This is a genomic window from Arthrobacter sp. P1_B11, assembly GCF_056406715.1.
This window is the reverse complement of record NZ_JBFTZQ010000010.1, coordinates 115,344-171,225: the sequence shown is the minus strand read 5'-3', so window position 1 is coordinate 171,225 and position 55,882 is coordinate 115,344. Positions and strand designations below refer to the sequence as shown.

At 66.6% G+C, this 55,882-nt stretch carries 56 protein-coding genes and 1 riboswitch (2 of these 57 only partly in view); of the genes, 31 read left to right on the top strand and 25 right to left on the bottom strand.

Features of this window, described 5'->3' with window-relative positions:
* Together purF and purM are read left to right on the top strand one after the other, a co-directional pair.
* A protein-coding gene (gene purF, locus AC1D14_RS11055) for an amidophosphoribosyltransferase (protein ID WP_230120265.1) crosses the window boundary here: on the top strand, positions 1-264 show its 3' portion. The gene continues 1,434 nt to the left of window position 1, outside the view; 264 of the gene's 1,698 nt are visible here — the last part of the coding sequence; the start codon falls outside the window, past its left edge; the stop codon is at positions 262-264.
* Positions 261-1,454: a phosphoribosylformylglycinamidine cyclo-ligase gene (gene purM, locus AC1D14_RS11050; protein WP_230120266.1), complete on the top strand. Its 1,194-nt coding sequence runs from the start codon at positions 261-263 to the stop codon at positions 1,452-1,454. The genes purF and purM overlap by 4 nt, the downstream gene beginning before the upstream one ends.
* Before the next feature lie 73 nt (positions 1,455-1,527).
* On the opposite strand, the gene AC1D14_RS11045 is transcribed toward purM, so the two are convergent.
* Both AC1D14_RS11045 and AC1D14_RS11040 read right to left on the bottom strand, forming a co-directional pair.
* On the bottom strand, positions 1,528-2,352 hold the full coding sequence (locus AC1D14_RS11045; protein ID WP_230120268.1) for a VOC family protein: 825 nt from the start codon (positions 2,350-2,352) through the stop codon (positions 1,528-1,530).
* A 273-nt stretch (positions 2,353-2,625) separates the two neighbouring features.
* Positions 2,626-2,859 (bottom strand): DUF3073 domain-containing protein, encoded by a 234-nt coding sequence (locus AC1D14_RS11040; protein WP_230120272.1) that lies wholly within the window; start codon positions 2,857-2,859, stop codon positions 2,626-2,628.
* A 428-nt stretch (positions 2,860-3,287) separates the two neighbouring features.
* Here AC1D14_RS11040 and AC1D14_RS11035 point away from each other — a divergent pair, with 428 nt between their 5' ends.
* The gene (locus AC1D14_RS11035) at positions 3,288-3,788 is read left to right on the top strand and encodes a septum formation family protein (protein ID WP_476876186.1); all 501 of its coding nucleotides are present in this window, start codon (positions 3,288-3,290) and stop codon (positions 3,786-3,788) included.
* A 38-nt stretch (positions 3,789-3,826) separates the two neighbouring features.
* Here the strand turns inward: AC1D14_RS11035 and clpB are convergent, their stop codons facing one another.
* Positions 3,827-6,484 carry an ATP-dependent chaperone ClpB gene (gene clpB / locus AC1D14_RS11030; protein ID WP_230119783.1) on the bottom strand — a complete coding sequence of 886 codons (2,658 nt, stop codon included), beginning with the start codon at positions 6,482-6,484 and terminating at the stop codon, positions 3,827-3,829.
* A gap of 229 nt (positions 6,485-6,713) precedes the next feature.
* On the opposite strand from clpB, the gene AC1D14_RS11025 reads away from it, so the two are divergent.
* Together AC1D14_RS11025 and AC1D14_RS11020 are read left to right on the top strand one after the other, a co-directional pair.
* Complete coding sequence (locus AC1D14_RS11025) at positions 6,714-7,049, top strand: YciI family protein (RefSeq protein WP_476968477.1); 336 nt, start codon at positions 6,714-6,716, stop codon at positions 7,047-7,049.
* A gap of 416 nt (positions 7,050-7,465) precedes the next feature.
* A complete protein-coding gene (locus tag AC1D14_RS11020; RefSeq protein ID WP_230119785.1) occupies positions 7,466-8,353 on the top strand; it encodes a metallophosphoesterase in 888 nt (295 codons plus the stop codon).
* A 16-nt stretch (positions 8,354-8,369) separates the two neighbouring features.
* On the opposite strand, the gene AC1D14_RS11015 is transcribed toward AC1D14_RS11020, so the two are convergent.
* Positions 8,370-9,278: a glycoside hydrolase family 16 protein gene (locus AC1D14_RS11015; RefSeq protein ID WP_476968476.1), complete on the bottom strand. Its 909-nt coding sequence runs from the start codon at positions 9,276-9,278 to the stop codon at positions 8,370-8,372.
* Between the two features lie 264 nt (positions 9,279-9,542).
* Between AC1D14_RS11015 and AC1D14_RS11010 the strand changes: the two genes are divergently transcribed.
* The 9 genes from AC1D14_RS11010 (at position 9,543) to AC1D14_RS10970 (ending at position 19,058) form a co-directional block, all read left to right on the top strand.
* The gene (locus tag AC1D14_RS11010; protein ID WP_476881995.1) at positions 9,543-10,406 is read left to right on the top strand and encodes a glycosyltransferase family 2 protein; all 864 of its coding nucleotides are present in this window, start codon (positions 9,543-9,545) and stop codon (positions 10,404-10,406) included.
* Between the two features lies 1 nt (position 10,407).
* Positions 10,408-11,406 carry a glycosyltransferase family 2 protein gene (locus AC1D14_RS11005; protein WP_476968475.1) on the top strand — a complete coding sequence of 333 codons (999 nt, stop codon included), beginning with the start codon at positions 10,408-10,410 and terminating at the stop codon, positions 11,404-11,406.
* 60 nt (positions 11,407-11,466) lie between these two features.
* Entirely contained in the window at positions 11,467-12,567 is a 1,101-nt protein-coding gene (locus tag AC1D14_RS11000; RefSeq protein ID WP_230119789.1) for a hypothetical protein, read from the top strand.
* 1 nt (position 12,568) lies between these two features.
* Complete coding sequence (locus tag AC1D14_RS10995) at positions 12,569-14,689, top strand: glycosyltransferase (RefSeq protein WP_230119790.1); 2,121 nt, start codon at positions 12,569-12,571, stop codon at positions 14,687-14,689.
* On the top strand, positions 14,686-16,641 hold the full coding sequence (locus tag AC1D14_RS10990; protein WP_230119791.1) for a hypothetical protein: 1,956 nt from the start codon (positions 14,686-14,688) through the stop codon (positions 16,639-16,641). Before AC1D14_RS10995 ends, AC1D14_RS10990 begins: the two co-directional genes overlap by 4 nt.
* Positions 16,631-17,005 (top strand): hypothetical protein, encoded by a 375-nt coding sequence (locus tag AC1D14_RS10985; RefSeq protein WP_230119792.1) that lies wholly within the window; start codon positions 16,631-16,633, stop codon positions 17,003-17,005. The genes AC1D14_RS10990 and AC1D14_RS10985 overlap by 11 nt, the downstream gene beginning before the upstream one ends.
* On the top strand, positions 17,005-17,175 hold the full coding sequence (locus tag AC1D14_RS10980) for a hypothetical protein (protein WP_230119793.1): 171 nt from the start codon (positions 17,005-17,007) through the stop codon (positions 17,173-17,175). Before AC1D14_RS10985 ends, AC1D14_RS10980 begins: the two co-directional genes overlap by 1 nt.
* Before the next feature lie 98 nt (positions 17,176-17,273).
* Positions 17,274-18,014, top strand: a complete 741-nt coding sequence (locus AC1D14_RS10975; protein WP_230119794.1) for a polysaccharide lyase — start codon at positions 17,274-17,276, stop codon at positions 18,012-18,014.
* A gap of 162 nt (positions 18,015-18,176) precedes the next feature.
* Positions 18,177-19,058, top strand: coding sequence for a DUF4031 domain-containing protein (locus tag AC1D14_RS10970; protein ID WP_230119795.1), 882 nt, complete (start codon positions 18,177-18,179; stop codon positions 19,056-19,058).
* 28 nt (positions 19,059-19,086) lie between these two features.
* Here AC1D14_RS10970 and AC1D14_RS10965 read toward each other — a convergent pair whose 3' ends face one another.
* From AC1D14_RS10965 to AC1D14_RS10950, 4 genes are read right to left on the bottom strand one after another with little or no spacing between them, the layout of a single operon-like run.
* A complete protein-coding gene (locus AC1D14_RS10965; RefSeq protein ID WP_476881993.1) occupies positions 19,087-19,578 on the bottom strand; it encodes an SRPBCC family protein in 492 nt (163 codons plus the stop codon).
* A 47-nt stretch (positions 19,579-19,625) separates the two neighbouring features.
* Positions 19,626-20,027 carry a YccF domain-containing protein gene (locus AC1D14_RS10960; protein WP_230119797.1) on the bottom strand — a complete coding sequence of 134 codons (402 nt, stop codon included), beginning with the start codon at positions 20,025-20,027 and terminating at the stop codon, positions 19,626-19,628.
* Positions 20,027-21,256 carry an MFS transporter gene (locus AC1D14_RS10955; protein ID WP_476968474.1) on the bottom strand — a complete coding sequence of 410 codons (1,230 nt, stop codon included), beginning with the start codon at positions 21,254-21,256 and terminating at the stop codon, positions 20,027-20,029. Before AC1D14_RS10955 ends, AC1D14_RS10960 begins: the two co-directional genes overlap by 1 nt.
* 7 nt (positions 21,257-21,263) lie before the next feature.
* Complete coding sequence (locus tag AC1D14_RS10950) at positions 21,264-21,860, bottom strand: phosphoribosylanthranilate isomerase (RefSeq protein WP_476881991.1); 597 nt, start codon at positions 21,858-21,860, stop codon at positions 21,264-21,266.
* A 149-nt stretch (positions 21,861-22,009) separates the two neighbouring features.
* Between AC1D14_RS10950 and AC1D14_RS10945 the strand changes: the two genes are divergently transcribed.
* The 5 genes from AC1D14_RS10945 (at position 22,010) to AC1D14_RS10925 (ending at position 25,405) form a co-directional block, all read left to right on the top strand.
* Positions 22,010-22,678, top strand: coding sequence for a HutD/Ves family protein (locus tag AC1D14_RS10945; RefSeq protein WP_230119800.1), 669 nt, complete (start codon positions 22,010-22,012; stop codon positions 22,676-22,678).
* Positions 22,679-22,761: 83 nt separating this feature from the next.
* Positions 22,762-22,828, top strand: a riboswitch (guanidine-III (ykkC-III) riboswitch).
* 9 nt (positions 22,829-22,837) lie between these two features.
* On the top strand, positions 22,838-23,161 hold the full coding sequence (locus AC1D14_RS10940) for a DMT family transporter (protein WP_230119801.1): 324 nt from the start codon (positions 22,838-22,840) through the stop codon (positions 23,159-23,161).
* The gene (locus tag AC1D14_RS10935; RefSeq protein WP_230119802.1) at positions 23,161-23,532 is read left to right on the top strand and encodes a DMT family transporter; all 372 of its coding nucleotides are present in this window, start codon (positions 23,161-23,163) and stop codon (positions 23,530-23,532) included. The genes AC1D14_RS10940 and AC1D14_RS10935 overlap by 1 nt, the downstream gene beginning before the upstream one ends.
* A gap of 99 nt (positions 23,533-23,631) precedes the next feature.
* Complete coding sequence (locus AC1D14_RS10930) at positions 23,632-24,636, top strand: aldo/keto reductase (RefSeq protein WP_230119803.1); 1,005 nt, start codon at positions 23,632-23,634, stop codon at positions 24,634-24,636.
* A gap of 118 nt (positions 24,637-24,754) precedes the next feature.
* Positions 24,755-25,405: an MBL fold metallo-hydrolase gene (locus AC1D14_RS10925; RefSeq protein WP_230119804.1), complete on the top strand. Its 651-nt coding sequence runs from the start codon at positions 24,755-24,757 to the stop codon at positions 25,403-25,405.
* Positions 25,406-25,495: 90 nt separating this feature from the next.
* Here the strand turns inward: AC1D14_RS10925 and AC1D14_RS10920 are convergent, their stop codons facing one another.
* Entirely contained in the window at positions 25,496-27,397 is a 1,902-nt protein-coding gene (locus AC1D14_RS10920) for a DEAD/DEAH box helicase (RefSeq protein WP_476968473.1), read from the bottom strand.
* Between the two features lie 427 nt (positions 27,398-27,824).
* Between AC1D14_RS10920 and AC1D14_RS10915 the strand changes: the two genes are divergently transcribed.
* Genes AC1D14_RS10915 through AC1D14_RS10895 form a run of 5 tightly spaced genes read left to right on the top strand, consistent with a single transcriptional unit; the run spans position 27,825 to position 32,213 of the window.
* On the top strand, positions 27,825-28,172 hold the full coding sequence (locus AC1D14_RS10915) for a molybdopterin oxidoreductase (RefSeq protein ID WP_230119806.1): 348 nt from the start codon (positions 27,825-27,827) through the stop codon (positions 28,170-28,172).
* On the top strand, positions 28,172-30,685 hold the full coding sequence (gene nirB, locus AC1D14_RS10910) for a nitrite reductase large subunit NirB (protein ID WP_230119807.1): 2,514 nt from the start codon (positions 28,172-28,174) through the stop codon (positions 30,683-30,685). The genes AC1D14_RS10915 and nirB overlap by 1 nt, the downstream gene beginning before the upstream one ends.
* Complete coding sequence (locus AC1D14_RS10905) at positions 30,682-31,038, top strand: Rieske (2Fe-2S) protein (RefSeq protein WP_230119808.1); 357 nt, start codon at positions 30,682-30,684, stop codon at positions 31,036-31,038. The genes nirB and AC1D14_RS10905 overlap by 4 nt, the downstream gene beginning before the upstream one ends.
* A gap of 40 nt (positions 31,039-31,078) precedes the next feature.
* Positions 31,079-31,474, top strand: a complete 396-nt coding sequence (locus AC1D14_RS10900) for a DUF1801 domain-containing protein (RefSeq protein WP_230119809.1) — start codon at positions 31,079-31,081, stop codon at positions 31,472-31,474.
* Positions 31,475-31,478: 4 nt separating this feature from the next.
* Positions 31,479-32,213, top strand: coding sequence for an SAM-dependent methyltransferase (locus tag AC1D14_RS10895; RefSeq protein ID WP_476968472.1), 735 nt, complete (start codon positions 31,479-31,481; stop codon positions 32,211-32,213).
* A 12-nt stretch (positions 32,214-32,225) separates the two neighbouring features.
* On the opposite strand, the gene AC1D14_RS10890 is transcribed toward AC1D14_RS10895, so the two are convergent.
* On the bottom strand, positions 32,226-33,587 hold the full coding sequence (locus AC1D14_RS10890; RefSeq protein ID WP_230119810.1) for an MFS transporter: 1,362 nt from the start codon (positions 33,585-33,587) through the stop codon (positions 32,226-32,228).
* 69 nt (positions 33,588-33,656) lie between these two features.
* A complete protein-coding gene (locus AC1D14_RS10885) occupies positions 33,657-34,691 on the bottom strand; it encodes an Lrp/AsnC ligand binding domain-containing protein (RefSeq protein ID WP_476968471.1) in 1,035 nt (344 codons plus the stop codon).
* Positions 34,692-34,823: 132 nt separating this feature from the next.
* On the opposite strand from AC1D14_RS10885, the gene AC1D14_RS10880 reads away from it, so the two are divergent.
* Both AC1D14_RS10880 and AC1D14_RS10875 read left to right on the top strand, forming a co-directional pair.
* Positions 34,824-36,101 carry a M20 metallopeptidase family protein gene (locus tag AC1D14_RS10880; protein ID WP_230119812.1) on the top strand — a complete coding sequence of 426 codons (1,278 nt, stop codon included), beginning with the start codon at positions 34,824-34,826 and terminating at the stop codon, positions 36,099-36,101.
* A gap of 25 nt (positions 36,102-36,126) precedes the next feature.
* Positions 36,127-37,416, top strand: a complete 1,290-nt coding sequence (locus AC1D14_RS10875) for an MFS transporter (protein ID WP_230119813.1) — start codon at positions 36,127-36,129, stop codon at positions 37,414-37,416.
* Between the two features lie 52 nt (positions 37,417-37,468).
* On the opposite strand, the gene AC1D14_RS10870 is transcribed toward AC1D14_RS10875, so the two are convergent.
* Positions 37,469-38,725, bottom strand: coding sequence for an MFS transporter (locus AC1D14_RS10870; protein WP_230119826.1), 1,257 nt, complete (start codon positions 38,723-38,725; stop codon positions 37,469-37,471).
* Between the two features lie 238 nt (positions 38,726-38,963).
* On the opposite strand from AC1D14_RS10870, the gene AC1D14_RS10865 reads away from it, so the two are divergent.
* The 3 genes from AC1D14_RS10865 to AC1D14_RS10855 all read left to right on the top strand — a co-directional run bounded on the left by AC1D14_RS10865 (position 38,964) and on the right by AC1D14_RS10855 (position 41,455).
* Positions 38,964-39,359: a hypothetical protein gene (locus tag AC1D14_RS10865; protein ID WP_230119814.1), complete on the top strand. Its 396-nt coding sequence runs from the start codon at positions 38,964-38,966 to the stop codon at positions 39,357-39,359.
* A gap of 170 nt (positions 39,360-39,529) precedes the next feature.
* Positions 39,530-40,477, top strand: a complete 948-nt coding sequence (gene trmB, locus AC1D14_RS10860; protein WP_230119815.1) for a tRNA (guanosine(46)-N7)-methyltransferase TrmB — start codon at positions 39,530-39,532, stop codon at positions 40,475-40,477.
* A 171-nt stretch (positions 40,478-40,648) separates the two neighbouring features.
* The gene (locus AC1D14_RS10855; RefSeq protein ID WP_476882013.1) at positions 40,649-41,455 is read left to right on the top strand and encodes a DUF1206 domain-containing protein; all 807 of its coding nucleotides are present in this window, start codon (positions 40,649-40,651) and stop codon (positions 41,453-41,455) included.
* A gap of 36 nt (positions 41,456-41,491) precedes the next feature.
* Here AC1D14_RS10855 and AC1D14_RS10850 read toward each other — a convergent pair whose 3' ends face one another.
* Positions 41,492-42,523, bottom strand: coding sequence for a hypothetical protein (locus tag AC1D14_RS10850; RefSeq protein ID WP_476968470.1), 1,032 nt, complete (start codon positions 42,521-42,523; stop codon positions 41,492-41,494).
* Between the two features lie 263 nt (positions 42,524-42,786).
* On the opposite strand from AC1D14_RS10850, the gene AC1D14_RS10845 reads away from it, so the two are divergent.
* The gene (locus AC1D14_RS10845) at positions 42,787-43,068 is read left to right on the top strand and encodes a hypothetical protein (RefSeq protein ID WP_476881986.1); all 282 of its coding nucleotides are present in this window, start codon (positions 42,787-42,789) and stop codon (positions 43,066-43,068) included.
* Between the two features lie 28 nt (positions 43,069-43,096).
* On the opposite strand, the gene AC1D14_RS10840 is transcribed toward AC1D14_RS10845, so the two are convergent.
* Positions 43,097-43,771, bottom strand: a complete 675-nt coding sequence (locus tag AC1D14_RS10840) for a zf-HC2 domain-containing protein (RefSeq protein WP_230119818.1) — start codon at positions 43,769-43,771, stop codon at positions 43,097-43,099.
* Complete coding sequence (locus AC1D14_RS10835) at positions 43,768-44,268, bottom strand: sigma-70 family RNA polymerase sigma factor (protein ID WP_230119819.1); 501 nt, start codon at positions 44,266-44,268, stop codon at positions 43,768-43,770. Before AC1D14_RS10835 ends, AC1D14_RS10840 begins: the two co-directional genes overlap by 4 nt.
* 187 nt (positions 44,269-44,455) lie before the next feature.
* Here AC1D14_RS10835 and AC1D14_RS10830 point away from each other — a divergent pair, with 187 nt between their 5' ends.
* On the top strand, positions 44,456-44,971 hold the full coding sequence (locus AC1D14_RS10830) for a COG4315 family predicted lipoprotein (protein WP_230119820.1): 516 nt from the start codon (positions 44,456-44,458) through the stop codon (positions 44,969-44,971).
* Between the two features lie 292 nt (positions 44,972-45,263).
* On the opposite strand, the gene AC1D14_RS10825 is transcribed toward AC1D14_RS10830, so the two are convergent.
* The 10 genes from AC1D14_RS10825 to AC1D14_RS10780 form a co-directional block, all read right to left on the bottom strand.
* Positions 45,264-45,536: a GIY-YIG nuclease family protein gene (locus tag AC1D14_RS10825; protein WP_476968487.1), complete on the bottom strand. Its 273-nt coding sequence runs from the start codon at positions 45,534-45,536 to the stop codon at positions 45,264-45,266.
* A 160-nt stretch (positions 45,537-45,696) separates the two neighbouring features.
* Positions 45,697-47,220: a glycoside hydrolase family 32 protein gene (locus AC1D14_RS10820; protein ID WP_230119822.1), complete on the bottom strand. Its 1,524-nt coding sequence runs from the start codon at positions 47,218-47,220 to the stop codon at positions 45,697-45,699.
* A 37-nt stretch (positions 47,221-47,257) separates the two neighbouring features.
* Positions 47,258-48,136: a carbohydrate ABC transporter permease gene (locus AC1D14_RS10815; protein WP_230119823.1), complete on the bottom strand. Its 879-nt coding sequence runs from the start codon at positions 48,134-48,136 to the stop codon at positions 47,258-47,260.
* Position 48,137: 1 nt separating this feature from the next.
* The gene (locus AC1D14_RS10810; RefSeq protein WP_476881983.1) at positions 48,138-49,103 is read right to left on the bottom strand and encodes a carbohydrate ABC transporter permease; all 966 of its coding nucleotides are present in this window, start codon (positions 49,101-49,103) and stop codon (positions 48,138-48,140) included.
* 83 nt (positions 49,104-49,186) lie between these two features.
* Positions 49,187-50,482 (bottom strand): sugar ABC transporter substrate-binding protein, encoded by a 1,296-nt coding sequence (locus tag AC1D14_RS10805; protein WP_230121398.1) that lies wholly within the window; start codon positions 50,480-50,482, stop codon positions 49,187-49,189.
* A gap of 141 nt (positions 50,483-50,623) precedes the next feature.
* Complete coding sequence (locus AC1D14_RS10800) at positions 50,624-51,646, bottom strand: LacI family DNA-binding transcriptional regulator (protein WP_230121399.1); 1,023 nt, start codon at positions 51,644-51,646, stop codon at positions 50,624-50,626.
* Positions 51,647-51,776: 130 nt separating this feature from the next.
* Positions 51,777-53,042, bottom strand: coding sequence for an MFS transporter (locus AC1D14_RS10795; RefSeq protein ID WP_476968469.1), 1,266 nt, complete (start codon positions 53,040-53,042; stop codon positions 51,777-51,779).
* Complete coding sequence (locus tag AC1D14_RS10790; RefSeq protein ID WP_230121401.1) at positions 53,039-53,617, bottom strand: TetR/AcrR family transcriptional regulator; 579 nt, start codon at positions 53,615-53,617, stop codon at positions 53,039-53,041. Before AC1D14_RS10790 ends, AC1D14_RS10795 begins: the two co-directional genes overlap by 4 nt.
* Entirely contained in the window at positions 53,614-54,195 is a 582-nt protein-coding gene (locus AC1D14_RS10785) for a sugar O-acetyltransferase (protein WP_230121402.1), read from the bottom strand. Before AC1D14_RS10785 ends, AC1D14_RS10790 begins: the two co-directional genes overlap by 4 nt.
* Before the next feature lie 289 nt (positions 54,196-54,484).
* Positions 54,485-55,882, bottom strand: the 3' portion of a protein-coding gene (locus AC1D14_RS10780; RefSeq protein ID WP_230121403.1) for an Ig-like domain-containing protein. Its footprint extends 324 nt past the window's final position; 1,398 of the gene's 1,722 nt are visible here — the last part of the coding sequence; its start codon lies off the right edge, out of view; it ends in the stop codon at positions 54,485-54,487.

Below are 55,882 nucleotides of genomic sequence, written 5' to 3'. Positions count from 1 at the left end.
CTCGGCAAGAACCTGCTGGAGCGCACGGACCTCGGCGGGCTGCCCGCAGCGGGCTCTGCCGCACTCTCCAAGCCCGCGTCCGCAGCCGACGGCAACCCGGACAGCATTCCCGTCACCGAAGACCCTGCGGAGAAGCCCGGCGCAACGGGCTGTGATCCCGGACCGGATTCCGAGTTTGAGAACCTGCTGACCGAGGCCGACCGCGTGCCTGATGTCCACCACGACGCTGCCCCCGTCGGCGCTGACAAGAAAGAGTCCGTATGACTTCCGCCTCTCCCACTGCTGACATGAACGCTGCCCAGAACCGTTTGGCACAGAACAACGCCGGCATCACGTACGCGTCCGCCGGCGTCGACGTCGAAGCGGGCGACCGCGCCGTCGAACTCATGAAGGACGCCGTCAAGGCGACCCACAACGCGTCGGTGATTGGCGGCGTCGGCGGTTTTGCCGGGCTGTACGACGTCTCGAAGCTTCTCACCTACAAGCGCCCGCTATTGGCCACGTCCACGGACGGTGTGGGCACAAAGGTGGCCATCGCCCAGGCCATGGACATCCACGACACCATCGGCTTCGACCTCGTGGGCATGGTGGTTGACGACATCGTGGTGGTGGGCGCCGAACCGCTCTACATGACCGATTACATCGCCTGCGGCAAGGTGGTCCCGGAGCGCATCGCGGACATCGTCCGCGGCATCGCGGCGGCCTGTTCCGTCGCCGGCACCGCCCTCGTGGGCGGCGAAACCGCCGAGCACCCTGGCCTGCTGGGCGAGCACGAATACGACGTTGCGGGCGCTGCCACCGGCGTGGTCGAGGCCGACGCCCTCCTGGGCCCGGATCGGGTCCGCGCCGGCGATGTGGTGATCGGCATGGCCTCCTCCGGCCTGCACTCCAACGGCTACTCCCTGGTCCGCCGCGTCATCAACCACGCCGGCTGGGCCCTGGACCGCCAAGTCTCCGAACTCGGCCGCACGCTGGGTGAGGAACTGCTGGAGCCCACCCGCGTCTACGCCGCTGACTGCCTGGACCTCGCCCGCGCCTTCCCGGTGACCACTGACACTGCCACAGGCCGCGGAGCCGTGCACGGCTTCAGCCACGTCACCGGCGGCGGCCTCGCAGCCAACCTGGCCCGCGTCCTGCCCCTGGGTCTGGTGGCCACGGTGGACCGCGCCACGTGGGAACTGCCGGCCATCTTCAAGCTGGTCTCCGAACTCGGCCGCGTACCCCTCGCAGACCTCGAGCGCACGCTCAACCTCGGCGTGGGCATGGTGGCGATCGTCTCCGCCGACGTCGCCGACGCCGCTGTGGCCCGCCTGAACGAGCGAGGCCTGCCGTCCTGGATCATGGGCACGGTCAGCGCGGACTCCGACTCCATCCTCAAGACCGGTCCGGACTACGTCCAGGGCGCCAAGGGCGTTGACGGCGGCGCCGTCCGCATGGTCAACACCTACGCCTAAAGTCGTCATCGAGTGCTCCATAACTGCCGTTTAGAAGGTTCATAACGGCAGTTACGGAGCACTCGATGCGTTTTTAAACCTCAAGGACGCTGAACACTCCGCCCTGCGGATCCTTCAGCGTGGCGATGGTTCCGGCGTCCTCATCGAACTCCGGCTCCACGAGAACCTCCGCACCGGCAGCCACGGCCGCCAGCACGGCTTCCTTGACGCTGGAGACACCGAAGTAGACCTGCCAGCCCAGGCGCGCCCGGGCTTCGGCCCCGTCTGAGTCGGGCGAATCCCCAGCCTCGGAGTGGGCGCTTTCATCTGCCTCGGGCGCCGGGGCGACGCCGGCCACCTCCGCGCCGTCCACCATCAGCGTGGTGTACGTGCCGCCGTCGTCCTGCGGATATTCCGTCACCTCGTGGCCGAACACCTGCTGGAAAAATCCGACGGCGGCCTGCGGCTCGGGCGTGAGAAGTTCGGCCCAGGCGAACGCGCCGGGCTCGTTGTACCGCCCGCTGCCCGTGTGCGTTCCGGCCTGCCAGACGCCGGTGCTGCCGCCGCCGGGCGGCTCCACGAACACCATGACGCCGGTGTCCCCCACTTCCTCGGGGCCGAAGACCACGGTTCCGCCCGCGTGGGGGGATTCCTCGGCCACGGCCTTGGCGTCATCAGCAGCGAAGTAGACGTTCCACTGCGCCGGCGTGCCTTGCTGCTGCGGAGGCTGCGGCGCGACGACTGCCACCAGATCACCGTCCACGAACGCCTGGCCGTAGCTGCGCCCGTCCGGCGTGGGCAGATCCTCGTAACGCCAGCCGAACACCGCCGCATAGAACGACTTCGCGGCCGCCACATCCGGCGTCTGGACGTCGGCCCAACACAACTCGCCTCGTGTGTATCCGTTGCGCTGAACCATGCCGCTTATCCCTTCGTTGGAGAGAAACCTTCTTCAGCCTAGACGTGAACAGGCCCGCCGGTGAAGGCGGAATCCAGAACAGCAAAAAGCCCGCCGGGCACGCCACTAACTGGCATGCCCGGCGGGCTTTGATGATTGCGACGGCACCTGGTCTTTGGAAAGAAGACTTCCAAACGGGGTGCCGGAATTGAACTACGCACACAAACGACGCACACAAGGTGCACGACGGCAGCATGCAGCTGACTGCCTTACGGCAGGTTCAGGCTGTAACGACTAACCGATCCGACGGGAGTCAACCTCGTCGTCGTCGTCTTCCAAATCGTCCGCGTACTTATCCACGTAGGCTGAATAGTCCGGTTCGACCGGTTCATTCGCGAAATGGCTCGTAGCACGACTTCCCGGGCCCGTGAGCTCACGCTGAAGGGCCGAATAGTCAGTGTTCGGGGAGTAGTACTTAATGTCCCGAGCCTGCTTGGTAGCTTTTGCCTTTTGACGGCCGCGCCCCATGGCGTGACCCCCTTTTGTACTTGGACCGGAGGTGGTCACCTTGGCTATCGGTGAGGCCCCGGAATGTTTGGTCAATTTGTCGTATCCCTAGATTACATGCTTTCGGCGGCAACTGCTCGCCACGGGCGCGTCGGCCGGGCCGGTGGAGGGCAACAACCGCCGTAATCAGGGGGTTGCACGGATTTTTTGTTCGATAGAGTCTCATGAACGACTGAAATATCCGGTCTTGGAAAGGGGTGCCGCCCCAAGTGAATGATGACAATCCAGTCCCCGGCGCCGGGCCGCGGGCCATCCCGCCGCCCCCGGCTGCCCCACCCAGAATTGCGCCGCCGCAAACCGCCCCGGAGGATATCTCGCCATATCCCGGAGCCCGGCCGGCCCCGGAGCCAAGGGCCGAACTGAGGCAGAACCTGTTCAAGGCGGCCTTCGTGGTGGCACTGCTCGGAGTGGCCGGCCTGCTCACCTGGACACTGACTTCGCTGCTGGCCACCGCAACGCTGGAGGCCGCGAAACAGCCGGGTGCCTCCAACGGGCAGGCCTCCGCCGCCGCTCCGTCCGCATCGCCGCGCCCCAAGCTCCCACTCAAGGGCGTGAGCCCGCTGGACTTCAGGGTTGGCGACTGTTTCAAGGATTTTGACCCATCAGCAACCGGCGCCACCGTGGTGGCGTGCACCACCGAGCACTCGGCGCAGCTCGTGGCAGCCCACCGCTACCCTGCCGGGGACTCCTACCCCGGCAGGGTAGCGATGAAAGCCAAGGCGCGGGAGGCTTGCCAAGCTGCGGCCCTGACCAGCAAATCCAACGCTTATGTGCTGAGCTACAGGCTTGCCTACCCCAGCAGCGACAGCTGGGGCCAAGGCGACCGCCGCGTCGACTGCTACGTCATCGCGGACGCGGGCAACATCATCAAGGCCAGCCTGCTCCCTTAGTCGCGGGCGGGCGTCCCCTAGGCGCGGGCGGGCGGCGACTAGCCCTTGCGGCGGACCGAAAGGCCGCTTCCGGCGGGAGCGCCGCCACCGGGTCCTGCCATGGCCTCGAGCCCCTCAATGGTGAGTTCGTCGACGTCGGCGGCCGTGTCCACAAGCACAGTGTCGCCGTCCGCGATTCCGCCGGCGAGGATGGCCTTGGCGAGGCGGTCGCCGATCTCGCGCTGGACCAGCCGTCGCAGCGGGCGGGCGCCGTACGCCGGGTCGAAGCCGGACATCGCCAGCCAGGCGCGGGCACTGTCGGTCACTTCGAGCGAGAGCCGCCGCTCGTAAAGCCGGCCGGACAGCTCTGCCACCTGCAGCTCCACGATCCTGGCGAGTTCGTCCACTGTCAGGGGGTCGAACAGCACCACCTCGTCCAGCCGGTTCAGGAACTCCGGCTTGAAGGACGCGTTCACCGTAGCCATCACGGCATTGCGTTTGGCCTCGGCGTCCAGGATGGGGTCCACCAGGAACTGGCTGCCCAGGTTGGACGTCAGCACCAAAATCGCGTTGCGGAAGTCCACGGTGCGGCCCTGGCCGTCGGTGAGGCGGCCGTCGTCGAGCACCTGCAGAAGGATGTCGAAGACCTCCGGGTGCGCCTTTTCAACCTCGTCGAGCAGCACTACGGAATACGGCCGACGGCGGACGGCCTCGGTCAGCTGACCGCCTTCCTCGTAGCCCACGTAGCCGGGGGGCGCCCCCACGAGCCGCGCCACGGAATGCTTCTCGCTGTACTCGGACATGTCGATCCGCACCATGGCGCGTTCGTCGTCGAACAGGAAGTCCGCGAGCGCCTTGGCCAGTTCGGTCTTGCCCACGCCGGTGGGGCCGAGGAACAGGAAGGAGCCGGTGGGGCGGTTCGGATCGCTGATGCCGGCGCGGGCGCGGCGGACGGCGTCGGACACGGCGGCCACGGCCTTGGACTGGCCGATCAGGCGCCTGCCGAGTTCCTCCTCCATGTGGAGCAGCTTCTGGCTTTCACCCTGCAGCATGCGGCCGGCGGGGATGCCGGTCCAGGCCGAGATGACCTCGGCGATGTCGTCAGCAGTGACCTGCTCCGCCACCATCTGACCGGACTTGTCCGTGACGGCGGCCTCGGCTTCTGCGGCGGCGTTCAGTTCGCGCTCCAGCGCCGGAATCTCGCCGTAGAGTACGCGCGAGGCGGTCTCGAGGTCGCCTTCACGCTGGGCCTTGTCCGCGGCGGACCGAAGCTCGTCCAACTTGGCCTTCAGGTCTCCCACGCGGTTCAGGCCTGCCTTCTCCGCCTCCCAGCGGGAGTTCAGGGCGGCGAGTTCCTCTTTCCTGTCCGCCATGTCCGCGCGCAACGCGGCAAGACGCTCCACCGAGGACGCGTCCTTCTCGTTGGCGAGGGCCAGCTCCTCCATGGTGAGCCTGTCCACCTGTCGGCGCAGCTGGTCAATTTCCTCCGGCGCGGAGTCGATCTCCATCCGCAGCCTGGAGGCGGCCTCGTCCACGAGGTCGATGGCCTTGTCCGGCAATTGGCGCCCGGAAATGTACCGGTTGGAAAGCGACGCCGCCGCCACCAGCGCGGAGTCCGCGATGGCCACCTTGTGGTGGGCCTCGTAGCGCTCCTTCAGGCCGCGGAGGATGCCGATTGTGTCATCCACGCTCGGCTCACCCACGTACACCTGCTGGAAGCGGCGCTCCAGAGCGGGGTCCTTTTCGATGTTCTCGCGGTACTCGTCAAGCGTGGTGGCACCGATCAGGCGCAGCTCGCCGCGGGCCAGCATGGGCTTGAGCATGTTGCCGGCGTCCATGGAGCTCTCGCCCGTGGCGCCGGCGCCCACCACGGTGTGGATCTCGTCGATGAACGTAACGATCTGGCCGTCCGAGTTCTTGATTTCCTCCAATACGGCCTTGAGCCGCTCCTCGAACTCGCCGCGGTACTTTGCACCGGCCACCATGGACGCGAGGTCCAGCGCGATGAGGGTCTTGCCGCGCAGGCTTTCCGGCACGTCGCCGGCCACGATCCGTTGGGCCAGGCCCTCGACGACGGCCGTCTTGCCCACGCCGGGTTCGCCGATGATCACGGGGTTGTTCTTGGTGCGCCGGCTCAGCACCTGGATGATGCGCCGTATTTCCGTATCGCGGCCGATCACCGGGTCCAGCTTCCCGGAGCGGGCCATGGCGGTCAGGTCCGTACCGAATTTTTCCAGGGCTTGGAACGTGTTTTCGGGATCAGGGCTGTTGACGGTGCGGTCCCCGCGCACCCCGGGCACCGCGGCGAGCAGCGCTTCGTGGGAGGCGCCGGCGTCGCGCAAAAGCTTTCCGACGCCGTCGCTCCCGGCCGAAAGGCCCAGCAGCAGGTGCTCGGTGGAGACAAACGAGTCCCCGAGCCTGTCCGCCTCGTTCTGCGCGGTCTGGATGGCCTGCAGGGCCGTGCGGGACAGCTGCGCCTGTTGGACGGAGCTTCCCGACGTTGCGGGCAGTTTCTTGATGGCCGTGCTGGCCTGCACGCTGACGGCATCCGCGTCCGTCCCGGTGGCGCGGAGCAGGGCGACGGCGACGCCGTCCCGCTGGTCCATCAGCGCCTTCAGCAAGTGGGCCGGCTCCACCTGGGGATTTCCGGCCGTTGACGCGTTCATGGCTGCCGCAGAGAGAGCCTCCTGGCTCTTGGTGGTGAATTTGGCGTCCAAAGAGAGCTCCTTCCGGGATGCGATTAAGTAAATTGAGTCTAATACGCTCAACTTTGCCAAAAGACGCTGAGAGGTCCAAGTTTGCCCACAGCGAACGGCCCTTTCGGGGCAGATGAACTTCGGGAAAACCATCGCCCTTGAACTGTATCCCTGCCACCGGAATCCCCCTAGGATCGACCCGTGACCAGCGATGATGGTTTCATCAGCACACTCGAGAAGAGGACCTGACATGACGAAGTTTGTTGTTCTTTACAACGCCCCGCAGTCGGCACAAGCGCAAATGGCTGAGAGCACCCCCGAGGCCGCCCAAGAAGGCATGAAGGCCTGGATGGAGTGGGCCCAGCGGGCGGGTGGCGGCATCGTGGACATGGGTAATCCGCTGGGCGCCGGCAAAGAGGTCAGCGCCACCGGAACCTCCGACACCAGCACGAACGTGGGCGGGTACGGCATCCTTCAGGCAGAGGACATGGACGGCGCCCTGGCCCTGCTCGAGGGCCACCCGCACCTGATGATGCCCGGCGCCAACATCCAGGTCTACGAGGCCCTCGACATCCCGGGCAGGTAACGGAGGGAGGCGACGCGGGATGACGGGCGAAGCCTCTGCTATGGCCTAAGCTGCGCAGCCGGCGTTACTCTGGGGCCAAGCAGTTGTCGCGCTATCGCCTCGGGCTGATCCGCGTCATCAGGTGCCGTTCTGTGATGTGAGGGATCATGACTGGACCGTCCACTCCGCGGAAGCTGGCAGGACGGGTTCCGGCCGCCGTCTTGGCCTTGGCGTTGCTCCTGACCGGGTGCCAGCAAGACCCGCCGCAGCCCCCGCCGTCGAGCCCGCCACCCACAACCGGTTCGCCGGGAACATCGAGCCCGCCAGGGCCTTCCCCGACCGCAACATCGCGGCCGACCGAAACACCAAGCCCCAGCGCAACGCCCACTCAGTCGGAGCCGGCAGAACCCTCTGTCCACTTCACGGCGCAAGGCGACGTGGGCCTCGGCGACGGGGCCCGGCGCGTTCTGGACACCATTGCCGGGCTCCGGCCGCAGCTGAATCTCGGACTGGGGGATTACTCCTACGAGGCCGGGCTCGAGCAGGAGTTCTGCGACATGGTCACGGGTAAACTGGGCTCCGATTTTCCCTACCAGGTCGTCACGGGAAACCACGAAAGTGATGGCCACGACGGCGACATCCAGAACATCGTCAGGTGCCTGCCCAACAAACTGCCGGGCCTCCAGGGGGACTACGGCACGCAGTGGTACGTCGATGTCCCGGAACGGAACCCCCTGGTGCGGTTCGTCATGGTGTCTCCCGGCATTGACTTCCACGACGGAAAAAACCTGGACTATTCAAGGAACAGCGAGCGCTGGCGCTGGACCGCGGCGGCCCTGGACGGAGCAGAGTCGAAGCGGATTCCCTGGACCGTGGTGGGTATGCACGCACCCTGCCTCAGCGTGGGCAAGTACGAGTGCCAGCCGGGCAAGGACTTCATGAACTTGCTGGTGGACAAGAACGTTGACCTGGTGCTGACGGGGCATGAACACACGTACCAGCGGACGCACCAGCTCCGCATCGGTGTTCCGTGTGCCAATGTCGTGCCCGACGCTTTTTCGACAGGCTGCATTGCTGATTCCGATCAAAGCATGGTCCACGGTGCCGGAACGGTTTTCGCAACTGTGGGCACGGGCGGGGTGGGCTTCTACGACGTGCACGGCGACGATTCCGAAGCCCGGTACTTTGCCGCCATGGCGGGCAGAAACCGCGATGCGGCACTGGGCACCCTGGACGTCACCGCCACGGCAGGCCGGCTCTCCGCCAGGTTCGTCCCCGCCGAAGGCTACAGCTTCACAGACGACTTCACCATTGAACGGAAGTAGTTCTTACCACTCCCCCTCAGCCGCGTTTCCAGACGGCCACCCAGTCCACGGATACGTGTCCCGCCGTCTCGGGCTCCGGGCATCCCCGCAGGCAGGACTCAGTCTGAAGGATGTAGTGCATGGGGGTCGTCGGCGTGCTCTCCGTTCCTGCTCCGAGTGAGCGGCCGTCGAGGAAAAACTCGACCTTGCCCGGGCTCCACTCCATCGTGGCGACGTGCCACGTCTCGAACGTTGCCTGGGAGTCGAACAGGTCTTGGTCCTGCGGGTCTTTGCCCATTTTGTGCACGGCACCGTAGAACGTCTTGGAAAGGTCGCCTTCAGGGAAATCGACCTCGCCGTCCCGCGGCCACGCCCCGCTGTCCGGCCACAGGAGCCACGCTGTCTTGAAGCCCGGCAGGGAATCGGCCTTGAAGCGGACCGAATACCTTCCGTAGAGCAGGCTGTTGGCCCGGTGCGGGTTCGAACTGTCATTCGGGATCTTGGGTGTGGGCGCGGCGCCCATGGAGACGCCGTCCTCGGAATGGAGGTACCAGTCCAGGGTCCCGTCCTTCACGCTCAGCACCTTGGACGGGTAGTAGCCCGATTTCGTTCCCGTCTGTCCCGCCGTGTCAGGGGTCCCGTCCTTGTATCCCTCGCTCCACATCTGGCCGTACGCATCGCCCGGGAAACTGCCCACGGGAACGTTGCCCTTGTCGAAGTCCTCGAGGAACACCTGTTTCCAGCCGGGCAGGTCACCCACCGGCAGTTTGCTGATGAGGGGGTCGACAGGGGGCAGCTCCCCGAGCGGTAACCGCCGGGCTTCGTTGGCCACGGATCCGCATCCGGCGAGCATCACCATCGCCGCGAGCGTGGCCAGGCTCCGGAGGCCGTAACGGCGCCGCCGGCCCCGGCGCGGACGGATGCTCCACTGGGCTGAGAAAAACATGCGGCAAGTCTGGCACCACGAACTTCACGCTTCCTAGGATTTAGCGACCCCCAAAACTGGGGGTTGCGCCGATCCCGGCGTTCATCGACCCCCAAAAGTGGGGTGACCCCAAGGAACCCCAAGGTTTTCCCAAGTTGATAAATAAAACATAAACGAGGGGGAGTGCACGCAAGTTGCCTCCGACGCAGCAGCAAACGCTTTGGTCTACTTCCCGGGAGACCGGGAAGGCTGCTGCGGGTTGGCAAAGGCATACAACTCCATTGAGTGGTGAGGCTAGTGACCATCCCTGTTCTTGTTTCCAGTCTGCGCGCAGACTTACCTGCTCCATCGCCCTTGGCTTCGGTCAGCGTGGTTATCCCCACCCTGAATGAGGCCAAGAATCTTCCTTGGGTCCTTCGACGAATGCCCTCCTATGTAGACGAAGTGGTGATCGTCGACGGCCGTTCCCTGGATAGCACAGTAGACGTCGCCCGCGCCCTCCGCCTCGACGTCGTGGTGGTTTCCGAACCGCAGGCCGGCAAGGGCTTCGCGGTGCGGGCCGGCCTGGCCGCAGCCTCCGGCGACATCATCGTCATGCTCGATGCAGACGGGAGCATGGACCCCCAGGAGATCGGCTGGTTCGTTTCCCCGCTTCAGCACGAATTCGACTTCGTCAAGGGTTCCCGCTACGTCACGGGCGGAGGTTCCGAGGACATCACGTTGCTTCGCAGCACCGGCAACCGGGCGTTGACCGGCCTGGCCAACCTCGTGCTCCACAGCGATTTCTCGGATCTCTGCTACGGCTACATCGCGATGCGCCGTGAGTGCCTGCAGATCCTGGAGCTCCAGTCTGAGGGCTTCGAGATTGAGACGGAACTGATTGTCCGCGCCTCCAGGGCCGGGCTGCGGATCGCAGAGGTCCCCAGCAACGAGCTCAACCGCATCTCCGGCAACTCGAACCTCCACACTTTTCGCGACGGCTGGCGCGTCCTCCGGACCCTTGCCCGCGAGTGCGTCGGGTGGGAGGCGCCCACGGCTGGCGCCCGGCCGGAGGCACTCAGGCGCGTGAAGTACAAGTACCCAAGCATTTCCCTTCCTCACATTCCAACCGATCCCCAGACTGTCCTGGGCCTCATGGCGGGCGACTAACATGCATCATACTGAGGGCTTGCCGGCGGTTTCCGTCGTGATCTGCTCCTACACGGAGGATCGCTGGGACCTGCTGATGTCAGCCGTTGAGTCTGTCCGGGGCCAGTCGGTTCCGCCGGAGCAGACGATTGTGGTTGTCGACTACAACATGGACCTCTACAAGAGGCTCATTTTCACGGTGTCGGACGTCGTGATCCTGGAAAACACCGGCCCAAAGGGCCTGTCCGGGGCACGCAACACGGGCGCCGCCGCCGCCACCGCCGGCATCGTTGCCTTCCTGGACGACGACGCCCAGGCGGCACCGGACTGGCTGGAACGCCTGACGGCGCTCTACGACGACCACGATGTCCTGGCGGTGGGCGGACGAGCCGTTCCCGTGTGGGAAAAGGGGCGTCCGGGCTATTTCGCGGAGGAGCTCGACTGGATCGTCGGCTGCACCCACCGGGGGATGCCAAGGGTGGCCGCGGAAGTGCGCAACGTGATCGGCGCGAACATGTCATTCCGCTCCGAGGTACTGGACGTCGTGGGTGGCTTCAACACCTCCCTGGGCCGACAAAATTCCTTGCCGCTCGGCTGCGAGGAAACGGAGATCTGCATCAGGGCGGTCATCGGCACGCCGGGCGCCCGTGTTGTGTACGAACCCGCTGCCCTCGTGCATCACTTCGTTCCCGCCCAGCGCGGCACCTTGAACTACATGCTGCGGCGCGCCTGGTCCGAGGGCATTTCCAAGGCACAGGTCAGCAAGATTGTCGGGCACAAGCGGGCACTCGGACCGGAACGGCGCTACGTCCGGCAGATTCTGCCCCGTGCGGTGTTCGTCGGCATCAGGGATCGGGTCCAGGGCAAGGATCCGGCGGGCCTGGGCCGCGCCATGACCATCATCGCCGTACTGGCCGTCACCACCTGCGGGTACGTCCGCGGGCGGCGCCTGCCAGCAGCCCCCATAGACGCGGAATCGAAGCAAAACGGAGCACGACCCAGCTGGAGGGAAGTCAATTGATTTGCATTAATCCAAAACACAGCCACGCCTTAACCGCCACGCCAGCCGGAAGCGCAGATCATGAGCCAGTCTGAGCGCAGCGTAACGAAGGAATCGGGTGCGCCCGCAGGCGCCAGCTTTGATGTCCACGGTCTCGTGGGTATCGACGTGGCCCCCGGCACTCCCGGCGAATCGCAATTGCGGGACATGCTTGGCCCGTTTCTCGGCGGATCCCACGCGCCACTCCGCCTGCATGTCAGCGGAGAGATGACGGCGGTGACAGACCAGTCGCACGCCGAGGATGCCTACCGCTTCACGGCAGACTCGCTCTACCTTCCCGCGGACCGAGTACAGATCATCGAAACCCGTGACGGCTATGCCGTTCAGGGCAACGGCGAGCTGCTGACGGCTGTCATCCCGCTGCTCGACGCCCTCTGCATCAGGGAGAACGCCGCGATGATTCATGCGGCCGTGGTGGACTACCGCGGTTCCGGAGTTCTGCTTCCTGCGTGGGGCGGTGTGGGCAAGACCAGCACGGTGGCCAAGCTGGTGGCCAAACCCGGGGTGCGCTTCATGGCCGATGACTGGGCCTTCCTGGGTTCCGACGGCATGCTCATGGGGTACGCGAAACCGATGTTCCTCAAGCCCCACCACAAGACCATCTACCCGGACATGTTCAGTGGTGCCCGCAAGCCGCTGGCGCCGGGCTGGCTCACCAATTCAGTGGCCCGGCTTGCCACCGCGGTGCACCCGGTGATCGTGAGATATCCAAAGACGGCGGCCTTCACCCGCCGCTGGTCCCCTGAACACAGGATGGTGCATCCCGAGGAGGTTTTCGGCCCGGGCCGCATCTCATCGGGGGCGCTTACCAGGCTGGCGATCTTCCTTGAACGCTTCGACGGTTCCGATGCGCGGTTGGAAACACGCAGCACCGAATGGATGACGTCGCGCATCGTGGGGAACTTCCATTCTGAGCTGCCCATGGTTTCGCGGCGGCTCGTGGAGGCTTTGGGCGCTACCGGCCTCGTTCCTCTGGAGGAGTACTTCGCCCACAAGGCAGCAGTGGTGCGGCAAGCCCTCGACGGCGTCCCGTGTTCCCTGCTGCGGATCCCCGCCTCGTGGTCCGCGGACCGGACCTCCGATTACGTTGCGAACCTGATCAGCTCAAAGCTGGAGGAGTGAGATGAGGCGCCACGTCAGCGATCTTGAAGTATCGGTGGTGGTTCCCGCGCGCAACGCCGCCCAGTGGCTGGCGGAATGCCTGGAATCCATCCGCAGCGAAAAGCCGCGCGAGATCATCGTGGTGGATGGCTGTTCTACGGATGACACGGCCGAGATCGCACGATCGTTCGGAGCGAGAGTCATTTCCGACGAGGGCCGCGGGCTGCCCGCGGCCCGGATGCTCGGCGTCGAGAACGCCTGCTGCGATGCCGTGGCGCTCATCGACGCCGACGTGGTTCTTCCGCCCGGTTCCCTGGGCGGCCTGCTGGACGAGTTCAAGGCCGGCGGCTACGACGGGCTCCAGTTCGGCCTCGCCAGCGAATCCGACGGTCCCGGATATTGGGGGGCGGCCCTGGCCTGGCACCACAACCACAGCCGGGTCCGGTCGTGGTTCGGAGTCTGCGCCACCCTGATGCGCCGGAAAGTACTGATGTCGGTTGCCTTCGACGACACCTTCCGCTCGGGCGAGGACATCGAGCTGAGGATACGGCTGGAGGAAGCCGGCTACCGGCTGGGCGTCTCCAGCACCACGGTAGTGCGGCACCGCTTCATCGACACGTTCGACTGCGCCCGTGACCAGTGGCTCCAGGACGGCGCCGGCCTGGCACGGACCATCCGCAAGCACCCGGCCCGCGCCGGCTGGCTTGTGGCCCTGCCGCTGCTGGCAACGGTCCGCGGGGTTGGCCTGTCGCTCCTGCACGCGCCGCGCTTCCTGCCGTATTGGGCCGGTTTCCTCCTGTACAACTACCGCTCGATGTTCGGCGAAATCCTCCGCCCGCCAGGCGCCGGCCTCTCCGTCGGCGGAAATGCCGCGTGGCTGACCGCAGCGCGGGTGGCACCGATGGTCACGGGGTTCCTGTTCTGGGCGCTCGCGGCGCTTGCGATGCCGCCGGCGGAAATCGGGATGGGCTCCGCCGTGGTTGCCGCGGCCCTGCTGACCGTGCAGCTCGGGATGCTCGGCGTCGGGCCGGCCACGCTCACCCTTCTTCCGGCACAGTCCGACGGCGGACGCCGCCTGATCGCGAGCAGCCTGCTGACAGTGGGGGTCGCGTCGGTGGTTGTTGCCGGCGCAGTGGCCGCAGTGACGCACGCGCTCGGCGCGGGCGTTGGTGAAGCCTGGAACGACCCCGCAGTCACCATCATTTTCATGGCAACCGCGCTTTTCGCGGCCTCCGCCTATCAGCTGGACCACGTGGGAGTGGCGCAGGAGCGCGCCGACCGCACCCTGGTCCGGAGTCTGGCCCAGAGCCTGGTCCAGCTGGCGTTCCTTGGAATTTCCCTGGCGGCAGGCGCCCGCGAGCTGACGGTTGTGGTGGGAGCGGTGGCGGCCGGTGCCCTGGCCAGCGTGCTCGTAGGACTGCGCCAGCTCCGCCAGGCCAGCACCTCCCCGGACTGGAAAGGCGGGTTCCGGTTTGGCCCCGCCGTGAAGCTGCTGAAGCCGGGGCTTCCGAACCACGCACTGATGCTCGCGGACCGCGCACCCGGTTACCTGCTGCCGCTGATCGTCGCTGCCACGCTCGGAACCTCGGCGACAGCGTCCTGGTACATCGTGTGGATGATGGCGTCGGCGGTCTTCTTTGTGCCGCAGTCCGCCGGGTTCTCGCTTCAGACCGCCCTGGCGGGCGACCGGTCGAAACCTGGCCTCGTGTCCTCGGCTCTCAGAAGCAGCCTCGCCCTCACACTGGCAGCCGGAGCCATCCTGCTCCTGGCCGGCCCCTACCTCCTCGGTTTTCTGGGCGCGCAGTACGCGGCCGCCTGGACACTGCTGCCAGTCCTGGTGCCAGCCCTGCTTCTGAGCTGCATCACTCAGGTCTACTTCGGCCTGTGCCGCGCGCAGGGCCGTCTCGTCGAAGCCACGGCAGTAGCCGTTCTGGCCGCCGTGCTGGTGGTGGCACCCGCCGCCGTTGTGGCCCAGCAATATGGCCTCACCGGCGTATCCGCGCTCTGGTCCGCGGCCCAGGCGGCCGCAGCGCTGATCGCCCTCTGGCGCCTGAGGAATCTCACCTCGGCCACGCCCGCCGCTGAACCGGCCCAGGTTCCGTCAGCGGCACTCAACCAGCCGACTGGAATCGAGCAACCATGACACCCGAACCCACGCCGACCGCCCCTCCGGCACCCGCGCCCCACCGGCACGCCGAAACGAAGCATGGCGGCACCAAACATGGCGACGCAAAACACAGCGAAATCAAGCATGCCGAAACCAAGCACAGCAGTGCCAAGCACGGCGGCACGGTTCCACCCGCCGTCGTCCATCATGAGCCGTCACCGCCCTGGAAGTTGGCAGCGCTGGCAGCCTTGGCCGCGACTGCCCTTGCCCTCGGCATCTGGAGCCTGCTGAACGTCGATCCGGAGCGGATTGGCGGGACCGGGCTCATTGAGGCGTTGCCGCCGGCCTTCTTCGTGGCCCTGGCCCTCAGCCTGACGGGCTTTGTGGCCACCCTGAATCTGCGGCGGCACACGCCGGCGCTTCTGGCCGGGCAGGTCCTGGTCATGGTGGTCATCCTGCATTCCGCCGACCCCATCATCCATGGCCTGCCGCGGCTCGAGGCCAGCTACCGCCACCTGGGCATTGCAGACCACATCGCAAAGTCCGGGCAGCTGGATCCGAACCTCGACGCCTACTTCAACTGGCCGGGCTTCTTCGACTTCCTGGGGCTGGTCTCCGGAGCAACCGGTGTCAAGGACCTGATCGGCGTCGCCACCTGGGCCCCCCTGGGAATCAACCTGCTGCTGCTGGCGCCCCTGCTGGCCCTGGCAACAAGGATCACCTCCCAGCCCCGGCAGGCCTGGGCCGGCGTCTGGATCTTTTTCCTCACCAGCTGGGTGGGGCAGGACTACCTGTCCCCGCAGGCCTACGCCTTCCTGCTGCTCGTCACGCTGCTTGCCTGTGTGCTGAGTGCGTTCAGCGGCTGGGCGTGGCCCACCGGCACCAACAGGTTCACCGCATCGCTGGCGCGCGGCGTATCGAAGCTTGACCCGACCGTTCCGCACCAGGGCATGGCGAGTCCTCCCCCGGCCGACGCAGCCGTGCTGGTAGTGGTGTGCGCGGGCTTCCTCGTCGCCATGACCGCTTCGCACCAGCTCACGCCGTTCGCGGTCATCCCGATCCTGGCGGTCTTCCTCCTGAGCGGCCGGCTCCGACTGCCTTTCCTTCCCCTCCTCGCGGTCGCACTGCCGCTGGCCTGGCTGGTGTTCGTGGCCTCGGCTTACTTCGAAGGCCACCTGAGCCAGCTCTTCGGATCGTTCGGTGACGTCCAGGCCAACACGCTCGGTGCCGTCACCCAGCGCGTCTCCGGCAGCGATTCCCATGTGCTGGTGGTCTACATTCGCCTTGCCGAGGTGGCATTTGTGTGGATTCTGGCCGCACTGGGCGCCTTCATGGCCCACCGGCGGCGGACAGCCTGGCTCACGGCGGCGCTCGGGGCTGTGGCGCCGCTGGCGCTGATTCCCGGCCAGCCCTACGGCGGCGAACTGCTTCTCCGCCTGTACATGTTCAGCCTGCCGTTCGCGGCCTGCCTGGCGGTCCTCACCCTCATCCCGGACCGGAACGGCACCCCGGGCTGGCGCAGGGCGCTCGCCCTGCTGCTCCTCGGCTCGGTCCTTGCCACGGCCACAGTGGTTACCCGCTATGGCAATGACAGCATGGAAAAATTCACCCAGGACGAAGTTTCCCTCGTCAACCGCCTCTACGCCACGGCACCGAACGGCTCAATCCTGATCGAGGCCATACGAAATACTCCGTGGCAGTTCCAAAAATACGCCGAGTATGACTACCGGGCACTCCTCGCGGCCCAGCCAAGGACCAATCCGGATCCTCTGACCTGCGATGCGAGCAACAGAATCGCCCAACGGTCGGGCGCCTACCTGATCGTCACAACCAGCCAAAAACGCGCCGCGGATCTTCTCGGCACCACTCCCCCCGGCGATCTCGACCACTTCATTGCGACGTGCGGCACCAGCCCCGGCTGGTCGAAAGTCTTCGAAAACGCCGGCGGCGTGGTCTTCCACATCAAAGGAGCAGGCAATGGCATTTGATCAAAAATACGCAAGCTACGCTGTGGCCGCCGTGGCCGTGGCCGCGATACCCCTCTCATTCGTCGGCCCCGAAGGACTCCGGCTGGTGGTGATCGGCCTGTTCCTGCTCGCGGGACCGGGAACAGCCCTGGTCATGCTTCTGCGGTTCGGATCCCCGGACCAGGTGGAGAAGCACAGTACTCTCCCGCTGGCCATAGCAATCGCGGTCGCGTCCAGCCTGGCGCTTTCCACCATTGTGGCCACCGCCATGGTCTTTGCGCGGATGTGGTCCCCGCCTGTGGCCGTGCTCCTGCTGTCACTCATCACCCTTGGCCTCCTGGCGCTCGGCGCCAAGCGGTCCCGTGAAGCCCTGGTAGGTGCATAATGCTCATCTTCCTGACGGGATTTGCCACCGTCGTGACCCTGGTCACGTGCGACGTCCTCCGCATCAGGCGGCCGGACACACCGCTTCCGAAAGCCGCAATCTACACTGCTGCAGCTCTCCTTTCCCTGATCTGCGTTTCGCTCGTGGCACGGCTTATCCAGCTGTTTTAAAGCATTTCGCACCCGGCGCGGCCTAACTAGCTGCAGGGCCGGGACCGCCGTAGGGGACCGGTAATCCAAGACCCGAACAAGATAGTGAGGACACAGAAATGAGCAAGCTTAAGAAACTCGGCACCATTGGCAGCCTCGGGGTGATCATTACCGGCGGGTTGGTCTTCGGTTCCGCGCAGGCGGCCAGCGCGGTCACCTGCCGCACGCCACAGACCACTCCAACCAGCAGCACGATCACCGGAACGACGGTCGCAGCCACCAGCTTCGAAGGATCCCTCTCGCCGTTCCTTCCGAGCACGGCGGGGACGGGCACAGCCGCCGTCAGCAGCACCACGGACCATGTCGGCCTGTGTTCGGCCAAACTGCACGTGACGGCAGATTCCGGGTCCGTCGCATTGATGTCTTTGCCTCTGGCAGCCGGGACCAAGACAGCCGGCGTGGACGGCTGGTTCAATGTGACCACCGCCGGGCTCGCCGGAAACGACGTCCCCTACATCCGGTTCTTCTCGGGCGGCACGCGGATTGCGGATATCTACCGCTACAACAGCAACGGGCAGCTCTGGCTCCGCGTGACGGGCCCCAGCGGGACGTTTACTTACACGAAACTGAAGTCCTCCACCATTCCGCTGAACACCTGGCACCGGGCCACGATGCAGGTCAGGGCCAACGGCAGCACCTCCACGATCAAGGTGTGGTTCGACGGTCTCCAGGAATTCTCCAGCACCGCACAGAACCTGGGCGCCTCGAGTGTGAGCGCCGTGCAGCTCGGAGCCGAACACTCCCGCCAGATGGGAGATGAATACATCGACGACGTCGTGGTCAAGCGGTCCAGCTCATAGCGCCGGCCCGACCGACCCGGACGTGCAGTACGAAGCGTCCTTCCGCGCACATTCGTCCTTCCGCGCACATTCCAGAACGGCAGGCGGCTACCGGCCGCCTGCCGGGATCACCGGGGCCCTTGGGCGCGGGATCCCGATGGCCCCGGGGACTAGACTTCCTCCATGGCCGTTTACCTGGATCCGCCTCTCTGGCCTGCGCACGGAACACACTTCTCGCACCTGATCTCGGACTCCTCGCTGGCGGAACTGCACGCCTTCGCCGCAGCGGCGGAGATCCCTGAACGGGCCTTCGACGGCGACCATTACGACGTGCCCGAGCGGCGCTTCGACGACCTGGTGGTGGCAGGCGCCATTCCCGTGGAGGCACGGGTCCTGGTCCGGAAACTCATTGCGAGCGGACTCAGGATCCCCGCCCGCGAGCGCAACAAATCCCTGAAAGTTCCGCTGCTGAACCGCTGGAACGCGGTGATGCCGGGCCACGACGCCCTCTTCCTGGACCTTCTGGACCGCTGGAGCGAAAGCCACCGCCGCTACCACGGCTGTACCCATCTGCTTGCGGTTCTTGAGGCCCTGGACCTGCTCACCGGACCCGACGAACCGCCGCTCACAGTGCTCCTCGCAGCTTGGTTCCACGACGCCGTCTACCAAGGCATCGCCGGCCAGGACGAGGAGGAGTCGGCCCGGCTCGCCGAAGTCAGGCTTGCCGAAGCAGGCCTGCCCGCGGATGACGTCGCCGAGGTAGCGCGGCTGGTCCGCCTCACCTCCGACCACCGGCCGGCATCCGGGGACGACGGCGGCGCCCTCCTCTGCGATGCGGACCTGTCAGTTCTCGGCGGCGAACCCGAGTCCTACGCCCGCTATGTGGCCGCCGTCCGGGAAGACTACGCGCACATTGGCGACGCTGACTTCGCGGCCGGCAGGACCGCCGTCGTCCGCCAGCTGCTCGCGCTCGATCCGCTGTTCCACACCGGCCGCGCCCGCACGCTGTGGCTGGACGCCGCCCGGCGGAACCTCCGCAGCGAGCTCGACACGGCGGGCCGCTGAGCGCAGGCGCGTGCCGGACTGTGGGCGGTTAGCCGTCAGTCCTGACGTGGCTTGCCAGGCGGTCGAACGCCTCGCCCCAGCCGGCGCCGTGCCCGTCCCGGCTTTCCACTGATTCGAAGGGGCCCTGCGTGAAGGTCATCCGGGTGCCGCCGGGCTCTTCCTCGAGTTCGACGGCCACTTCCGTTTCGTAGCCGCGGGTGCCGTCCTCGTTGTCCCAGGCATAGGTGAATTCGAAGACGGCAGGCGGGTCGATCCGTGTGTGGATGCCGCTCCACCACAACTTCTCGCCGGTCTCGTCCTTGATCATGCAGGCCCGGTACCGGCCGCCTACTTCGAAGTCCGTCTCGATGGTCTCCCGCGGCGTGTGGAATCCGTGCGGCCCCCACCAGGACGGCGCCTGGTCAGGATCGGTCAGGGCGGACCATACCCGGCTGGCCGGGGCCTCGAAGTGGCGGGTGATCACCAGCATCGGTTCCTCGGTGGGCGTGCTTTTCGATCTGGTGGTCTGGGCTTCAGACATATGGCTCTTCCTCACTTTCCGTGGGGCTGCATGAACTGTTGAATCGGTCAGCGGTAGCTGCTGACGAAGGGCGTGTTGGTGGGAACGATCTGCTTGCCCAGCGGCATGAGGGAGACCGGGATGAGCTTGAGGTTGGCGATGGCCAGCGGGATTCCGATGATGGTGACGGCCATGGCGAACGCCGTCACCACATGCCCGATGGCGATCCAGATGCCCGCTACGAGCAGCCAGATTACGTTTCCCAGCAGGGCGAACACACCGTTTCCTCCCGGCTTGTCCACCACCATGCGGCCGAACGGCCAGAGCGTGTACGAGGCGATCCGGAACGACGCGATGCCCCACGGGATGGTGACGATCAGGAGGCAGCAGACCACGCCGGCAAGGAAGTAGCCAATCGACAGCCAGAGGCCGCCGAACACCAGCCAGATGATGTTGAGAAGTGTCTTCATCAGTCCATTCTGCCCCTCGAAGAGCTGTTGGAGCCTCGGGGTCCGCCCTGATTTAACCCTGAACTGACCGACCTTGAACGCAACGTGGGGATGCTGGCAGCCGCAACGAGCAGCGCGAGCACGCCGAGGCCGAGCGGGAGTCCGGCCAGGGTGGCCACTCCTCCGAGAAGGAGAGGTCCGCCGGCGTCGCCGAGTTCGCGCCCGAGTTCGGCTGAGCCCATGGTCCGTCCCATCCGTTCCGGCGGAGTGGCGTCCGCCAGATGGGCAAAGCCCAATGGGGTGGCGGCGCCCACGCCGGTGCCTATCGCTGCCGCAGCCACGAAATCGGTGACGGGAGACGGGGCGATCGCCAGGAGGGCGGCCCCGGCTGCGGTGAGCAGCAGGCCCGCCCGCATGCCGACGGCGTCGCCGATCCGGTGCCGGTCACGAAGCCGACCTATCCGGGGCTGCACCAGCACCGAGGCGACGGCCAGCACGCTGACAGCTGCCGTGCCCGCCAGCGGATCGAGCCCGTCCCTCACGGCCAGTGCAGGAAGGAATCCGATGGCTGCCCCCATGGCCCCCATGGAGGCCGCCAGCGCCAGGGTTGGCACCAGGAAGCTGCGCTCGGAAACCTGCCGGGCCAGATCCAGCACGGTGTAGCGCCGGCGCGGGAGCGGCGCAAGGTGCGGCACTGCCGCCATGACCCACACAGCGGTGCCCGCGGCCAAGACCGAAAGCACCGCGAACAGCAATGCGAAACCGCCCGCCAGGATCAGGCCGGCACCCAGGAGTGGTCCGATCACATAGCCCAGGCTCTTCCACGAGCCGTATCTGCCGAACACCGTTCCGGCGCTCTTGCCCGCCGTCAGCCGAGCCACCATGGCCGAGGAGGCCGGCGAGAACGCCGAAGCCGCGGCGCCCTGCCCTAGGCGGGCGAGGCCAAGCAGGAGCGGATCCGCGGCCCAGAGGCCGATCAGCGAAAGAACGGCAAAGCCCAGCAGGCCGCCGACAATGACCGGTTTGGCTCCAACCCTGTCGCTCAGCACCCCGAAAACGGGCTTGAGAAAGACTTCGGAGACGTCATAGACAGCGAGCAGAACGCCCAGATTCAGCAGGGTCAGGCCGATGTTTCCGCTCTGCGCGCCCAGGCCCGCGGCAACGCTGTGGGCTCCAAAGGCCGTAACGAAACCCGCCGCATACAGCGGGGCCAAGGGCGCCTGGGCAATCACAGCCGGAGAGGAGCCCACGCCGTTGTCAGGCTTTCGCGGCCGTCACGAACGCGCGGATTTTCGCCAGGTCCTTGACGCCCCGGGACTTCTCGACGCCGGAGGAGACGTCCACGCCCCACGCCCCCGCCGCTTGGGCCGCTTCTGCGACGTTTGCAGGGTTCAGCCCGCCGGCGAGGAGCCAGTTCCGGCCATCGAGGCCCTTGGTGCGCATGGAGCCGTAGTCCCAGCTTTCGCCTGATCCGGGGACGGCGGCATCGACCAGGAGCAGCTCCTCGCCCCAGCTCCCGAACGCGTCCGGGGCGTCATCCATGGTGACTGCCCGGATGACCTTCATCCCGGCGTCATGCGCTGTCTTTACGTCCTCGGGGGTGCGGCGGCCGTGAAGCTGGATCCATTCCAGGCCGGCCGCGCGCGCTATGGCCACGGCGTCCCCGGCCGGTTCGTGTCGGAAAACGCCGATGGCGGCGACGCTTTCGGGAACGCTGCGGAGCAGCTGCATGACCTGCGCCGGGGAGACAACCCTGGGGCTGGCGGTCAGTACGAAGCCCACCGCATCCGCTCCGGCCTCCACTGCCTCCCGGATCGATTCAGGCGTACTCAACCCGCACACTTTGACGAACATTCACCGGCTCCTTTGGTTGATGTGTCCCCCAGTTGCGTGGTTTCACAGCGCTGACTTTACGCGGGCCACCACCCGCGGGCAACGAAAGACCCGGCAACGTCCAGCCGGTTGGCTGCCGTGCCGGACGCCGCCCCGGCTAGGCTGGGCGGATGGAGATCATTCGCTTCGCAGACCTCAGACCGCAACCGTGGCGCAACGGCGGCGGGGTGACCCGGGAGCTGGCCAGCCATCCCCTGGCCGCCTCTGCACAGGACGGCGCCTGGGACTGGCGAGTCAGCATCGCCGACGTCGCCGAAGCCGGCGATTTCTCGTCCTTCCCCGGCATGGAGCGCGTGCTGACGGTCATCGACGGTGAGCTCCTGCTGCTGACCGTCGACGGCGGCGAACATCCGCTCGAGAAATACCGGCCCTTCCGCTTCTCCGGCGAAGCGGCGGCCTCCGGCGCGTTGCCCACGGGTGACATCCGCGACCTTAACGTCATCGCCCGGACCGGCGCTTTCAAGGGGTACACGTCCATTGTGGAGCTCTCCAAGAAGCGGGCACATCCAGTATTTGAGGGGCAGCTTGGCATCCTGCTCCAAGGCCAGGCGACGGTCAGTCCTGGCACGGAACCGGACGATGCCGGCCCGGAAGCCGGTCCGGGTGACGCGGAGCCGCTCGGCCGCTACGACGCCGTGGTCGGTTCAGACGCGCGGACGCCTGAAATCCTGGGACGCGGGTTCCTGGCCGTGGTGTCCATCGATGCCGTGTCCCCCGACGCCGGATCCAGCAATGCCGGATCCCGCGGCTCAGCGTCCACCGGCCCGGTCGTAGGCTAGCCACCCGCCCCGCTTGGTCAATCAACCCAGCTGGCCAATCAACCCAGCTGGCCACCCGCCGTCGTGCGTTGCTAGGCTGAAACACAAGGTCCCGTTCGGCGGACCTCCGGACGACGGTTCAGTACCCGGCACGCGACAAGACTGGCCAAAGGATCTGTCATGTCGTGGTTCATTCTCATTTTCTCCGGTGCCCTTGAGGCTGTGTGGGCGGCGGCGCTGCACCGCACCTTCCAGTCTTCGGGCCGGCGCCGGATTGCCCCCGCAGCCCTTTTCCTCGCCTCGGTCCTGGCCAGCACGGGCGGCCTCGCCATCGCGATGCAGTCCATTCCCACCGGCACCGCCTACGCGGTGTGGGTCGGCGTGGGCGTCGTGCTGACGTCCGCTTACGCGATTGTCACCAGGGTTGAACGGCCGACGGCGGCCCGGCTGCTGCTGCTCGGCGGGATCGCCGCCTGCGTGGTTGGCCTGAAGGTGGTGGCGTGATGACCTCGAAACCTGGCACTGCCTGGCTCATCCTGCTGGCCTCCGCCGTCCTTGAGGCGGTCTGGGCGACGGCGCTGGGGCTGTCCGAAGGTTTTACCCGGCCGGTGCCTTCGCTCGTGTTTGCCGCGGCGGCGACGCTCAGCATGCTGGGCCTCGGCCTGGCGGTGAAACGCATCCCGCTCGGCACGGCCTACGCCGTCTGGGTGGGGATCGGCGCGGCGCTGACGGTCGGCTGGGCCATGGCCACCGGCGTCGAGCCTGTCAGCGTGCTCAAGGTGCTGTTCATCGCCGGGATCGTCGGTTGTGCCGCGGGACTGAAGCTGCTGCCTCCGGCGCCGTCAAGCACCGGCGCTGAACCTCCCCACCTTTGAGCGGCACTCCCGGCGCGTCCTGGAACGGGCTGCCGGAATACCTGCCCGGCCGCCTTGGTTCTTGGCTGGGACAGCACTTCCCTGGAGACGGAGATTGAGATGACGAACAACCTGGCAGCATCGTTGCACCTGGGCGACGGCCTCCCTGTCAGCCCCCTGGGGTTCGGCGGTATGGCGCTCACCCCCGTGTACGGCGAGGTGGACCTGGCCGAAGCCCTCCGGACCCTGCACCATGCGGTGGACGCAGGCATCAGCTTCATCGACACCGCCGATATTTACGGCGGCGGAAACAACGAAGAGCTGATCGCGCAGCTGCTCCGTGACCGCCGCGGTGAGGTCCAGCTGGCCACCAAATTCGGCCTCGTGGGCTCACCGTCCACTGGCTACAGTGACATCCGCGGGGATGCCGCCTACGTCAAGGCAGCCGTGGACCGCAGCCTGCAGCGGCTTGGCACGGACGTCATCGACCTCTACTACATGCACCGCCGCGACGTCCGGGTTCCGATCTCTGAAACCGTGGGCGCCATGGCGGAGCTGGTGGAGCAGGGGAAGGTCCGGCACCTGGGCCTGTCGGAAGTAACAGCCGATGAACTCCGGGAGGCCAGCACCATCCACCCCATCGCCGCCGTCCAGAGCGAATGGTCCATCTGGAGCCGGGATGTGGAACGCAACGTGGTTCCGGCAGCGGCCGAGCTTGGCGTGGGCTTCGTGCCGTATTCGCCGCTGGGCCGGGGATTCCTCACCGGAACCGTTGACGCCTCGCAGCTGGGTGAAAATGACTTCCGGCGCAAGATCCCGCGCTTCGCCGAAGGTGCGCTGGACGCCAACCAGCAAGTCGTGGCGGCAGTGCAGTCCGTAGCGTCGGAGCTGGCGTCCTCGCCGGCACAGGTTGCGCTGGCCTGGCTGCTCGCCCACGGCACGCGCCTTGGCCTGCCGGTCGTCCCGATTCCCGGCACGCGCAAAGCGCGCCGCATCGACGAAAACCTGGGCGCCCTTGCGTTGGAACTGACCCCGACGCAACTGGAGACGCTCGACGCAGCCGCGGACGCCGTCGTCGGCTCCCGGTCCGCTGATCCGCAGTGGGTGTCCCAGGGCCGCGAGTAGGCGGCGCACCGGCGGCAGACGCAGAAACGCCGCCCCTCCGCATTCCGATAGTGGAATCCGCGGAGGGCGCGGCGGCCCTGCAAGAGCGTCAGCGCTCAACCTTCGTAGACTGAAGCGCATGGACACGCTCATTCATTCACTCCGGAACATCACCATCCGCCGCATTTCTGTCAGCGAGATGGACAACAACGTGTATCTGCTCACCGCCAAGGAGTCCGGCGCGCAGCTGTTGATCGACGCCGCGGATGACCTGCCCGCAATCCAGGGCCTGCTCGCGGACGCTGCAGCGGATACAGCGGCAACGCCCAAACTGGCACTGATTGCCACCACGCACCAGCACTGGGACCATGTCCGTGCGCTTCCGGAGCTTGTGGCTGCGACCGGCGCCAAGACGGCGGCCGGCACGGATGACGCCCCCGGACTGCCGGTGCCGGTGGATGTGCTGCTGGACCACGGGGACGTCGGCAACTTCGACGGCTTCGACGTGACCGCAGTGCACCTGCGCGGGCACACCCCCGGCTCGGTGGCACTGGTGTACCAGGACCCGGAGGGCCCGGCCCACATCTTTTCGGGCGATTCACTGTTCCCGGGCGGCGTGGGCAACACCCAGAAGGATGCCGAACGGTTCAACCAGCTCATCACCGATGTGAGCGAGCGGCTGTTCGATGCCTACCCGGACGACACCATAGTGCACCCGGGCCACGGCAAGCCCACTACCCTCGGCGCGGAGCGTCCGCATCTGGAGGAGTGGCGCGCCCGCGGCTGGTGAGGCCTGAAACCTCATCGAGTGCTCCAGAACTGCCGTTATGAACCCTCTAAAAGGCAGTTACGGAGCACTCGATGGTGGTTGTGCGGGTTTTTAGCGGCTGCGGCGTTCGTTGGAAGCCGGAGCCGAGGCGCGGCGGGGGCCGCTGCGTGCCGGACGGCCTTCGCCGGAACGGCCGTTGCCGCCGCCTGCGTAGGATCCACCCGAGGTGCCGCCAGTGTTGGAGGACCAGACAGCCTTGTTGCCGCCGGTGTTACCGCCGGCAGCGCGCTGGCCGCCGGTGTTGCCGCCGCCGGTACGGGCGCCGGTGCCGGCAGGGGCTCCCGCGGCACGCTGGCCTGTTGCCGGGCGTCCGCTGCGCTGGCCGCCGGTCGCCGGACGGCCGGTGCCGCCACGGGGAGCATCGCTGCGGGTTATGCGGGATTCGGAACGTCCGTCCGAACCGCGGCCAGCCGACGGACGGCCACCAGCTGCTGGAACGTCGTTGCGGTGCGTGGACGCCGTGCCACGGCCACGTGCGTTGCGGCGTGCAGCTGCTGCTGCCTGGGCCCGGTCTTCGTTTTGCTCGATGACGCGGTCTGCGGCGTTCCGTGCGGCAGCCTGGCCTTCGTAGGCCGCGGCACGGCGCTCGGCGCGGGGAAGATCGGTGCGGGGAGCCTCGGCGGAAACACGTCCGCGTCCGCCGCGACCGCCCCGGCCACCCGTGGTGGGTGCAGCCTGGCGGCGTGCGCGTTTGCGCTCGGCGTTGGCACCGGTGGAGGTGCCGCCGCCGTGCTGTGCCGCCTTCGCGGCGAGCAGTGCGGCGCGGGTGCGCGGATCGATCTTGTCGGCCATTTCGCCCACCAGTTCTGCAACCAGCGGCGAGTTGGCGGTGACGCGCTCGAAGTTGACCTCGACGCCGGCAGCCTTCATCAGCTTTTTGACGTCCGACTGCTGCTCCGGGAGCGTCAGCGTGACCACGGTGCCGTCCGAACCGGCGCGTGCCGTGCGGCCCGAGCGGTGCAGGTAAGCCTTGTGCTCGGTGGGCGGGTCAACGTGGATGACCAGTTCGACGTCGTCCACGTGGACACCGCGGGCGGCGACGTCGGTGGCCACCAGGACGCGGACGTCACCGGAGGAGAACTCGGCCAGGTTCCGGTCACGGGCGTTCTGCGACAGGTTGCCGTGCAGATCGACGGCGGGGATGCCGGCGTCTGTCAGGGTCTTGGCCAGCTTGCGGGCGTGGTGCTTGGTGCGCATGAAGAGCACCCGGCGGCCGGCGCCCGAGGCGAGCTCGACGATCAGCTGCTTCTTGACGGTCTGGTCGTTGACCACCAGCACGTGGTGTTCCATGGTGGTCACCGCGGCCTGCGGATCGTCCACGGAGTGGGTCAGCGGGTTGGACAGGTAGCGCTGGACGATCTTGTCCACGCCGTTGTCCAGGGTGGCCGAGAACAGCAGGCGCTGGCCCTGGCTCGGGGTCATATCCATGAGCTTCTTGACCACGGGCAGGAAGCCGAGGTCGGCCATGTGGTCTGCCTCGTCCAGGACGGTGATCTCCACGGCTTCGAGCGTCAGGATGCGCTGGCGGATCAGGTCCTCCAGGCGGCCCGGGCAGGCGATGACGATGTCGACGCCGGCGCGCAGCGCCTTTTCCTGGCGGGCCTGGGAGATGCCGCCGTAGATCACGGTGGTGGTCAGGCCCATGGCCTTGGCCATCGGCTCGATGGTGGCGTTGATCTGGGTGGCCAGCTCACGGGTGGGTGCAAGAACGAGGCCCATGGGGCGGCCGGGCTTGCGGAAGTGCTTGGCTTCCCGCTCAGCGAGTCGTGCTACAAGCGGGATGGCGAAAGCAATGGTCTTGCCGGAGCCGGTGCGGCCGCGGCCCAGGACGTCGCGACCGGCAAGGGTGTCCGGAAGGGTCTTGACCTGGATGGGGAACGGTGTTTCGATCCCCTGTGCTGTCAGGGTGTCGGCGAGTGCCTTGGGCGTGCCGAGGGCAGCGAAAGTAGTCATGTGTTTATCAGGGTCTTTCAGGCGGTATCCAAGCGGATATCGGCCCCCGATGCCGGTTGGCTCAGGGGGTCGCCGAAGAAAAGTCAGGTGATCAACCGGCCGGTTTTTGCGGCTGGGACCAAATAGCGTTCATCGACGCAGGATGTGCCTCTCACATGAAAAAAGCCCACTCCCTGCCGGACGGATCCTAAGCGGGATTCCGGTTGATGGACCGGAACAAAGTGGGCATCACTGCACATCAAGTTCCACCAGTCTACCATCTGCGGCCTCCGCTCCCGGTCACTGCCCGAAAAGCAGGCGGTGGTGAGGAAGGTGTTATACGGAAATTACCTCGCGCGCGGAAGCGCGAAACAACCCCGGAGCACCATGGTCGTATGCCCGGCTGATCGCCACCAGGTCAGCGATTCTCTGCCGAAAGGATCTGACCGTGATCTTGAAGAACCTCTTCCTCCAGGGCATCTTCCCCTTCGACGGCGCCGGCCTGGAAAAGCCCGTGCCCATCCACAGCCAGCTGTCGCACTACGTTCCGGACGGAGTGATCAACCAGACGCTGTACTTCAGGGGCGGTAACTCCTCCCCGGAGCTGATCACGGTGGTCCTGATGCGGGACGGCATTCCCATGCGGTACTTCCCTATCGGTGCAAAGAGCGATGTCCACGTCCCGCTCCGCGTGGTGGAGGACATCGAGGGCGGCTCGCTGATCGAACTCAGGCTGCTGGCGGACACGGGTGTGAGCGGTTCAGTGGTGGTCGATCTGGGCATGGTGGAGCACTGATGACAGCGGTGGCGAGCCGGTCCGCCCGGACGAAAACTGTTGATTCCCGCCGTCGGCTCGTGGTGATCGGCAACGGCATGGCCGGGGCGCGGGCCGTCGAAGAGATCCTGGCCCGCGGCGGCGGCGTGCAGTACAGGATCACCATGTTCGGGGACGAGCCGTACGGCAACTACAACCGGATCATGCTCAGCCACGTCCTCTCCGGCGAGGAAAGCGCCGGCGATATCTTCCTCAATTCCCTGGCCTGGTACCGGGAGAACGACATCACGCTGCACGCGGGCGTCCGGGCAGAAAAAATCGACCGCTTCGCCAGGCTGGTATTTTCGGACGACGGCCGTGCCACGCCGTACGACGTCCTGGTCATTGCCACGGGCAGCCGCTCGCACCTGCCGCCGATGGACGGACTGTACACCCCCGGAGGGCTGCTGCGGCCGGGCGTTTTCGCGTTCCGCACGATCGACGACACACACGGCATGGTCTCCTACGCCCAGCAGGACCACCACCACCGGGCAGTGGTGATCGGCGGCGGACTCCTGGGGCTGGAAGCCGCGCGCGGGCTGCAAAGCCACGGCATCGACGTCGAGGTGGTCCACTCTGGAGGTCACCTGATGAACGCCCAGATGGGGCCCGACGGCGGCGCGGTCCTGCGGCGAAGCGTGGAAGCGCTCGGCATCAGGGTCCACACGGGCAGCCGGACCACGGCCATCCTGGGCGATGACAGGGTGCGCGGCGTCCGGCTGCGGGACATGCCGGACATCGGCTGCGACATGGTGGTGGTGGCGGCAGGCATCCGCCCCAACGTTGAGGTGGCCGTCACGAGCGGCCTGCCGGTGGAGCGGGCGATCGTGGTTGACGACCAGATGCGCGTGCCGGATGAGGACGAGATCTACGCGGTGGGCGAGTGCGTCCAGCACCGCGGCGAGGTGTACGGCCTCGTGGCGCCGCTATGGGAGCAGGCCTCCGTCCTGGCCGACCACGTTACGGGCGCCAATCCGAAAGCGGCCTACCTGGGCACCCGGACGGCCACGAAACTCAAGGTGGCCGGCGTCGACGTCGCCTCCATGGGGCTGCAGGCCCCGGAACGGGACACCGACGAACACGTGGTGTTCTCGGAGCCGAGCCGCGGAGTCTTCAAGTCCATCGTGATCCGGGACAGCAAGATCGTGGGTGCCACGCTGCTCGGGGACAGCCGCAAAGTGGCCTACCTGACGCAGGCGTTCGACCGCGGGCTGCCGCTGCCGGAGGAACGCGTCTCGCTGCTGTTCGACGTCGGCGGGCCGGCTGAGGAGGCGGGCGTGGCCGAACTGGGCGGTGACGCGCAGGTCTGCAACTGCAACGGCGTCAGCAAGCAGGCCCTGGTGGACACCGTGGCCGGCGGCTGCAACACGCTGGCCGGCGTGATGGACGCGACGCGCGCGGGCAAGGGCTGCGGCTCCTGCAAACTGCTGGTCCGGCAGGTGGTGGAGTGGGCCGCCGACGGCGCCGTGGCGGAAGATCCCGCGGCAAGCTACTACGTGCCGGGCGTGCCGCTGGAGAAGGCTGCCCTCATGAAGGCCATCCGCGAACAGAATCTGCATTCGGTGTCTGCGGTATTCGCCGCGCTGGCTCCCGGCGGAACCGAGGATGCGAAATCCAAGATGGGCCTGGCCTCGCTGCTGAAGATGATGTGGGCCGGTGAATACGTCGACGAGCGTGACGCCCGGTTCGTGAACGACCGGGTCCACGCCAATATCCAGCGGGACGGCACGTTTTCGGTGGTGCCGCAGATGAAGGGCGGCGTGACATCCCCTGAGCAGCTCCGCCGGATTGCCGACGTCGCGGACAAGTACAGGATTCCCATGGTGAAGCTCACCGGTGGGCAGCGGATCGACCTGCTCGGCGTTCCCAAGGAGGACCTGCCCAGGGTCTGGGCCGACCTCGACATGCCGTCCGGCTATGCCTACGGCAAGAGCTTCCGGACCGTGAAGACGTGCGTCGGCAAGGAGTTCTGCCGCTACGGGACCGGCGATTCCACCCGGCTGGGCATCGAGATCGAGTCGCGCTTCCAAGGCATCGAGTCGCCGGCGAAACTGAAACTGGCCGTGTCCGGCTGCCCGCGGAACTGCGCCGAATCGCTGGTGAAGGACGTGGGGGTGGTGGCCGTGGAGGGCGGCCGCTGGGAGATCTACGTGGGCGGCGCGGCCGGGGCCCACATCCGCAAGGGCGACCTGCTTGCCACCGTGGACAGCCCCGAGACCGTGAAGCTGCTGACCGGCCGCTTCATGCAGTACTACCGGGAGCGCGCCAACTGGCTGGAGCGCACGTACGCGTTTGTGCCGCGCGTCGGCATTGAGCACCTCCGGTCGGTGATCGTGGACGACGCCGAAGGGATCGCCGCGCAGCTCGACGCCGCCATGCAGGAGTCCGTCGACGCCTACGTCGACCCCTGGACCGAACGCGACGATCCGTTCACCCCCGGCCAGTTCCGCACTTCGCTCCCGCTTGAGGTTCTTCCCCAGGTGCCGGTCCGATGAGCACGGGACTCTCCAAAACGGGACTCTCCGACGCCGGGCAGAGCGCCGGCCTGCACGTCCTCGGCCGGCTGGACCAGGTTCCCGTCGGCGAGGGCCGCGCGTTCGGCGTCGACGGTGAGCAGATCGCGGTATTCCGGCTCAGGGACGGGTCCCTCCGGGCGCTTTCCGCTGTCTGCCCCCACAAGGGCGGCCCCATAGCCGACGGCACCATCGACCAGGCCCTGGTGATGTGTCCCCTGCACCAGCACTCCTTCGAGCTGGACACCGGCTGCTCCACCACCGGAGCCGGCCCGCTGCGCAGCTATCCGGTGCACGCGGACGGCGAGGGGAACATCATCCTGCAGCTCCCCTGACACTGTCTCCAACTGCGGATTGTGTGGCAGGGTGTTCCCCATGGACTACACCGCAGATCCGCGCGTGGACGCCTACATTGGCGCGCTTCCCGAATGGCAGCAGGCGGTGTGCCGGGAAGTCCGCGAGCTGGTCCATGCCGCCGATCCGGAAGTGACGGAGACCATCAAGCGCACGCGGCAACCCTACTTTGAACTCCAGGGCAACATCTGCGCCCTCCTCGCGGCCAAGGACCACGTCAACGTCTTCCTGTACGACGGCGGGATCGTGCCTGACCCGGGCCACCTCATCACCGGTGGACACGAGAACAAGACGGCCCGCACGGTGGCCTTCTACGAAGGCGAAGCGATCAATGCACCTGCCCTGACGGAACTGTTCAGGGCTGTCATCGCCAACAACCGCGCCGGCGGCTGGCGCAAGATCAAGAGCGGCGGATAACCGGATGCCTTCACCTTCCCACCAGCATTCCGCGGACGGCGCCAATGCAGAGCACTACGCGGCAAAGAACGACGGCGCCGCCCACCTTTGGGACGAAATGTACCGGAGCCGTCCGCGCATCTGGAGCGGACGGCCCAACCCGCAACTGGTCGCTGAAACGGCCGGGCTGAGACCGGGAACGGCTTTGGACCTCGGCTGCGGCGAAGGTGCCGATGCCCTGTGGCTCGCCGGACGGGGCTGGACGGTGACCGCGGTGGACGTGTCCGCCGTCGCGCTGGAACGGGCCGCCGCGCATGCAGCGGAATTAGAGGCGGGCCGCCGCATCACCTGGCTGCGGCAGGACCTGGAGACGTGGAAACCGCAGGAACAGTTTGACCTCGTCTCCGCGCAGTTCCTGCACTCCACGGAAATGCCGTGGCAGCGGTCCCACCGGATTGCCGCGGGCGCGGTGCGGCCGGGCGGCACACTGCTGATCGTGGGGCACCATCCGGAGGGGTTGCCACCCTGGTCCGGTCATAGCCATTCCGACGACGGCGGAGCGGGCCACGCGGCGGGACGGTTTTTCACGGCGGAGGAGCTCGTGTCCGAGCTCAGGCTGACGGCGCCGGAATGGCGGGTGGACGTGGCTGAGGCCAGGGAACGCGAGGCCACCGGCCCGGACGGACAGATGGCGCTCCTGGCCGACGCCGTGCTGCGCGCCACCCGGGCAGACGCCTACAAAGTGCTCCCCCGCCTCTAACAGGCTCCGGCGCTAGTCGGCCACCCGGGGTGCAATGGCCACAGCGGCTGCGGCGACCGCGGCCGTCAGGGCGAACACCCCGGCGAACGATGCCGCCGTCGTCGTAAACGCGGTGAACACGATGCCGGTGGTGGCGAGGGCGAGGGCACCGCCGAGGGAATCGGAAATGGACATCGCCGAGCTGTTGAAGCCTTCCGTGTCCGGCGTCGAGAGCGCGAGCGTCATAACGCTCAGCCGCGGATACATCAGTCCCATGCCGCCGCCGGCAAGGATCCAGCCGGCGATCGCGATGGCGGCCGGCCAGCCGAAGGCGGTGGTCACCAGGGCGAGGACTATCGCGGACAGCACCAGCAGCGAACCGATCCGGACCGCGACCGGGCTCGGCAGCCGTCCGCCGAGGCGACCCTGGATACCGGAGGCCGCGGCCCAGGCGAGAGCTCCCCCGGTCAGCGTGAGTCCGGCGAAGGTGGGCGAGAAGGCGTAGCGGTCCACCAGCAGGTACGGCAGGTAGACTTCGGCGCCGAAGAACGCGGCCGACGCCAGTCCCCGGGTAAGGATCACGCTGGGCAGCCCGCGGCGGGCGGTCAGGGTTCCGCGGGGCACCAATGGCCTGACGGCCAGCAGGGCAACCACGACGGCGGCAGCCGCGACGAGCGCGCCGGCCACCGGAATCCGGGAGGACAGGTTCAGGCCCAATACCGCGATGGCGGCGAGGGCAGCCCAGGCCAGCCGCCCGAAGGCCCACGGTGCCAGCTGCTCCTCCGGTCCCGACCGGACCCCGCGCAGCGCCGGGACCAGCATGGCCAGGGCGGGGACAACGAGGGCCACCACGCCGAGGAACACCCACTGCCAGCCGGCCAGCTGCGCCACGAGTCCGGCGGCAAACGGCCCCACCAGGGACGGGATGACCCACGCTGCGGAGAACGCGGCGAAGATTTTAGGATGAAGCTCGGGCGGATAGGCGCGGGCCACCACCACGTAGAGGGCCACGGTCATGGCGCCGCCGCCCAGGCCCTGGACCAGCCTGCCAGCGACCAGGACGGCCATGCTGCCGGACGTGCCCGCAATCAGCAGCCCCAGAACGAACACGGCCACGGAAGCGTACAGCGGCGCCAGAGGACCCCGCCGGTCGGACCAGTTGCCGGCGCCCACCATGCCGATCACCCCGGTGGCCAGCGGGCCGGCAAACGCCAGGGCGTACAGGCTTGCCCCGTCGAGCTCGCGGCTGACGATCGGCATGATGGTGGTCACGGCCAGCGATTCGAAGGCGGCCAGGAACACCAGGGCGCACGAGCCGACGGTCACCAGGAGATAGGGGTGCCGGAGGATCCCTGCGGCGGGTGCTGCGGAAAGTGGCGGGGCGGATTCGTGCACGGCGACAGCATGCCACACGAGGCGGCGCAACGCACCCGGCACAGGTCCGCTGCGCTGGGAACCCGCGGGCTAATACGCGAGCTCGAGGCCCCCGGCATCGACGACGACCGCGCCGCTCGCCGTGGAGTCCTTGTTAAGCAACCAGCCGACCCGCTTCACGGTGCTGAGCATGACGACGCTTTCGACCAGCTCGATGCCCGGGACCTTCTGCTGCAGGGCGACTTCGGCGGTCATGACGTCGGCCAGCGACTGGAGCCACATGATGATCACGAAATTGGTGGGCCCCGTGGTCGAGGCGCTGAGGCGCACGTTCCGGATGGTCCGGATCTCCGCGGCGGCGGCCTCATGCTGGCCGGCCGGAACGTTGACAAACCACTGGCAGGTGACCGGGTAGGACGAGTACCGCTGCGCCACCTCGCACCGCAAGGACAGGATTCCGCTGGCGAGCACGCGGTTCAGCTGGCGCTGCACAGTGGCAGGATTGCGGCCCAGGGCGCGCGCGATGTCTGCCGCGGTTGCGCGCCCATTCTTGGCCAGGTACGGAAGCAGATCCAGGTGGCTCGCGGGCAGCGGTTCCCGGGCGGCGCCCTGGCGCTCGGTGCCGGGACCAGCGGGGCGCGCGAGTTCCCGAAGAGCCGCCTGTTGCGCCCGGCTCAGCACGTTGAGCCGCCAGGCATCGCCGCCGGTGTGCAGCCGGGTGCACAGTGCCGTCTGGTACTTCACCAGGCCCTCGATGTCTTTCAGCCGGGACACCACATTGGTGCTGAATTCCTCCAGCGACCGGGTAATGACGGTGAGCATCAGGTCGCGGTTGCTGGCGGCCTCCTCCACCGTGACGATCTCCGGCATCGCCGCCAGGCTGGCCGTGACACGTTCCCGGCGGTTCATCTCGCAGTCCACGGCCACGAAGGCGAGGCACATCTGCTTGGGGTCGCCGATGAGATGGGCCGTCACCCACGAGGCCCCGCCGGAGCGCAGCCGCTCCCACCGGTTGGCAAGCGTCGTGGCGTGAACGCCCAGAACCCCGGATGCATCCGCCCAGCTGAGCCGGGGCGCGATCTGCAGGGCGTTGATGAGAACCAGGTCATCCTCGCTGAGCTCCAAATGAGCCTCCGTCCTGCATGAATCCTGCAGATAATCCAATACAAATGCATTCTTCCAGCACTTCTTCGGAGTGTGAAGCAGGCCACTTCAGAATAGACGCACCGAGCATAAAACCGAAGACAAGGAGTGCACGTGCCAATTGCCGCCGATGCCCAGGAACTGCAGGGAGACCTCGCCAGGCTCCGCCACGACTTGCACCGGGAGCCGGAGATCGGCCTGGAGCTGCCGCGGACGCAGGAAAAGGTCCTCAAGGCCTTGGACGGGCTGCCCTTCGAGATCACCCTGGGCAAGGACACGACGTCCGTCACCGCGGTCCTGCGCGGCGGCTCACCCGGCGCCGCCGGCACCACCGGGGCTGACCGGCCCGCAGTCCTCCTCCGCGCGGACATGGACGGGCTGCCAGTCCAGGAGAAGACCGGCGTCCAGTACACCTCCACCATCGACGGCGCCATGCACGCGTGCGGCCACGACCTCCACACGTCCATGCTGGCAGGAGCCGCCACGCTGCTGGCAGAACGCCGGGACCAGCTGGCCGGCGACGTGGTGCTGATGTTCCAGCCGGGCGAGGAGGGCTTCGACGGTGCGAGCTACATGATCCGTGAGGGCGTTCTGGACGCACCCGGCCGCCGGGTGGACGCCGCCTACGGCATGCACGTCTTCTCCTCCCTCGAGCCCCACGGCACGTTCTGCACGAAGCCGGGCGTCATGCTCAGCTCCTCCGACGGGCTGGTGGTCACCGTGCTGGGCGCCGGAGGCCATGGCTCAGCCCCGCATTCGGCCAAGGACCCCGTCACGGCGGCGGCCGAAATGGTGACGGCCCTGCAGGTCATGGTCACCCGGCAGTTCAACATGTTCGATCCGGTGGTTCTGTCCGTGGGCGTGCTCCACGCCGGCACCAAGCGCAACGTCATCCCGGAAACGGCGCGCATCGAGGCCACGATCCGGACGTTCTCCGAAGAGTCCCGGCAGAAGATGATGGACGCTGTGCCTCGTCTGCTCAAGGGTATCGCCGCCGCACACGGGCTCGACGTGGACGTCGACTACCAGCAGGAATACCCCCTCACCATCACGGACGAGGACGAAACGCACACGGCCGAGAACGTCATCGCGGGCCTCTTCGGCGAATCGCGGCTCGCGCGCTGGGCCACCCCGCTCAGCGGCTCCGAGGACTTCTCCCGGGTGCTCGCCGAGGTGCCCGGCACCTTCATCGGCCTGAGCGCCGTGCCCCGGGATGCGGACCACGCCACCTCCCCGTTCAACCACTCACCGTACGCAACGTTCGACGACGGCGTGCTGGCTGACGGGGCCGCGCTCTATGCCGAACTCGCCGTTTCGCGGCTGGCCACGCTGTCTGCGGCGGCGTCCCCCGCCCGCGCCTCCGCCGTTCCGGCCGCCGCCTCGGCCTCCTAGCCCCGCCCACCTGAGGAAGAGAACCATGACCACCACCTTTAATCAGCAGCGCACGGGCCGAGCGTCCACCGCGAAGACCATCATCGGCACAGGCATCGGCAACGCAGTCGAATGGTACGACTGGGCCATCTACGCCACGTTCACCCCATTCATCGCCAGCCAGCTGTTCAGCAAGGCGGATCCGGCGTCGGCGGTGCTGTCCACCTTGGCGATCTTCGCTGTCGGCTTTGTGGCCCGGCCGTTCGGCGGGTTCCTCTTCGGCTGGATCGGCGACAGGGTGGGCCGCAAGACCTCCATGACGCTCGCCGTCGGGCTGGCGTCTCTGGGCAGCCTAATGATCGGCGTTGCGCCGACGTTTGCCAGCGTCGGCGCGTGGGCTTCACTCATGCTCCTGGTGGCCCGGCTTGTTCAGGGCCTGGCGCACGGAGGCGAGCTGCCGTCGTCGCAAACGTATCTGTCCGAGATGGCACCCAAGGAGCGCCGCGGCTTCTGGGCGACGCTGATCTACACCTCGGGCACGGTGGGCATCCTGTTTGGGACGCTGCTGGGGGCGGTCCTGAACATGGCGCTGAGTACCGAGGTCATGAACGCCTGGGGCTGGCGCATTCCGTTCCTGATCGGCGCCGCCATGGGCCTGTACGCGCTCATCATGCGGTCCAGGCTGCACGAGTCGGACGTGTTCGAAGGCGAGACAACCACCGAGAAGCGCGCGCCGATCTGGCCGCAGATTGTCCGATACCGCAAGCAGGCGCTGCAGGTCATCGGGCTGACGGTCGGCCTCACGGTGATCTATTACATCTGGGGTGTGGTGGCGCCGAGCTATGCCACCACCGCCCTGAAGATCGACCGCGGCGAAGCGCTGTGGGCCGGCGTGGTCGGCAACATCGTGTTCATCGCCGCCCTGCCGTTCTGGGGCAAGCTGTCCGACCGGATCGGCCGCAAGAAGGTCCTGTGGGCCGGCGCCATCGGTGCGGCCGTGATGCACTTCCCCATGACCTGGCTGCTGAAGGATTCTGCCTGGCAGCTGGCGGTCAGCATGTCCGTGATGCTCATCTTCATCGCCGCGAGCGCGGCCATTGTGCCCGCCGTCTACGCGGAGCTGTTCCCCACCAGCATCCGGACCGTGGGCGTGGGTGTGCCGTATTCCATCTGCGTGGCGGTGTTCGGCGGAACAGCTCCCTACCTGCAGCAGTGGCTTGGCACGACGCTCCAGCTGCCCAACCTGTTCAACGTTTATGCGGTGGTGCTTCTGGCGATCAGCGCGGCGTTCATCTTCACCATCCCCGAGACCAAGGGCAAGGACCTGACGCACTAGCCAGCTGGCAATCCGCTGGTTGAGCTTGGTCCAGGCAGGCTTAACCAGCGAGTCAGATGAAGCGGTTCCGCCCGGCCCGGTATCCGAAGAAGGCGGCAAGCGAACCCACCACGAGGAACAGCACGCCGGCAGCAGTGAACGAGCCGGTGGACTGGTGCAGCTGGCCCACCAGGAGCGTTCCCGTTGATCCCAGCCCGTAGCCCACGCCCTGCATCATGCCCGACAAGTGTGCGGCTGCTTGCCCGTCCCGTGTGCGGAGCATGATCATGGTCAGGGCCACGGCCGTGAGACTCCCCTGGCCCAAGCCGAGAAGGCCGGTCCACACCCAGATCAGCTCCTGCGGACCGAAGATGCTCAGCGCGAAGCCGCCGCCGGTCATGAGCGCCACCACGGTGTTGATGATGCGCTGGTCACGAAACCTCGCGGCCAGGGCGGGTGCGAAGAGCGAGCCCAGCATCTGCAGCACGATCGATGCGGACACGATCAGCCCGGCCGTGCCGCCGTCCACCCCGCGTTCGCGGAGGATCGGGGCCAGCCAGGCAAAAACGCTGAAGGACATCATGGCCTGCAGCACCATGAAGATGGTGACCTGCCAGGCGATTGCGGAGCGCCACACGTTCACGCCGTCGTGAACGGCTTTGTGTTGCCCGTTCCGCTGCCGTACGGCGACCGGCAGGAAAAGCAGAAGAACGACGGCGGCCGGCAACGCCCAGAACCACAGCGCCGAGGTCCACTGTCCCGTCGCGATGAAGACCGGGTAGGTGAAACCCGCACCGAGGGCAGCGGACGCACAGATGGCCGTGGTGTACAGGCCGCCCATTAGGCCCAGCCGGTGCGGAAAATCACGCTTCACGAGCCCGGGCAGCAAGACATTGCACAGGGCAATCGCCGCCCCGCACGCGGCCGTACCTGCGAGCAAGGTGGGCAGGTGCCCGCCGCCTGGGACTTCCACCGGGCGCAGGAGGAGCCCGGCCGTCAAAACGGCCATTGCACCGAGCAGCACGCGCTCGGCACCGAATCTTCTCCCCAGCACGGGTGCCAGCGGCGCGAACACGCCGAGAAGCGTTACCGGGACAGTGGTGAGCACAACGACTGTCCAGCCAGGCAGTCCGGCGTCCGACGTTATTTCGGGGAGCACGGCCGAAAAACTTGAGAACACCGTGCGTAGGTTCAGCCCAATCAGCACCAGGCACAGGCCAAGGTATGCCAGCGCCCGCGGGCCGCCAACCTGCGTGGGTTCGGCGGCAGGGATTTCATCGATCTCGGCGTCCACCAGCATGCCAGGACGCCTGCCAGTCGCTCCGGGCATTTCTTGGTTCGTCGCTGCTGTGTTCTTCGCTTCCCTCACTCGCCCATTCTTACAGGCGCTCAGGCAGCGGCGGTCCTTGTCCAAACAGGCCGGACTGGGGCCCAACGAGCCAGCCGGACGCCCGGGGGGCAGTTATCCACTTAGGCAAAAAAGCCAGTCACGTCTGCCCGGGTCCGCGAATAGTGTGGACTGAAAGTTTCCGGTTCCGTGTCATCAATCGCCAACTGTTGGGAGACCCATGAGCTTTCCAAATGCGCCGATGTACCGCGACGGGCCCCAGCCTCCCCGTGACGATCAGCAGGGCTCCGGGGAGGGGAGCGCGAGTCTCGTGTTTAGTGTTCTGGCCATCCCCAGCATGGTCCTCACGGCTGTGCCCACCGTATTCGCCGTTCTGTTTACGCGGCCGGACACCGGCACCAGCGGCCTGGATTGGGTGGCGCCGGCGGTGTTGTTTAGCCTGCCCGTGCTGTTCGGACTCCTTGGCACGGTCCTTGGCATCCTCGCGGTCAGACGGAACCACAGTGGCACCAAGGCCTGGAGAAGCGGGGTCGCCGGGTTATGGATCGTAGGGACGGAGGCCGCCTTTTTCATCATCCCGGCGGTCGTCCAAGGCATCATCACCCTCATGTCCTGAACCGCTGGAGAGCCCTTTTCACATCACGTACGCCCGCCGGCCGCGCTCCGGCCGATGTCTCTGGCCGTGCCAGCCATCTTGCCTTCGGTCTCTCCCGGCCAGCTGCGCTGGTCGCCTGCGATTGCCGGGACGGCGGCGATCGGCCCGTCGGCTCCACTATTCTGGAGGTGATGAGTGAAACTCCAGAATCCCCCCAGCAGCCTAGGAACGAGCAGCCCGAAAATCCCAACGCGCCGCGGCCCGTCACGCCGGGCAGCCAGGCGTCGTTCGGCACGTACGGCGGGCGGCCGGTCAGCTTCGTGCGCCGCGGAACCCGCCTTCAGGGCCGGCGGCAGGCCGCCTGGGAAGAGCACTCGGACCGCTGGGCGGTAGACGTTCCGCGCCATGTCGCCAACACCTCGGTTCACCCGGATTACACTTTCGATGCCGAGGCTGAGTTCGGCCGCAGGGCCCCGCTGATCGTCGAGGTCGGCTCCGGCCTGGGTGATGCCGTCTGCCATGCCGCCGAGGAGAACCCGGACCAGGACTTCCTCGCCGTGGAGGTCTACACGCCGGGGCTGGCGAACACCATGATCAAGATCAACAGCAGGGGGCTCACCAACGTCCGCGTCGTGGAGGCCAATGCCCCTGAGGTCCTCGCGAGCATGCTTCCGCCAGCATCGGTCAGCGAGCTGTGGATCTTTTTCCCCGACCCCTGGCACAAGTCCCGGCACCACAAACGCCGGCTCATCCAGCCCGAGTTCGCCGAGCTGGCCGCCAGGGCACTGAAGCCGGGCGGGCTCTGGCGGATCGCCACGGACTGGTCCAACTACGCCGTGCATGTGCGGGACGTGCTCGCCAGCTCCACGGCCTTTGAGAACCTGCACAACGGCGAGCGCAGGGGTCCCGAGAGCCCTCTCACGCACGTTTGGCAGAGTGGCGTCGAATCGCTGGTCGGCGGCGCTCCGGTGAAGGAAGGCCGGGCGCCTGTCAGCACCGAGCACACCGGACCCAACGAAGGCATCGACGAAACCGGCGGCTGGGCGCCGCGCTTCGAGGGCCGCATCCGCACCAGCTTCGAGAACAAGGCACACGAGGCCGGCCGCATGATCTTCGATCTCTGCTACCGGCGGATATAGTTCCCAGCCGTGCCTTGGGCGCGGCCGCCGCCGGTCCTCGATCGGCCTGTTTTGGGCACCACGGCGGTCTGTCGCCGAGCGCCTTCCCGTGGCACGATTAGCCTTAGCGGGCGGGAAACCGCAGTAACTGCACGACGGTGCCGGCGCAAAGGAACGATCATCAAAAGAGAACTGCAAGGCGCATCGGACAAAGCCCAGGAGGTTACCAACTCCCGCACACTTGAGTTGATGGCCAGGGCAGGGTTTGCCGTGAGCGGGCTGCTTCACGTCCTGGTAGGGACCATCGCCATCGGGCTGGCGGTTGGCAAGGGCGGCCGGGCTGACGTCAGCGGGGCCGTGGCGGAACTGGCCAGCCAGCCGGCCGGGCCATTGCTGCTGTGGGTTAGCTTCGCCGCTTGCATCGCTCTGGCCCTGTGGCAGGCTAGCGATGCGATCTTCGATTTCAGCAATCTGCCGTCCAAGGAGAAAGCCTCCCGTAAGTTCCAGGCGGGAGCCCAGGCCGTGGTCTATGCGGCCTTCGCATTTACGTTTGCCTCCTTTGCCCGCGGAAGTGGCAAGGACAACAGGGAGTCCACCAGCGACATGACCGTCACGCTGATGAAGGCGCCGGGCGGAGTCCTGCTCCTCGTGCTGATTGGCGCGGCTGTGGCCATCACCGGCATCGTCTACGCCGTCCGCGGATTCCGGAAGTCCTTCGAGAAGCGCATCCGCATGCCGTCTTCGCCAAGCGCCCGGAAGGGCGTTCGCGGCCTTGGCATGGCCGGATACGTGGCCAAGGGCGTGGCCCTCTTTGTGACGGGTCTCCTGGTGGTCGTTGCCGCGGTCACGGCCCACCCCCAGGAATCAACTGGGCTGGACGGCGCGCTCAGGGGATTGCGCGAGCAGCCATTCGGCGTGTATTTGCTAGCAGCCGTGGGGCTGGGGCTCATCTGCTACGGGGCGTACATGGTGGTCCGCGCGAGGCTCGCCCGGATGTAGCCGGCCCGGCCGATGCTGTGACCCGGCCCGGGCAGACTATGGCTTGAAGTCGTCGTGGACCACCACCCGGGACAGCTCCACGCCGCCCTCCGTCCTCCAGTAGTGCAGTCTGCGCGCGGACGCGACGCCCCGCTCGATCGATGCCCGGAAGCACCGGGCGCCGTCTTCGCGCTGTATCTGCGGGGCATCGCCTCCGTCGTTGGAGCGTAGGGGATGAACCTCCCGGGCGGAACTCCGCTCCGCAATGCCCGTCAAGACCACCACCACCGCTTTCAATGCTTTGGCGACGGCTCCCTTCTCCGTCCGCGAATACAGTGAAGCGGCGAACTCCGGACCCATGCTGAATCCCGCCGGCAAGGGAAATCTGGACTTGTCGTCGGCAGGAACGTTGCGCACCCAAGCCAGATAAATATCGTGCCGGACTCGTTCCTCCGCCGTTTCAAAAGCCCCGGTCTGATCGTCGCGGGACCGCTTCATCCCCTGTTGCATTTCGCGATTGCGGGCACGCAGCGTGCGCAGATCCTCCAACTGCTTGGCATTCTTAGCGGCCAAACCGGCCAGGTGCGCCCCGCTCGCCGCCGCTTGCCGGCGCTCCAGCCCAAGCTCTTCGTGCAGTGCCGCCACCTCGCGCTCCAGGCGAAGGAGCTCCGGACCGGCGCTGCTCCCAGCTTTGACCAGTTCCCGCAACCTGCCCACCTCGGCCTTTCCGGTGGCAAGGGAAAGCTGCACCGACATCAGGGCAGCCGCCGGCGTGCCGGCCGCACTTCCCGTTGGGGCTGGCGGGACTGGCTGCCCCGTCACCCCCGCCGGTCCGGCGGGCAGCCCTGCCCCTGAGGATGCCGCCGAGGCCTCTCCGGTGGCCGTCTTCGCCCGTTCCTGCAGATGCCGTCCTGCCTGCAACCAGGCAGTCCCGCCCCGCACGAGCGCCGGCGCTGCCCGGACCTCTTCGTCGTCATCAACGTCGATGAGGGAGAGAACGACGGCACCCTTGTCACGGAGGAACCGGACAACCACCACCTCCCCCTCCGTGACGAGGCTGTCTGCGGTGTCGAGGGGGTTGGACGACATGCGGTCGACGGGCACCGACCAACTGGACCCGGGAAAGAGAGTGAGGGTAGCTGCCTTGCAGGTCACTTCCTCCACCAGTGCCAGTACAAGGTCGTCCGAAGAGTAGAGATCCGTGAGCCGCGGAACTGTCTTCGCCCCACTGATGTCCAGGGTCCTGCCGACGGGATCCTACAGGCCGGCCACCGGCTGCCCCGGATCAAGCATCCAGTCCAAGCGCACGGGCGGTGCGACGTGCTCTCGCTGGATGGCGCAGCGCCTGCTATGTGAGCGACGTCGATCTTGTTCTGGGGCATGGCGGGGTGCCAGGCGATCACCGCCCCCGGACGTGTGCGGCCCTTTGCGGTGAGGGTCCGAGCGAGCTGCTCACCGGAGGCGACAACCTCGTAAGCACCATCAACCCCGACGGGATCATCCTCAATGCGGTTCCCGGGGCTCCGGCCGCCGTTTCCGCGGTCCCGCCGTCGCTGCTCCATCGAATCTCCGTCCGCTTCGCCCTGGGTACCAACCGCGATGTCCGGCAGCAAGGTGCTGCTGGACACCAGTAGAACAGGAGGGTCAGACAAAATGGGCTGTTCAGGCGCCCGGCACGGCGATCACGGCAATTGTCTGCTGCTGTTCGTTCCGCAGCTCGACGCTGGCAATGCTCGTGTACTGAAACGGAGTCGCACTCGTCACCCTGACTTTGCCGCTTGGCGTCGCCATCCAGGCGCAGGCGCGATCCGCCGCTCCGGCACGGTCCTTGACCCACAGTGACAGCGTTCCCTTGTGCGGGAGACTCTTGCCGTCCACTGCCAGTTCGGTGCCCCAGGTCTTTTTGACCATGCCCACTGTGACCTGGATCCCGGTGTCGGCCTGAACCGAGTAACTGACGTCGGGCTTGTTGGCCGGGTCGAGGAGCGGTGCGGCGGCAAATCCCAAGGCCAGGCAAGCTGCGGCGACCGCCCCGATGAGGGCGGTCAACCGCCGTCGGGTATTGCGGCGTCGGGCTGCCAACTCGTCGAAGACGGGTTTGGGGACGCTGGTCTCCGGTGCCCCGGAGCCGGCCCCGCGGGGAGCGGGGACGGCGAGCGCCACAGCGTCGGGCACCGGCACGACGTTCAGAAGCCCGGGCAGGGTCTCGAGATCAGCGAGTTCGTCGCGGCACATTCCGCACTGCTTGAGATGTTCTTCGAAGCGCGCCCTGTCAGCGTCGTCGAGGCCTCCCAACAGGTATGCCCCCAGCAACTCATGGAGTTCCTTGCCGTTCACCGTTCCACACCCATTTCATCAAGAATTGTCCGCATAGCCTTCACCGCGTAGAAGGCCCTGGATTTCACTGTGCCGCTTGGAATGTTCAGCTGGACCGCCGCCTCGCTCACCGTGAAGCGCCGGTAATGCAGTGCCACCAGCACGTCCCGGTGCTCCGTGCTCAACCGGAGCAGGGCCTCTTCCATCAGCACCCTGGTCAGCAGTTCGTCGACCCTTCCGGTGGCCTCCGCCGGGTCGGCAAGGTCGCGCTCTTCGGCCTCCTGCGGCCGGCGCTGGGATTTCCGGTAATTGTCGATCATGATGTTCCGGGCTGTCCGGAACAGGTAGCTGCGCATGCTGCCGGTAATCTTCGGCGCCTGCTGCCAGACGCGCAACACCGTTTCCTGGACGATGTCGTCTGCGAGGAGCGGGTCGTGGGAGGCACTGATCACGAACCGGCGAAGGGCCGTCCCGTGCTCGCGGTAGATCGCGGCAACCACTTCTTCGTCTAGCGCCACCAGGACCTCCAGCTGTACTCGTTGAAGCCGGTCCACGCGAGCCGGCGTTCATGGCCTATACGACGCAGGCGGCACCCAAAAAGTTCATTCGGGTCTGTCGGCGAAGCTTTGAACCATTCTTCACCTTTGTGCGTCCTTCCAGATAGCGCCGGTCTCCCAGTTGCCGGCCCGAGCCAAGGAGCAGCACATGAACAAGCAATTGAGCGTTGGTCTTGCAGTTTTGGCACTTGCCGCCTCGTTGACCGCCTGTGGCGGTGGAACCAGCTCAACGCCCACGACGGCGGCACCCGCCACTGAATCGGCAGCAGCGTCCGCCAGCGAATCGGCCACGGCAACGGCAAGCGAAGCAGCAACGGTGGACCTCAAGACCGCATCGTCGAGCAAGGGCGACATTGTGGTGGACGGCAAGGGCATGAGCGTCTACTACTTCACGAAGGACGTGAAGGACTCGGGCAAGAGCAACTGCACCGGTGACTGCCTCGTCAAGTGGCCGCCGGTCATCGCCACCAGCGACGCACCCAAGGTTGAGGGCGTGACCGGAAAGGTCGGCACCATCACCACGCCCGACGGCAAGAAGCAGGTGACGGTGGACGGCATGCCGGTTTACCTGTGGCAGAAGGACAAGGCCCCGGGCGACATCACCGGCCAGGGCGTCGGGAATGTCTGGTACCTCGTGGCTCCCGACGGCGCAATGATGAAGTAGGGCAACAACACTGGGAAAGCCGGCGCCTGCTGTGCGGGCGCCGGCACTACCCTCTGAGTAGATGGCCAATACGAAGACCACCCGCACCTGCGGCCCATTGCCGACGCCCTCTTGGCATGGGCCGCAGCCACAGGCGGTGCGTGGATACAGATGCGCAAGGGCCACGTCTGGCTCACCAAACTACGGGTCGGGACGCAACCGCTGATCGAGCCTGTCGAGATCAAGGTTTCGACAGCCAACCCACGCACCCGCTGATCGAGCCTGTCGAGATCAAGGCCCCCCGACCACAGTCTCAATCGGGCGTCGGTTTGCTGACAGACAGTCGTGCTAGGGCTCCATAGTTCCCCTCGATCAGGGCCTTGCGCTTCGCTCTGCCCCATCCCTGCACCTGTTTTTCGCGGACGTACGCCTCATCAATGCGGTCAAATTCGACTGCCCACACGAGTTCCACCGGACGCCGGCGACGGGTGTAGGCCGCACCTTCTCCTGATTGATGCTGGCTGAGCCGGATTTCGAGGTTCACGGTACTTCCGACGTAATAGGAACCGTCAGAGCACCGCAGCATGTATACGTGAGGCATCCTTCGAGCATGGTTACCGAGCAAAATGAGTGCAAGACTTCGTAACGCCTATGTGGACACTGCCGGTTTCGACAAGGTCAACCAGCGCACCCCCCGGTTTCGACAAGCTCAACCAGCCACCGGCTTCGACAAGCTCAACCAGCGGTCAGCCGGTGACGGAGAGGTTTACCAAGGTGCCGCCGTCGCCTTCAGCGAGCAGGCCGACGGCGGTGCTTGAGCCTGCGGGAAACACCTGGTCAGTGATCGTGGCCAGGCCGCCCTGGGCGAAGACCTCCACGGAGCAGCGGTCCAGAAAGATCCTGAGCCGCAGCCGGCCGTCCTCCAGGGGAACGGCCACCCTTTCCACGGACGGGAACGTCTCGTGGAAGCCCACGTTGCCGGACGCCGTCCGGTCCAGTGTGAGCTCCCCCGCGACGGAGTCATAAGCGAGCACCGTGCGCTCCCCGCCGCTGGCCCCGGCACCAAAATCCCCGCCGGCTCGCAGCACGAGGCCCGTCCGGCCGGCCGCGCCGGGTTCAAACTCGGCGTCGATGCGCAGTACTTCGCCGGACGCCTCGGCCGGAAGCCAGGTCACGCCCTCGGGTAGCCGCCGCCGGTCCAAGGCGAACAGTTCCATCCCGGCGGCAGCAAACGGGTCCACGGCGGCCTGCACCAGCGCAGGACGCCCGCCACGGGAGACCAGCCGTACTTCGCGGACCAGGGACATGGCGCTGCGCCAGCCGTCCGAAGGCGTTGACGCCCCGTACTGCCAGTTGTTCATCCAGCCGACCATGAGCCGGCGGCCGGCGGGCACGTTGCTGAAGGACACCGCCGCGTAGTAGTCCCGGCCCCAGTCCAGCCAGCCGTACTCCGCCATCCGGCTTCCATCCGGCTGCAGGCCCTCGGTGACGGTGGTCTCGGAACGGAACTCCACGCCGTCGAACGTTCCGATGAAGTACTGGCCGCCGGAACCGCCGGCGATTCCGCCGGGGCTCAGGTTAACCACGAGCACCCAGCGGGTGTTCTGCGCATCGCCGTCCACCGGCAGTTCAAACAGGTCCGGGCATTCCCACACGCCGTCTGTGGCATTGGCCGGCCCGAAACTGCTGAGGTATTCCCAGGACTTCAGGTCTGCCGACTTGTACAGGACCACTTCCCGGTCCAGGGCTTCGACGGCCACCATCACCCAGTAGCTCCCGGCGTCGCCGTCGTACCAGAAAACTTTCGGGTCGCGGAAGTCGGCGGATGCGCGGTCCAGCACCGGGTTGCCGTCGTACTTGGTCCAGGTTGCGCCGTCGTCCGTGCTGTAGGCGAGGGACTGTGCCTGCCGGCCGGCCAAGGGCGAGGCGGGCGCGTAGGCACTGGTGTAGATGGCTACGAGCGGCGGAACTCCGCCGGCGCCGAAGCCGCTGGTGTTGTGCACGTCCACCACAGCTGAGCCGGAGAAGATGGCCTCCTCGTCGTCACAGGCAATGGCGACGGGCTGTTCTTCCCAGTTCAGGAGGTCAGCCGAGGTGGCATGGCCCCAGGACATGTTGCCCCAGACATCGCCGTGCGGGTTGTGCTGGTAGAAGAGGTGGTAGGTGCCGTTGGAGTAGACCAGTCCGTTGGGATCGTTCAGCCAGTTGCGTTCCGCGGCGTAGTGCCACTTCGGCCGGAACCGGCAGTCGAGCTGGGTAATTGTGTTCATGGGGATATCTGTCTTTCGCACTGGGAGCCGGCCGTGGTCAGCCCTTGACGCCGCTGGAGGCGATGCTGTTGATGAAGGAGCGCTGGAACGCGATGAACATGATCACCACGGGAATAGTGATCAGGGACGCGTACGCCATCACTTCGCCCCAGGAGACGTTGAGCTGGAAGAAGTACTGGATGCCGATCATCACGGGGCGCAGCTCCTCGGACTGGACCACCATGAGCGGCCACAGGTAGGAGTTCCAGGCGGGCAGGAAGGTCAGGATGGCAACGGTGGCGGTGGCCGGTCCGGCGAGCGGCATGACCACCTGGCGGTAGATCTTGAACCAGCCGGCGCCGTCGATTCTGGCTGCCTCGTCCAGTTCCTTCGGGATGGATTCGAAGTACTGGTGGTACAGGTAGATGGAGAACGCGTTGGCAATGAACGGAATGATCTGCACCTGGTAGGTGTCCAGCCAGCCCTTCGAGATCTCCAGGCTGAACCCGTTGAGCTCAAAGTACGGCAGCTGGTTCACCCACCACACCAAGGGCAGCGCCAGCGTCTGGAAGGGCACGATGAGGGTGGCGAGGATGGCGGTGAAGACCACGCGCTTGCCGCGCACCTGCATGCGGGACAGCGCGAAGGCGCAGAGGCTGTTGATGAAGATGCCCAGCACTACGGTGATGGTGGAGACACCGATGGAGTTGATCAGGAAGCGGGCTGCCGGGACGCGGTCGAACACTGCCGTGTAGTTGTCCAGCGAGATGTTTCCTATCGGCAGAAAGGCCGCCACGGACGACATGTCGCCGAAGATCTGCGTGTCCGGCTTCAGTGAGGACACCAGCATGAACACGATGGGGAAAGCGGCGACGGCGGCGAACAGGATCCGTACGGCCATGGCCGCTGCGCTGGTGAGTCGAAGAGCGTTTTTCACGTCAGTCCTTCTCTCGGGTCAGGTAGCGCTGCACCGCGGAGATCAGCAGCACCAGGACGAAGAATACGAGCGAGATTGCCGAGGCGTAGGAGGTTTCCTGCTGCTTGAAGCCGGAACGGACCGCCTCATAGATGATGGTGGTGGTGGAGTCGAGCGGTCCGCCCTGGGTCATGACACTGACCTGGTCAAAGAGACCGAGGGCCTGAATGGTGATGGTCACCAGGACCAGGCTGCGGGTGTGCTTGAGGCCCGGCCAGGTCACGTAGCGGAACTGGTGCCAGCGGCTGGCTCCGTCGAGCTGCGCGGCCTCGTACAGGTCGCCGGAGATGCTCTGCAGCCCGGCGAGCCAGATGATCATGTGGAATCCGGCCGCCTGCCAGATGGACAGAGCGATGATGGCCGGCATGGCGGTGGCCGGATCGTTGAGCCAGTCGGCGCCCTGGATGAGTCCGAAGCTGAAGGTGGACAGCAGCTCGTTGATCAGGCCTTCCTTGCGGTACATGAACAGCCACAGCAGGGACACCACCACCATGGACGTGACCACCGGGAGGAAGTAGATGGTGCGGAAGAAGTTCACGCCGCGGAATTTCTTGTTGATCAGGAGCGCCATGGCCAGGGCGATGCCAGACTGGACGGGGACCACCACAACGGCGAAGTAGCTGACGTTCAGCAAAGCACGCCAGAACGTGGGGTCGCTGAAGAGCCTGGCGAAGTTGTCCGTTCCGACAAACTCCACGGGACGGGGCGAGATGAGGCGGGCATTCGTGAACGCGAGGCCGAAGCCCAGGATCGCGGGAAGGAAGACGAAGGCGAGCAGGAGGACTGCGGCCGGGGTGATCATCCCCCAGCCGCTGAGCTGTTCGCGCAGGTATCCGGGGCGTTTGCGCCGCGGGGTTGGGGACTGGGCCGTTGCGGCCGTGCCGGTGACGGCGGGGCGGCGGCGGGAGGGAAGCTGGGTGGTTGTCATGGGGTCTCCGTTGACAGTGGGTGCCGGTGGTCCGACGACGGCGGCAGGTGCCGGCCGCCGTCGTCGGACCGTTGGGCAGCTGGCTAGCGCTTGTAGCCGCCGTTGGACTTGATGTTGGCGTCAATCGCCTTGACCGCCTTGTCCAGTACGGTCTTGGAGTCGGCGCCGGCCAGGATGTCCTGGACTGCCTTGCCGTACTCGGTGGCGATGAACGGGTAGGCGGGCGTCTCCGGCCGCATGACCGCGAACTTGCGGGAGAATTCCATGAACACCCGGTTGGCGCCGCCCTCGGCAAAGGCCGGAAGGAGCGCGGCGGCCTCATCGGTGGCCGGGATGGTTCCGGTGGCCTTGGCCACTGCGGCCAGGTTTTCCGGCTTCAGGGAGTAGGACAGGTAGTCCATGGCGGCGTCAGCGTTCTTGCAGCCGCTCGTCACACCCCACTGCCACGACGCGCCGCCGATCTTGGGACCGTTGCCCAGGTCCACCGTCGGCATGACCACCAGGTCCTTGCCGAGTGCAGTACGGGCCTTGTCCGCTGCCCAGGAACCGGTGTAGAGAAGGCCGCTCTTGTTGTTCAGGAAGTCCTGGGTGGAATCCTTGCCGCTCTTCTTGGCCATGAAGCCCTGGTCCACGAGGCCGCGGAACCAGTTGGCCCACTCGACGGCTTTGTCCCCGTTGAGGGCGCCGTCCGCGGACTGGAAGCCGTCACGGTTGACCAAATCGCCGCCGAAGGACTGCAGGAGCGGCGAGTAACCGTAGGGCAACCACTCGCCGGCGCCGGCCGTCCCCATGTCCAGGGGGTACTGCCACTTGCCGAGGGCCTTGAGCTTGGTCAGCGCGTCCTGGAACTCTTCCTTGGTCCACGGCTTGTCGATGGTGGCGGCGCGGACTCCGGCGGCCTTAAGGTCCGAGGCGCGGGCAAGCATCGCCAGCGCTACGTCGTAGTACCCCACGGCGTAGGTCTGGCCCTCCCACTTGGCCACGGTGCTGGGCAGGTTCTTGGAGATGTCGGCGGAGAGCTTGAGCGGGGTCAGGTACTGCGCCCAGGCCCAGTTGGGGACGTTCGGGCCGTCGATGTCCACGATGCAGGGCAGCTTGCCGGCGGCAGCCGCGGAGACCACGGAGTCGTTGTAGGACTCCTGCGGGAAGGCCTGGACCTTGATGTTGGCCTTGGCGCCGCTGCTCTTGTTGTAGGAATCGACGATTCCCTGAATGGCCTTGAGCTCGTCGGGGTTGCCGGCGTTGTGGGTCCACATGGTGATTTCATTGGAGCCCTCGGTCGATGCCGAGGCGCTGCCTTTGCCGCAGGCGCCGAGGCTGCCTACGAGTGCCGCCGCGGCTATGCTGGTGGCCAGGACCCGCGTGAATCGCTTGTTCATGATGGTCAATCCTTTGCTGAATTTGTGCGTGGATGATTGCCCGGGGTCCGTCGGGGGCGCGGCCGGTGCAACGGCTGCGTCCCCCTTTTTTTGACGGTTTCCCGGTGGTGGAACTGATGGTTGGTGTGTGTGCCTTGTGGCTTAGCCTGGCGGGGGGCCCACCGACCCCCGCTCAATCAGGGGGCATTCCAACTGCGTCTGGGCCGCCGGCATGCCCGGATTCTCGATGTCGTCCAGGATGCGGTTGACTGCCCAGCGCCCCATGTCATAGTGCGGCAGGGCCACAGTAGTCAGCCCCGGCCACAGTGAGTCCGCGATGAGCTCCAGGTTGTCGATGCCCACAATGGAGACATCTTCCGGGATGCGCAGTCCCAGTGCCGTTGCCGCCTGGTAGGCGCCCATGGCAACCCTGTCACTGAAGCAGAACAGGGCGGTGGGACGGTCCGGCTGGCCGAGCAGCGCCAGCCCGGCTTCCCGGCCGCCTTTGGTGTCGGGCTTCCCGATCACTAAGTGCCGGGAATCGTGTTCCAGCCCGTGCCGGCGCAGGGCGTTGAGGAAGCCTTCCAGCCGGCCGTGGGTTGCCGGGATGTCGTCCACGTTGTTGATCATCCCGATCCGGGTGTGGCCGGCCCGGATGAGGGCGTCGACGGCGGTTTCGGCGGCACCGACCTCGTCGGGGACAATTGACGAGACCGCGGTGTCGCCGGTGACGGCATCAAGCAGCACCGTGGGAAGGCCGTCCAGTTCGGCAGGAACCTGGACACCCTGGTGGTACAGCCTGGCGTAGACCACGCCGTCCACCTGGTGCTGCTGGAGCATCCGGATTTCCCGGGCCTCCAGTTCGCTGTCCAGGCCCGAGTTGACCACCATGACCACGTAGCCGCGTTCGTAGGCGGCGTCCTGCGCTCCGCGGATCATGGCGCCGGCGAAAGGGGTGGTGGTGATCTCGTCACTGACGAGCCCAAGAATCTGGGACCGCTGGTTGCGCAATCCGCTGGCGAGCCGGTTGGGGGCGTAGCCAAGGTCCTTGGCCACGTCCCGGACGTGCTGCTGGGTTTCCGCCTTGACCCGGAAGCTGGTGGCGTCGTTGAGCGCGTGCGACACGGTGGTCACCGAGACCCCGGCGGCTCTCGCCACCTCGCGTATACCAACTTTGGTCGCCATCGACTGTCCTTTGCAAAACGTTTTGTGGGCTTGTGTGACCCACAGTACACAAAACGTTTTGCAAGTGTCAACCCGCGCGGGCCGACATCACCCGGCCGAGGGGATCCGGCCGGATCTGCCGGACGGGCGGTTAGTGGCGTTGCCCGAGGGGTTCAGGCAACGCCGGCTCCGGGAGGTTTGCCCGGGCCCGGGAGGCAAGCGCCGGAGACACGGCCAGAACGATGGCACCGGCCAACGGAATGACCAGCAGCCCGATACGGAGGCCTGCGGTATCCGCGACTGCCCCGACAACGGGCGGTGAAAGCAGGAATCCGAGCCGCATGAGCCAGCTGATGACGGTCAGTCCGGTTCCCGCCCTGAGCCCGGGCAGTTCGTCAGCGGTGTGCATGGCGGCGGGCACAAGGGTCGCCACCCCGAGGCCCGCCAGTCCGAAGCCGGTGATAGTGCCTGCGACGGATGGAAAGAGCAGGGCCGTGCCCATTCCGGCAGCAGCAACGGTCCCTCCGGCCTGCGCGACAAGCCGCTGACCGAAGCGGTCAACCAGGCGGTCTCCGAACATGCGGCCGATGAACTGCATGCCAGTCAGGGCAACGAAGCCAAGCCCCGCCACTGTCGCGGAAGCTTCGAGGGGGCCGGACAGGTAGACCGCGGCCCAGGAACTGCCCGCGTCTTCCACCAGAGCCCCGGCCGCTGCGATAAGGACAAGCGCCGCGAGAATGAAGTACTTCGCCGGCGCGCCCCGGGCAGCGCGGCGGTTCTGTCCGGGCGCTCCGGCCGCCTCCGGCACTTCGACGGGCTCCGGTCCCGGCAGCAGGTAGCGGTAGCAGGTAAGAGTCAGCGCGCTGAAGACGACCAGCGATACCGCCAGATGCAGGCCCCGCGGGATGTCCAGTCCGGCTGCCGCTGCACCCATGAGGCCGCCCAGGACGGCGCCGATGCTCCAGACTGCGTGGAACGAGTTGAGGATGGACCGGTTGTACAGCCGCTGCACCCGCAACCCGTGCGAATTCTGGGCCACGTCGGTGACGGCGTCCATTGCGCCGGCGACAAACAGCGTTGCCGCAAGGGCCAACCAGGACGGGGCGATCCCCGCGAGCAGGATAGCGACCCCGATCAGCCAGGTGCCCGCCGTCGCGACGCGCGATGATCGGAAGCGGCGCACCAGGACCCCCGACGCCAGGCCGGCAATAATTGCCCCCAACGGAAATGACGCGACGGCGACGCCGAATTGGGCGTTGCTCAGCTGGAGATCGTCGATAATTGCCGGGTAATGGGGCAGCAGGTTGGCGAAGAGCGCGCCATTGGTCAGAAACAGTGCCGCCACGGCGAACCGGGCGCGCTGTAGCCGCTGGGGGGACAGTTGGGGCGCGTCGGCAGGGACAAAAGCTGAACTCATGAGTCGGGTGCAATTCTTTCGACGGCCTCGCGGACCGTTTGTACGGGCATCGGGTTCAGGGCCAGCGCCCGGTGAATGGACAGGCCCTCAATCAGCGCATCGAGCATCCGGGCAGTGTCCGGATCGAAGTGCCGTTCCAGTGCTGCCCGGCTCCGCGCCATCCAGGTGTCGGTCACCAGCCGCAGGTTGGGGCGGCGGGCGGCCAGCGCATACAGCTCGTACGTCAGCAGGATGCTTCGCCGCTCCCCCAGCAGGTCACCGGTGATCAGCCCGACGACGGCCTCCCGCGCCTGCCGGGGACCGTCCGCCGCCGACAGCGCCGCTTCGAAGCCGTCTGCCGTAAGGTCGGCGAGCTTCGTAAAGGCGGCCGCCAGGAGCTCGTCGATGCCCTGAAAGTGGTACGTCATGGAGCCGAGGGGGACGTTTGCGGCCGCCGCGACCTTCCGGTGCGTTGTGCCGGCAACCCCGTTTTCAGCGATGACATCCAGCGTGACGTCAATCAGACGCTCCCGGCGTCCCGGATCATGGCGGCGAGAGCGCGGTTTTTCCGACGGCGGCCCCTGGGGCGCCGTCATAGCTCACGGACCACGCGGGCCGGGTTTCCCAAGGCCACGACGTTGGGCGGCACATCGCGGGTGACCACCGCCCCGGCGCCGATGACGCTGTTTTCACCCACTGTGACCCCAGGCAGGATGATGGCCCCGCCGCCGATCCAGACGTTGTCGCCAATGGTGATCGGCTGGGCCGCCTCGAGCTTGTCCCGCCGGGGCCGGGGTCCCAGCGGATGCGTGGGCGTCAGCAGCTGGACGTTGGGGCCGATCTGGCAGTCCTCGCCGATGGTGATCGGCGCAACGTCCAGGGCTGTGAGGTTGAAGTTGATGAACGTGCCTTTGCCGACCCGGATGTAGGTGCCGTAGTCGACGAACAGCGGCGGCCGGATGTGGGCGCCGTCGGCAAGTTCACCCAAGAGTTCCCTGATGATCGGCTGCGCCGAGTCGATATCGCGGGCATAGGCTGCCTGGTACTCGACGGCCAGGCGGACTGCGCGCTGCTGCCGGGCGGCAATGTTGGGGTCGTCGGAGATGTAGAGGTCCCCTGCCAGCATGCGCTCGTGGTTGGTCCGGGTGTCGCCTGCGAAGTAGTCGGAAGTCATGCGTACAAGCGTACACAGTGCTATGTACATTTGTACACACCGTGTACGCGCCCTTCGAGCCTGTCGGGACCCAGGTTTCGACAAGCTCAACCAGCGCCTCTCGGGACCCAGGTTTCGACAAGCTCAACCAGCGCCTCTCGGGACCCAGGTTTCGACAAGCTCAACCAGCGCCTGTCGGGACCCAGGTTTCGACAAGCTCAACCAGGGCGAGCCCGTGCCCCCACATGAGTCCGGCCCGGGACCGCCCTTGCGGGCGGCACCGGGCCGGACGTCGAGTGAAGCTGTGCCGCTACCGGCCTGTGGTGAAGCTCCAGGACGTTCCGATGAGCGGGTTTGCCGCAGCATCCTTGATACTCGTGGACAAGACCACCGTGTACCTGGTGTTTGCCGCCAGGGTGACGTTGGGGTTCAGCGTAGCGACCCGCGTCGTGGCGTTGTAGCTGACCGCGTAGCTGACGAGTGCTCCCGTGGCCGCGTTCCGCAGTGCGAACGTTCCGCCGCTGACACCCGTCACTTTCTCACTGATGGTGGCAGTGACGTTGGCCGTCCGGCTCACCCCGGTTGCGTTGACTGCAGGCGTCCTGCCGGTCACCGTCGGCCGCGGGCCGGTGGTGAAGGCCCAGGAGGACGCAGCAAGCGGGTTGCCCGCCAGGTCCGTGATGCCCGCGGTAAGGCCTGCGGTGTGCTTCCTGTCTGCAGCGAGGGTAGCCGTCGGGTTCAGCGTCGCAACCCTGGTGGTGGCGTTCCACGTGACCGGAGCGGCGATGAGCGCTCCTGCCGAGTTCTTCAGGGTGAAGGATGCCGTTCCCAGTCCTGCGATCGCCTCGTTGAAGGTTGCCGTGACGTTGGCGGTCTGGCTGGCCATCAGCGAGTTGGTGGCCGGAGCCTTGGTGGTAACAACGGGGCCCACGGTGTCGACGGTGAGGGCCAGGGATCCGACGGACCGTGTCTCGACGCCGGCCGGGCTGACTTCGCCGGCCGTCACTGTGTGCCGCCCGTTGGCCAGCGCGCGGTTGGACGTGATCGAGTAGCTGCCATTCGCGGCCACTGTTGCCGAGCCGCTGGCCACACCGTCAATGTAGAGGTTGACGCTCGCGGCGTCCGGCAACGCCGCCGCACCCGTGAAGCTTGGGTTGGTGCTGCGCGTGATGTTGTCCGTGTTCAAACGCCCAGTATCGCTGGCGGCCGTCAGGTCAGGTGTGCTCGGCCCCTTTGCCAGGGGTGCCGTGCATTCGGGCCCGGCCGGGCCGCCGATGGCCGCATACTCGAAAATCGTGACTTCGTTGCCGACCGCGGCGTTGCGTCCCAGCCACATTCCCCGGCTTTCCGAGCTAGTGGGGGATGCAGCGCGGTCTGCGTCGGACACGCCGTCCGTCCCGACGCCGGTGAGGCCCGTCCACGTGGCCGTCCAGGTGGTGACACCCGGGCCGTCGTAGGCGATGGTGCCGTCGTCGCCGGCGACTGAGCTTGCACGGAGTGTCCGGCGCCCGTTGACCACGAAGGACTGGTTGGCGGCCACGACCCTGGCTTCGAGCTGGTCCGCCGGAAGCTGCCCGCCGCCGGGCGCAACAGCGGTGCCCTTCATTACCACGGTGCTGGCGTTGACCTTCGTGGCCGGCTGCGTGACGATGACGTTCCCCACGAAAGTCTGGTCGCCGACGTCGGGCGCTGTCAGAACACGGATCAC

Bases quoted from the DNA above. Each gene is read 5' to 3' on its own strand.
- AC1D14_RS11015 (WP_476968476.1), bottom strand. From the start codon at position 9,278: ATGTTTTTCTCAGCCCAGTGGAGCATCCGTCCGCGCCGGGGCCGGCGG.
- AC1D14_RS10990 (WP_230119791.1), top strand. From the start codon at position 14,686: ATGACACCCGAACCCACGCCGACCGCCCCTCCGGCACCCGCGCCCCAC.
- AC1D14_RS10825 (WP_476968487.1), bottom strand. From the start codon at position 45,536: ATGCTGCGGTGCTCTGACGGTTCCTATTACGTCGGAAGTACCGTGAAC.
- AC1D14_RS10850 (WP_476968470.1), bottom strand. From the start codon at position 42,523: ATGTCGTCCAACCCCCTCGACACCGCAGACAGCCTCGTCACGGAGGGG.
- AC1D14_RS11040 (WP_230120272.1), bottom strand. From the start codon at position 2,859: ATGGGGCGCGGCCGTCAAAAGGCAAAAGCTACCAAGCAGGCTCGGGAC.
- AC1D14_RS10975 (WP_230119794.1), top strand. From the start codon at position 17,274: ATGAGCAAGCTTAAGAAACTCGGCACCATTGGCAGCCTCGGGGTGATC.
- AC1D14_RS10865 (WP_230119814.1), top strand. From the start codon at position 38,964: ATGAGCTTTCCAAATGCGCCGATGTACCGCGACGGGCCCCAGCCTCCC.
- AC1D14_RS10920 (WP_476968473.1), bottom strand. From the start codon at position 27,397: ATGACTACTTTCGCTGCCCTCGGCACGCCCAAGGCACTCGCCGACACC.
- AC1D14_RS10905 (WP_230119808.1), top strand. From the start codon at position 30,682: ATGAGCACGGGACTCTCCAAAACGGGACTCTCCGACGCCGGGCAGAGC.
- AC1D14_RS10810 (WP_476881983.1), bottom strand. From the start codon at position 49,103: ATGACAACCACCCAGCTTCCCTCCCGCCGCCGCCCCGCCGTCACCGGC.
- AC1D14_RS10895 (WP_476968472.1), top strand. From the start codon at position 31,479: ATGCCTTCACCTTCCCACCAGCATTCCGCGGACGGCGCCAATGCAGAG.
- AC1D14_RS10900 (WP_230119809.1), top strand. From the start codon at position 31,079: ATGGACTACACCGCAGATCCGCGCGTGGACGCCTACATTGGCGCGCTT.
- AC1D14_RS10875 (WP_230119813.1), top strand. From the start codon at position 36,127: ATGACCACCACCTTTAATCAGCAGCGCACGGGCCGAGCGTCCACCGCG.
- nirB (WP_230119807.1), top strand. From the start codon at position 28,172: ATGACAGCGGTGGCGAGCCGGTCCGCCCGGACGAAAACTGTTGATTCC.
- AC1D14_RS10935 (WP_230119802.1), top strand. From the start codon at position 23,161: ATGACCTCGAAACCTGGCACTGCCTGGCTCATCCTGCTGGCCTCCGCC.
- AC1D14_RS10940 (WP_230119801.1), top strand. From the start codon at position 22,838: ATGTCGTGGTTCATTCTCATTTTCTCCGGTGCCCTTGAGGCTGTGTGG.
- AC1D14_RS10960 (WP_230119797.1), bottom strand. From the start codon at position 20,027: ATGAAGACACTTCTCAACATCATCTGGCTGGTGTTCGGCGGCCTCTGG.
- trmB (WP_230119815.1), top strand. From the start codon at position 39,530: ATGAGTGAAACTCCAGAATCCCCCCAGCAGCCTAGGAACGAGCAGCCC.
- AC1D14_RS10930 (WP_230119803.1), top strand. From the start codon at position 23,632: ATGACGAACAACCTGGCAGCATCGTTGCACCTGGGCGACGGCCTCCCT.
- AC1D14_RS10950 (WP_476881991.1), bottom strand. From the start codon at position 21,860: ATGTTCGTCAAAGTGTGCGGGTTGAGTACGCCTGAATCGATCCGGGAG.
- AC1D14_RS11005 (WP_476968475.1), top strand. From the start codon at position 10,408: ATGCATCATACTGAGGGCTTGCCGGCGGTTTCCGTCGTGATCTGCTCC.
- AC1D14_RS10800 (WP_230121399.1), bottom strand. From the start codon at position 51,646: ATGGCGACCAAAGTTGGTATACGCGAGGTGGCGAGAGCCGCCGGGGTC.
- AC1D14_RS10945 (WP_230119800.1), top strand. From the start codon at position 22,010: ATGGAGATCATTCGCTTCGCAGACCTCAGACCGCAACCGTGGCGCAAC.
- AC1D14_RS11045 (WP_230120268.1), bottom strand. From the start codon at position 2,352: ATGGTTCAGCGCAACGGATACACACGAGGCGAGTTGTGTTGGGCCGAC.
- AC1D14_RS10965 (WP_476881993.1), bottom strand. From the start codon at position 19,578: ATGTCTGAAGCCCAGACCACCAGATCGAAAAGCACGCCCACCGAGGAA.
- AC1D14_RS11000 (WP_230119789.1), top strand. From the start codon at position 11,467: ATGAGCCAGTCTGAGCGCAGCGTAACGAAGGAATCGGGTGCGCCCGCA.
- AC1D14_RS10795 (WP_476968469.1), bottom strand. From the start codon at position 53,042: ATGAGTTCAGCTTTTGTCCCTGCCGACGCGCCCCAACTGTCCCCCCAG.
- AC1D14_RS10985 (WP_230119792.1), top strand. From the start codon at position 16,631: ATGGCATTTGATCAAAAATACGCAAGCTACGCTGTGGCCGCCGTGGCC.
- purM (WP_230120266.1), top strand. From the start codon at position 261: ATGACTTCCGCCTCTCCCACTGCTGACATGAACGCTGCCCAGAACCGT.
- AC1D14_RS10870 (WP_230119826.1), bottom strand. From the start codon at position 38,725: ATGCCCGGAGCGACTGGCAGGCGTCCTGGCATGCTGGTGGACGCCGAG.
- AC1D14_RS10805 (WP_230121398.1), bottom strand. From the start codon at position 50,482: ATGAACAAGCGATTCACGCGGGTCCTGGCCACCAGCATAGCCGCGGCG.
- AC1D14_RS10790 (WP_230121401.1), bottom strand. From the start codon at position 53,617: ATGACGGCGCCCCAGGGGCCGCCGTCGGAAAAACCGCGCTCTCGCCGC.
- AC1D14_RS10980 (WP_230119793.1), top strand. From the start codon at position 17,005: ATGCTCATCTTCCTGACGGGATTTGCCACCGTCGTGACCCTGGTCACG.
- AC1D14_RS10785 (WP_230121402.1), bottom strand. From the start codon at position 54,195: ATGACTTCCGACTACTTCGCAGGCGACACCCGGACCAACCACGAGCGC.
- AC1D14_RS10820 (WP_230119822.1), bottom strand. From the start codon at position 47,220: ATGAACACAATTACCCAGCTCGACTGCCGGTTCCGGCCGAAGTGGCAC.
- AC1D14_RS10830 (WP_230119820.1), top strand. From the start codon at position 44,456: ATGAACAAGCAATTGAGCGTTGGTCTTGCAGTTTTGGCACTTGCCGCC.
- AC1D14_RS11025 (WP_476968477.1), top strand. From the start codon at position 6,714: ATGACGAAGTTTGTTGTTCTTTACAACGCCCCGCAGTCGGCACAAGCG.
- AC1D14_RS10995 (WP_230119790.1), top strand. From the start codon at position 12,569: ATGAGGCGCCACGTCAGCGATCTTGAAGTATCGGTGGTGGTTCCCGCG.
- AC1D14_RS10970 (WP_230119795.1), top strand. From the start codon at position 18,177: ATGGCCGTTTACCTGGATCCGCCTCTCTGGCCTGCGCACGGAACACAC.
- AC1D14_RS10925 (WP_230119804.1), top strand. From the start codon at position 24,755: ATGGACACGCTCATTCATTCACTCCGGAACATCACCATCCGCCGCATT.